Genomic DNA, 44195 nt, shown 5'->3' with positions numbered 1-44195 from the left:
CTCCCGGCGTCGAAGCGCTTCGACGCCATCATCGTCGACGAGGCCCAGGACTTCGCCGATCACTGGTGGAGTCCGCTGATGAAGTCCCTCAAGGACGAGGAGACGGGCGGCGTCTACGTCTACAGCGACGAGAACCAGCGCATCTTCCCCCGCTACGGTCAACCGCCCGTCCCGCTGGTGCCTCTCGTGCTGGACCACAATCTGCGCAACACGCGACAGATCGCCCGGGCCTTCGGCCCGCTGACGCCGATGCGGATGACGCTCAAGGGGGGCGAGGGCCCGGAGGTCGTCATCGTCCCGTGCTCCAGCGACGTCGCCATCGACGTGGCGGACGACGAGGTGGAGTCACTGCTCGACGAGAGCTGGCGGCCTGAGCACATCGCCCTGCTGACGATGGGTTCCCGCCACCGCGTCCAGACGGAGCGTCAGGAGGCCGACGGGCAGGTCGGCTACTGGCGGTCGTTCTGGGAGGACGACGACGTCTTCTATGGACACGTGCTCGGCTGCAAGGGCCTGGAGCGCAAGGCGGTCGTCCTCTGCGTCAACACGGACAACACCGAGCGCGGCCGGGAGAAGCTCTATGTGGGGATGTCCCGCGCCACGGACCGCCTCATCATCGTCGGGGACCCCGAGGTCATCCGCTCCATGGGCGGCGACGCGGTCGCCAAGCAGCTCGGCCTCTGACACGAGGACGCCCGCCACGCCCTGTCTGGCGGCTCACACCGCGTCGCACCCCTGACGTGGCGGCGAGAGGATGGAAGTGGCCGGGCAGGTCGATCCGGCCGGCCGATCCGGCATCGGCCATGCGAACGACTCGAGTGGGGTGCTGCACATGAACGAGAACGCCACGACCGACACCAGCGAGACCAGCGACACCAGCGACACCAGCGACACCAGCGAGACCAGCGACACCGCCAAGGACCTCCCCGCCTCGACCGGCGAGCCGGCAGCCCGTCCGACGCACGGCATCGTCGTGGGCTACGACGCCTCTGCCGCCTCCGTGCTGGCGCTGGACTGGGCGGTCGAGACGGCCCGGGAGCGGGGCCGACCCCTGACCATCGTGCACGGCATGAGCACGGCCGGCACCGGTTTCCCGGCCATGGACCTGGCGCAGGCCCAGCCGATCTTCGAGCAGACGGCCCGCGAGATCCTGGCCGAGGGAGCACAGCGGGCGGCGAAGTCCCTCGAGGTGAGCCAGATCGAGACCCAGTACTGGCTCGGGAGTCCGGCAGGCCAGATCATCGAGGCGTCGCGCGACGCAGAGCTGGTCGTCGTCGGCAGCCGGGGCCGTGGCCGGATCCTCGGCGGGCTGCTCGGGTCGACTTCGTACGCCGTTGCGGCCCACGCCCACTGCCCGGTCGTCGTGGTGCGCAGCGGGGTCGGGGAGGACGTCGAGGACCTGCCCAGACCCAGTCGCCCGGGCGCGGATCACCCGGTCGTCGTGGGCAGTGATGGCTCGCCCGCTTCCGAGCGTGCCGTGGACGCGGCGGCCGACGTCGCCGAGCAGAGCGCCGCCCGGTTGCGCATCGTCCACGTCGCGCAGCCGGTCATCCCCAGCACGTGGACCGTCATCGAGGCGGGCGCCGGCGGCGCGGGCCTGGAGGACCCCGAGGTCATCCTCGGCTGGGCGCGGGAGAGCGTCGAGCAGGAGGGAGGGCGGGTGCGGACCGCGCACCCGTCGCTTGATGTCACGACCGAGGCCCTGTGGGGCGACCCGGGGTCCCTGCTGGCCCAGCTCGGGGCCGATGCCGGGCTCATCGTCGTCGGATCCCGCGGCCGGGGCGGCTTCACCGGGATGCTCCTGGGCTCCGTGAGCCACCGAGTCATCCACGACGCCAGCTGTCCCGTGATGGTGGTCCGCTGATCCGAGTTGCGCTGATCCGAGTCGGGCGGATCCGGGCGCCTCATGGCGCCTCAGGGCGGGAGGAGCGCAGGGAGACGGGCGGCGCGGCCGGGCCCAGCGGCATACGGGCCCGGCCGTGCCGGCGTCGTCTCGGCTCAGCCGGCGAACGAGCTGGTGAGCCGGGCGAGCGCCTCGTCCCAGCGTGCCTTGTCGCCCGGACCGTCCTCGGCGATGCCCCGCCCCTCGTGGAAGATGTCGAGCCGCGTGCCGTCACCCTCGCGCCGTAGCTGGAGGTCGACGATGCTCAGGGGTCCGTCCTCGTTGGGATGCCAGGAGACGCGGATCTGTTCCAGAGGGTGGTAGCTGCGCAGCACGCCACAGGGTCCTTCCGCGCTGTGCCAGGGCTCGCCCTTCGTCGCCAGGCGGGCGCCGCTGCCGAGCAGCTCTTCGGTGCCCTGGGGGCTGATCAGGTGCTCCCACACGCGTTCGATCGGGGCCGCCACGGTGGCGCTGGCGTGCACGCCAGCCGGCGACCCCTCGAGTTCTGCGTCCTCGGGGATCAACTGCGTCTCACTGGTCATGGGTACCTCCGGTCCGCGGCGGGTCCGGCCCCGGATGGGCTGGACCCACCACTCACAGTCGACCAAGGATCCGGGCCGAGGACAAGAGGCAGTTTGAGTGACGTATGCCGCTGGGCTCGCTCACGCTCGCCCGGCCGCCGGGTGCCGGGCTCAGCCCTGGTAGCCGGCGCGGCGCAGGGCGTCCGCCATGGCGCTGTCCCGCGGCTGCTCGGTCCGCGCTCCCCGACCCGCCTGAGTCGGGGTGGCGCCGCGTCCGCGCTGCTGCCCACCTCCGCCGCGCTTGCCTCGGTCGCCCCCCGCGTCGGTGCGGCGCCCGCCGGTGCGGCCGCCGGGCGTCACCTCGTCGTCGAGGCGCAGCGTGAGGGAGATCCGCTTGCGGGGGAGGTCCACGTCGAGCACCTTGCACCGGACGACGTCTCCCGGCTTGACGACCTCACGAGGGTCGGACACGAAGCGGTCGGACAGGGCGGATACGTGCGCCAGCCCGTCCTGGTGGACGCCGATGTCGATGAACGCGCCGAAGGCCGCCACATTGGTGACCACCCCCTCGAGAGTCATGCCCGGACGAAGGTCCTTCAGCTCCTCGACGCCCTCCTTGAAGGTCGCGGTCCGGAACGCGGGTCGCGGGTCCCGGCCGGGCTTGTCGAGCTCGGCAAGGATGTCGGTGACGGTCGGCAGCCCGAACCGCTCGTCCACGAAGGCGCTGGGCCGAAGCCGCTGGAGCACAGCGGAGTTGCCGATGAGCTGACGGAGCTCGAACCCGGTCTCGGTGGAGATCCTCCGGACCACGGGGTAGGCCTCCGGGTGGACCGCGGACGAGTCGAGCGGGTCGTCGCCCCCCTGGATCCGGAGGAAGCCGGCAGCCTGCTCGAAGGCCTTCGCACCGAGGCGGGGGACGTCCTTGAGCGCGGACCTCGTCCGGAACGGGCCGTTGGAGTCACGGTGCGCCACGATGCTCTCGGCGAGGCCGGCCGTGATGCCGGAGACGCGGCGCAGGAGCGGAGCGGAGGCCGTGTTGACGTCGACGCCCACGGCGTTGACGCAGTCCTCGACCACGGCGTCGAGGGACCGGGATAGGGACGTCTGCGACAGGTCGTGCTGGTACTGCCCGACTCCGATCGACTTCGGCTCGATCTTGACCAGCTCGGCGAGCGGGTCCTGGAGGCGGCGGGCGATGGACACGGCCCCGCGCAGGGAGACGTCGAGGCCGGGGAGCTCCTCGGAGGCGTAGGCGGAGGCCGAGTAGACCGAGGCGCCGGCCTCGGACACGACCGCGGTGGTGACCTTGAGCTCCGGGTGGCGCTTGACGAGGTCGTGGGCCAGTCGGTCGGTCTCGCGGGAGGCCGTGCCGTTGCCGATCGCGATGAGCTCGACCCGGTGCTCGGCGCACAGCCGGGCGAGAGTCGCGATCGAGCGCTCCCACTGGTTCTGCGGCACGTGGGGGTAGATGACATCGGTGGCCACGACCTTGCCGGTCGCGTCGACGACGGCCACCTTGACGCCGGTCCGGAAGCCCGGGTCGAGCCCCATCGTGGCCCGACTCCCGGCCGGGGCCGCGAGGAGCAGGTCCCGCAGGTTCGCGGCGAAGACGCGGACGGCCTCCTCCTCGGCCGCCTTGCGCAGCCGCATCCGCAGGTCGATCCCGAGGTGGACGAGCAGCTTGGTGCGCCACGCCCAGCGCACGGTGTCGGCGAGCCAGGCGTCGGCGGGGCGACCCCGGTCGGTGATCCCGAAGCGCGCCGCGATGGCCCGCTCGTAGTCGGTGGGTCCGGTCGCCGGCTCGTCGGACGGCGGGACGGGGTCGACGGTGAGGGTCAGGACCTCCTCCTTCTCGCCGCGAAGCATGGCGAGGATGCGGTGCGACGGCATCTTCGTGAAGGGCTCCGAGAAGTCGAAGTAGTCGGAGAACTTCGCCCCTTCCGTCTCCTTGCCCGCACGCACCTTGGCGCTGAGGTGTCCCCGGGACCACATGCGCTCGCGCAGGTCGCCGACGAGGTCCGGGTCCTCGGCAAGACGTTCCACGAGAATGGCGCGAGCCCCGTCGAGCGCGGCTGCTGCGTCGCTGACGCCCTTCGCCTCGTCGACGAACGCTGCTGCCGCGGCCTGCGGCGAGACGGTCGGGTCGGCGAGCAGGCCGTCGGCCAGTGGCTCGAGGCCGGCCTCCCTGGCGATCTGGGCCTTGGTGCGCCGCTTCGGCTTGTAGGGGAGGTAGATGTCCTCGAGCCGGGCCTTCGTCTCTGCCGCCAGCACCTGGGCACGCAGCTCGTCCGTGAGCTTGCCCTGCTCGTCGATCGAGGTCAGGACCGTCCGGCGGCGCTCCTCGAGCTCGCGCAGGTAGCCGAGCCGCTCCTCCAGGGTGCGCAGCTGCGCATCGTCCAGCCCGCCCGTCACCTCCTTGCGGTATCGCGCGACGAAGGGGACGGTCGCGCCGCCGTCGAGAAGGCCGACGGCTGCCTGCACCTGGCCGCCGCGGACGCCGAGCTCCTCCGCGATCCGCTGCTCGATCGACGGCCCTGCGACACCCTGTGACCCGTCCACACCCAGACCCACAACCACAACCACTCCTGTGCTCTCGTTCGCTCCACGCGCTCGAGCGCGTGGACCCCGCATTCTGCCGGTCGGCACCGACGGGCCGTCGCGGACCCTCCGGAAGTGAGCCGCCGGGGCGTGTCGGGGCGTCGCTGAGCAAATCTCCACCGGGCGTCCGAAGCCGGGGCTGAGCGGGTATGCCCCGGTGGGAACAGCCGCTCGGGGAGAAGGTCGATGGAAGTTCGCAGTGATGACGGTCGTGCGCTGGAGCGTGCGTGGTCGGTCTACGAGGCGTGGCTCTGCGAACGGGTCGGGTGCCTGCCGACGGGAGCCGTGCTCGCGATCGGGCTGGCTCGGCCGGTGCCCGATGATGCGCTGGTCCCGTCCGTCGACGTCTACGTCGAGGACGACGGTTCCCTGCTCGCCTCCGCGACGGGCAACAGCGTGCTGGGCGCCCGATACCGCATCCCGGACCGCGAGCAGGCTGCCATGGGCATCTCGTGGTCCGCGGCGGTCCGGGACCGTCGTGGCGTCGTCCTCTGGGAGCTGCGTCGCGGGCCGAGCGAGGTGCCGGACCTGGCGGTTCAGGTCCGGCGGGTGCTAGCTCGCGGCTATGGCGTGACGCACCCGGTCCTGCTCGCCACCCAGGTCGACGGTGTCGCGGCGGCCGCCCCGGACTGGAGGCTGGTCCACTGCGGTTCAGCCGTCCAGGAGGGCCTGTAGGGTCCGTCGCTCAGCCGCCGAGACATAGCCGGCGTAGTAGTCGTAGAGGCTCTGCGTGGAGGCGCGAGCGGCGGCCGGTCCGTCCCCGGCGCGGATGGCGTCGAGCACCTGCTCGTGGTGCTCGAGGGAGCGCCGCATCAGCGTCTTGCTGTTGCGGGCGTGGGCCAGCTTCCCGGCCACGAGCGAGAGCACGGTGTCGCGGACGACCGCGTTGCTCACCTGGATCATCGTGTTGCCGGAGGCCACGGCCACGGCTTCGTGGAAGGCGACGTCCGCCTCGCTGAAGGCCTCGAAGCCGAGGTCGACCGAGTCCCGCATGCGGTCGATCGCCGCCTCCATCCCGGCCAGCTCGGCGTCGGTGCGCAGGACGGCCGCGAGCCGGTTCGCCGTGGCATCGAGCATCATCCGCGACACGAGCAGCTGTGCCAACGTCAGCTCCTCCGTGCGGGCCAGGCGGTGGAGCTGCTTGCGCAGGCCGCCGCTCGTGAAGGGCAGGATCTCGGGGCCGTTGGGGTCGCCGGGACGGGAGCGGACGAGCCCGTTGCTCTCGAGGACGCGCAGCGCCTCGCGGACCGTGGCCCGGCTCGTCCCGAACTGCACGACCAGCTCCCGCTCGCTCGGCAGGCGCTGCCCGGGGACCAGCTCGCCACTGGCGATCGCGGTCTCCACCTGGTCGACGATGCGCTCGTAGAGGCGAACCGGCCGGACCGGCTCGAACGCCGGCTGCTGCTTCATGGCGTCGTCGGACCGGATCGACTCGGCGCCGGGATGGGCCACACGGGGGTGGCTTCCGGACCACGGTGCTCCTCGAACCAGTGCACGGCCCGCAGGACGCCGACGTCGTCGAACCGGCGCCCGGAGACCTGCAGCCCGATGGTGCGGCCGTCCGGGAGGAAGCCGCCGTTGACCGTCGCGGCCGGCTGGCCGGAGAGGTTGTAGGGCGCGGTGAAGCCGATGTGCGCCATACCGAGGTCGGAGTCTCCCCACGGCATCGGCCACTCGGCCGGGAAGGCCGCCATCGGGGCGACGGGGGACAGCACGAGGTCGAAGGCCTCGGTCGCCGCCGTCGTGACCTGCTGGATCCGCATCATGGCCGTGTAGTCGCGCATCACCTCGCGCGCGGGCACGGGCCTCGCAGCCTCGACCCAGCGGCGGATGAAGGGCAGGACCCGCTCCTGGGCGGCCTGGTCGAGGTCGTCGAAGTCGACGAGGGAGCGCACCCGCCAGAACTCGTCGAGGCGCCGGAGGAGCTCCTCGGTCAGGAACGGCGCCACCGGCTCGACCCGCGCGCCGGAGGCCGCGAACACCTCGGCAGCCGCCTCCACGGCCGCCCGGACGGCCCGGTCGACGGGCAGCCCGGCGCCGGCGTCGAGATGGAGGCCGACCCGAAGGCCCGCGACGGAGTACGAGCCGCCGACCGTGAGGTCGTCGAGGTCGAGGCGCTCCGGGGGCAGTGCGGTCCAGTCCCGGGGGTCCGGCCGGCTGATGACGCCGAGGAGCAGGGCGGCGTCGACGGCGGACCGGGTCATCGGACCGGCCGCCCGGCCGAGGTAGGGCGCGTCGAGCGGCACCCGGCCGGCGCTCGGCTTGAGCGTGGTGAGGCCGAGCCAGGTGCCGGGGAGCCGGATCGAGCCCCCGATGTCGGTGCCGACGTGGAGCGGACCGTAGCCCGCCGCCGCAGCAGCTCCCGCGCCGGAGCTCGACCCGCCCGTCGTGAGCTGCGGGTCCCACGGGCTGCGCGTGATGCCGTGGAGGCTGGAGACGCCCGACGAGAGCATCCCCCAGTCGGGCATGACGGTGGAGCCCAGGATAACGCCGCCGGCCTCCTCGATCCGCTCGACGACGGGTGAGCTGCGCTCTGGGACAACGGGGTTGACGCCCGAGTTGCCCGCCGGCATCGGCACGCCGGAGCGCGCGAGGTTCTCCTTGACGGTGACGGGGACGCCGTCGATGGGACCCAGCGGGGCACCCGCGCGCCAGCGAGCGGCACTGAGCTCAGCGGCATACAGCGCTCCCTCGATGTCGTGGCGCCAGAAGGCGTTGAGCACCGGCTCGCGCTCGGCGATGACATCGGCGACGTCGCGGACGACGTCGACGGGGGAGAGGGAGAGCGAGGCGTATGCCGCTGAGAGCGCTTGCGCTGTCAGGCTCGCCGGGCGCACGGTCGGTTGCTGCTCCATGCGTGGTCACCCGCCTCTCACGGCCGGGCCCGTGTCAACCCTTGACATCCGGCCCGTTGACGGAAACGGTAGCGGTCTACGCAGAAAAGTCCACTGGTCAGACCGGTGGCTGGAGGTTCACCGGGATGGAGCCACGATGAAGCCGAGCCGTATCGCCGCCGCGGGGAGCGTCCTGCTCCTTGCCCTCACCGCCGCCTGCTCCGCCGGATCGGGCACCTCCGACGGCACCTCGACCACCGGTGCCGGGGGGACCACGGACACGAAGCTGACCGTGGGCCTCGTCGCTGAGCCGGTCAGCCTCGATTTCACCACCAAGGACGGCGCGGCGATCCCGCAGGCGCTGCTCGACAACGTCTACGAGACCCTCGTCAAGGTCGACCAGTCCGGGGAGCTCCAGCCCGGGCTCGCGGCGGCGTGGCGGGTCTCCGACGACAAGAAGACCTACACCTTCGACCTCGTCCAGGGCGCGACGTTCACCAACGGCACACCGTTCACCGCCAAGGACGCCGCCTTCTCGATCAACCGCGTCAAGAGCGACTGGACCGTCTCGCTCAAGGCGGCGATGGACGTCGTCGCCGAGGCCAAGGCCCTGAGCGACACCCAGCTCGAGGTGACCCTGACCAAGCCGAGCAACAACTGGCTCTACAAGATGTCCACGCGCGTCGGGGCCATGATGACGGAGCAGGGCGTGGCGGGCCTCGCCGACAAGCCCGTCGGCACCGGTCCCTACGTCTTCTCACAGTGGCGCCGCGGCGACTCGATCTCCTTCACGGCGAACCCCGACTACTGGGGGGACAAGCCGTTCTTCCAGGACGTGACCCTCAAGTACTTCAAGGACCCGTCGGCGCTCAACAACGCCCTGCTCACCGGCACCATCGACGTCATCGGCACCGTCCAGGCGCCGGAGTCGCTGCAGCAGTTCGAGGGCAACGACAAGTACGCCATCACCGAGGGCACGACGAACGGTGAGGTGCTCCTGTCGTTCAACAACGGCAAGGCCCCGATGAACGACGTCAAGGTCCGCCAGGCCGTCCGGCACGCCATCGACCACCAGGCGCTGCTCGACACGTGCTGGGCCGGCCGCGGGACCCTCATCGGCAGCATGGTGCCGCCGACCGACCCGTGGTACGAGGACCTCACCGGCCTCTACCCGTACGACCTCGAGAAGGCCAAGGCACTCGTTCAGGAGACCGGGGTCGGGTCCACGGCTCTGCGGTTGCGGCTGCCGTCCCTGCCCTACGCCACCTCCTGCGGGCAGGTCGTCAAGAGCCAGCTCGAGCAGGCCGGCTTCACCGTCACCCTCGACCAGCTCGAGTTCCCGGCGGTCTGGCTGAGCACCGTCTTCACCGACGCGGACTACGACATGTCGATCGTCGCGCACGTCGAACCGCGCGACCTCGCAACGGTGTTCGGCAACCCGGAGTACTACACGCGCTACGACAGCAAGCAGCTCCAGGCCGACCTCGCCGCAGCCGACGCCGGGACTCCCGACGAGCAGGTGGACCTCATGAAGAAGGCCGCGCGGGAGCTGTCCCAGGACGCCGCCGGTGACTTCCTCTTCCTGCTGCCCAACCTCATGGTGGCCGAGAAGGGCATCACCGGGCTGCCGAAGAACGCCATCACCGAGTCGTTCCGGCTCTCCGACCTCAGCCGCGGCTGAGCAGGACGCTCGGACGGGACCATGCTGCTGCACCTCGTCCGCAGGACCGCGATCCTCGTCGCGAGCCTCGCGGTGAGCTCGGTCGTCGTCTTCGGCTTCATGGTGCTCCTGCCGGGTGACCCGGCTCGGGTCGCCTTGGGGGTCAACGCCTCCGAGGAGGCGGTGGGCCGGCTGCGCGCCGAGTTCGGGCTCGACCGGCCGCTCGTGGAGCAGTACGCCTCGTGGGTCTCCGGCCTGCTCCGCTTCGACCTCGGGCGCAGCTATGTCTCCCAGGTGGAGATCGCCCCCCAGATCCTGCACCGGCTGCAGGTGACGCTCTGGCTCGTCGTCTGCGCCATGCTCGTGGCCCTGGTCATCGCCGTGCCGATGGGGACGCTCATGGCGGTTCGTCACCGGCGACCGAGCGGGTTCCTCCTGTCAGCCCTGTCCCAGGTCGGCGTCGCGGTGCCCGCGTTCCTCGCCGGCATCCTGCTCATCACCGTCTTCGCGGTGCGGCTCGGCTGGCTGCCCGCCAACGGGTGGACCCCGCCCAACGAGGACCCGGCCCAGTTCCTGCGCCAGCTGGTCCTGCCCGTGCTCTCCCTCGGTCTGGTCCAAGGGGCCGTGCTGACGCGCTACGTGCGCAGCTCGGTGCTCGACGTGCAGCGGGAGGACTACATCCGGACGGCGCGGGCCAAGGGCCTGGGACCGTTCCGTGCGCTGTGGCGACACGGCTTCCGGAACGCGGCGGTCCCGGTCGTCACGGTGCTGGCGCTCCAGCTGTCCACTCTCCTGATCGGTGCCGTGGTCGTCGAACGGGTCTTCGTCATCCCGGGTCTCGGCAGCCTGCTCCTCGACCAGGTCTCCAACCGGGACCTCGTCTTCGTCCAGGACATCGTCATGCTCCTCGTCGTCGCCGTGCTGCTGGTGAACTTCCTCGTGGACGTGCTCTACGTCGTCATCGACCCGCGGCTCCGGGCGGGCCACTCATGAGTGCGCAGCCGGCCGGCCCGATCGACCCGACCAGAGTGGCCGGGCAGCCGCGGGTGCGACGTCGCCCCGGCCCCAGCCTCGTCGTCGGTGGGTCCATCGTCGCGGCGGTGGTCTTGATGGCTCTCCTGTCCTTCGTGTGGACACCACACGACCCGACCCTGGTCAACGCCGCGGCCCGCCTGCGCGACGTCGGCGACCCCGAGCACTGGCTCGGCACCGACAAGTTCGGCCGCGACGTGCTGAGCCAGGTCCTCGTCGGGGCGCGCACGACGCTCTTCGTCGGGGTCGTCGCCGTCGGCGTCGCAGGCCTGCTCGGCGTGCCGCTCGGGGTGGTGGCCGCCATGGCGCCGCGGTGGGTCGGTGAGACGCTCATGCGGGCGATGGACCTTCTTCTCGCCTTCCCGGCCCTGCTGCTCGCGATCATGTTCAGCGCCGTCTACGGCGGCAGCACCCTCGTCGCGATGATCGCCATCGGGATCGCCACGGTGCCCAGCTTCGCCCGGATCGTGCGCAGCGGCGCCCTCCAGGTCCTCAGCACGGAGTACGTCCTCGCGGCGCGGGCCGCGGGGCGACGTTCCTGGGGGATCGGCCTGCGCCACGTGCTGCCCAACGTCAGCAGCCTCGTCATCGTCCAGGCATCGGTCGCGTTCGCCATTGCCGTCCTCGCCGAGGCGGCCCTCTCCTTCCTCGGCTACGGCACGCCGCCCCCGACGCCGAGCTGGGGCCGGATGCTCCAGGAGAGCCAGGAGCTGCTCTTCTCCGCGCCCCGGCTCGCCTTCGTGCCGGGTCTGGCCATCGCCGTGGCCGTCCTGGGCTTCAACCTGCTCGGTGACGGGCTGCGCGACCGCTACGACCCACGACTCGAGGACCGCCGATGACCACCGCCGCAGCGGTCGCGCCGTCTCCGGTCCTCGAGGTCCGGGGGCTCTCGGTGAGCATCGGACGGCACGACCTGCTCCACGACCTGACCTTCACCGTGGGGCGCGGCGAGCGGGTGGGGCTCATCGGGGAGTCCGGCTCGGGCAAGTCGCTGACGAGCCTGGCCGTGCTCGGTCTGTTGCCCGAGGGGGCCCGGGCGACGGGCTCCGTGCGACTGGCCGGGGTGACGCACGACGTCGTCGGAGCGAGCGAGCGCGCCATGGCGTCGGTGCGCGGCAACGACGTGTCCATGGTCTTCCAGGAGCCGATGACGGCTCTCAACCCGACGATGCGTGTCGGGGCGCAGGTCGCCGAGACGATCCTGGTCCACGCCGGGCGCGGCAAGCGCCCCGGTGCCGACCGGGCTGCCGTGCGGCAGCGGGTCGTCGCCCTGCTCGACCAGGTGGGCCTGCCCGCACCCGCCGAGCTCGCCCGCGCCTACCCGCACCAGCTGTCGGGCGGGCAGCGCCAGCGCGTCGTCGTGGCCATAGCGCTCGCCAACGACCCGGAGCTGCTCGTCTGTGACGAGCCGACGACGGCCCTCGACGTGACCGTGCAGGCGAAGGTCCTCGACCTGATCGTCCGCGGCGTCGAGGCGCGCCGGTCCGCGATGCTCTTCATCACCCATGACCTGCCCGTCGTCGCCACGGTGTGCGAGCGGGTCCTGGTCATGTATGGCGGACGGATCGTCGAAGCCGGTCCGGTGGCAGAGGTCTTCACGCGACCGCGACACCGCTACACCGAGGGTCTGCTCGGGGCCTCGGACCTCGAGGGGGCCCGGCCGGGCAAACCGTTGACGACGATTCCCGGCACCGTGCCCCCGGCGGGCGCCTTCCCGGAGGGGTGCGTCTTCCGGACGCGCTGCAGGCACGCCACCGCCGAGTGCGCCGCGCCGCCGCCCTGGAGCAGCGCCGACCCGGGGCACGGCCACGCCTGCGTCCACCCCGCCGGAGGAGAGCGATGAGCGCGTCGATCGTCGTGCAGGACGTCGTCCGCCACTACCGGCGTCCGCGGGCTTCCCTGCTGCGCCCGAGTCCTCCTGTCGAGGCGGTCAAGGGGGTCAGCTTCGAGGTCGCCCGTGGGGAGCGCTTCGGGCTGGTGGGGGAGTCCGGGTCGGGCAAGTCGACGCTGCTGCGGCTCATCGGGGCTCTGGACCGGCCCACGAGCGGGCAGATCTTCGTCGAGGGGATGGACATCACCGGCCGTCGCGAGCGGGATCTGGGGTTCGTCCGCTCGCAGCTCCAGGTCGTCTTCCAGGACCCGATGGGCTCGCTCGACCCGCGCATGCGCGTCCGCGACATCATCGCGGAGCCGCTCGTGGCGCAGGCCGGCGAGGGCTCGACCCGTGACGCGCGTGAGGCTCGGGTCCTCGAGCTCCTCGAGGCGGTCGGGCTGCCCCGCGAGGCAGCCGACCGGTTCCCGCACCAGTTCTCCGGTGGTCAGCGCCAGCGGATCTCGATCGCGCGCGCCCTCGCGCCGCGGCCGACGATCCTGCTCGCCGACGAGCCGGTGAGCGCGCTCGACGTGTCGGTGCGAGCCCAGGTCCTCAACCTCATCACCGAGTTCGTCGAGGAGCTCGGCCTCACGCTGCTCTTCGTCTCGCACGACCTGTCCGTGGTCCGCCACACCTGCGACCGCGTCGCCGTCATGCGTGCCGGTGAGGTCGTCGAGCTCGGTCCCACGGCGCAGGTCTACGACGACCCGCAGCACCCCTACACCCAGCAGCTGCTGCGCGCGGCGCCGAGCATGCGTCGGGCCCTGCGCGGCGGCGGCACGGCAGAGCTCGTCGGAGGTGGCTCATGACCGCACTGCACACCCCTGCTCACCCACCCGGACTGCCCGTCGGGGAGGAGTGGGTGGCGGTCACGGCGACGGCGCCGGTGCGCTTCCCGTTCTCCGGGGAGCTCGTCGCCGAGGCGCCGGTCGGCTCCAGCGAGCTCGCGAGCCAAGCCATCTCGTATGCCGCCGGGCTCCGTGAGCGCGCCGCCTCCCTCCCGTCCCACATCCGTCGGAGAGCGCTTGCCGAGACGGCCCGCGCGGTGGGGGAGCAGCGGGAGGAGTTCGAGCAGCTCCTCGTGCTCGAGACCGGCAAGCCCCTGGTCGACTGCAGGGTCGAGGTCGACCGCACCCTGCTCACCCTGACGACGGCGGCTGAGGAGGTCGCTCGCCTGCACGGCGAGACGGTGCCCCTCGACCTGCTGCCGAGCGGTGAGGGCCTGCTCGGCTTCTGGGTCCGCCGCCCGATCGGGGTCGTCGTGGGGATCGCCGGCTACAACTACCCCCTGCTCCTTGCCTCCCACAAGCTCGCTCCCGCCCTGGCTGCCGGGTGCCCCGTGGTGATCAAGCCGGCTCCCCAGACGCCGCTCGCGACGCTGTGGCTCGTGCACCTCATCCGCGAGGCGCTCGCAGGTGCCGGTGCCCCTCGGTCCCTCGTGCAGCTCGTCACCGGCGGGGTCGACGTGGGAGCGGCGCTGACGACCGACCGCCGGGTCGGGGCGGTCTCCTTCACCGGGTCAGCGGCGGTCGGGCACCAGATCGCCCGGGACGCAGCGCCGACGAAGGTGCTGCTCGAGCTCGGCTCCAACTCCGCCCTCGTCGTCGCCGCGGACGCGGACGTCGAGGCCGCTGCCGCGGCGGTCGTGCGCGGTGGCTACTACGCCTCCGGTCAGGCGTGCATCTCGGTCCAACGCGTTGTCGTGGTCGAGAGCGCGCGCGAAGCCTTCCTCGCCGCCCTCGGACGCCACCTCGCCGACGTCGTCGTCGGCGACCCGCGCTCAGCGCAGACGCGGGTCTCGGCCCTCATCGACGACCGGTCCACCGAGCGGGTGCGGACCTGGGTCGAGGCCGCGGTCGCTGCCGGTGCCGCCGTGGTCCACGGCGGGGACCTGCGTGACGGTGTGATGCAGCCGACCGTGCTGCTCGACGTCCCGGACGGCCAGCTGGCGTGGGACGAGGAGGTCTTCGGACCGGTCGTCGCGGTTCGGTCCGTGGCCACGCTGGAGGAGGCGTTCGACGTCGTCAACCGGTCCCGCTACGGCCTGCACGCGAGCGTGTTCACCGCGTCTCTAGAGACCGCCTTCCGGGCGATCGAGCGGATCGAGGCCGGCGGCGTCGTCGTCAACGAGGTGCCGGGCTTCCGGTCCGATGTCATGCCCTATGGCGGCGTGAAGGACTCCGGCGTCGGCCGGGAGGGCCCACGCTTCGCCATCGAGGAGCTCACCGTGACGCGAATGGCGATCATCCGACCCACGACGGGGAGGCCCGCATGACACCCTCGACGCCCCCCGGGCTCGGCCCTCCTGCTCCCGTCGACTACAGGCGGCTCTTCCGGCTCGACGGGCGGCGCGCGGTCGTCGTCGGGGCGGGCAGCGGGATCGGCCGGGAGAGCGCGCTGGCGCTCGCAGCCCACGGAGCCGAGGTGGTCTGCGCCGATCGCGACCTGGCTGCGGCCGAGGCGACGACGCGCCTGGCCCCGGGGCTGACGTCGTACCGCCTCGACGTCCTCGACGCCGAGGCGATCCGGCTGGCTGCGGACGAGCTCGGTGACGTCGACGTCCTCGTGGACTCGGCGGCCACCAACGTCCGCAAGCGCCTGGCCGACTACTCGGACGACGAGTTCGACCGGGTGGTCGACCTCAACCTGCGGGCGGCCTTCCGTCTGGTCCGGGCGTTCGGGCCCGGGATGGCCCTGCGTGGCCGGGGCAGCATCATCGCCTTCACCTCGATCAGGTCGGTGACCGTCGAGGAAGGGCAGGGGGTCTACGCCGCGACCAAGGCGGGACTCGTGCAGCTGCTGCGCGCCGCCGCAGCCGAGCTCGGACCCAGCGGGGTGCGCGTCAACGCCATCGCACCCGGCGTCGTCGAGACACCCCTGACCGCCCCGATCCGCGCCGTCCCGGAGTGGGCGGCGGCCTATGCGACCAAGAGCGCCCTCGGTCGGTGGTCGCGGCCAGACGAGCTCGCGGGGGCGGTCGTCTACCTCGCGTCCGACGCCTCGTCCTTCGTCACCGGCACGCAGCTCTTCGTCGACGGCGGCTGGACCGCGGTCGACGGCCGCTACACCCCGCCCACCTGACCAACCCCGGTCCATGACTCGAGTGGCCCCGGTATGCACAGGCTCAGGACCCGCGGGGTGTGGACTACGGGGTGTGGACGGCGGAGCCACTCGAGTGGGGGAATGCGGGTCAGCCGGGGTGGACCGCAGGGACCTGCTCGCCGGCGATCCACACCCCGGCCAGATCCGATGGGGTTGCGAGGGCGATGGTCCGGGCCAGGGCATCCTCCGGCGACGACGCGTGACGCAGCCCCACGGCCAACGGCTCTCCGGGGCGGGGTCGGACCCAGATCGCGTCGAACTGCTTGCCGACGCTGAGGTCGCCCACCTCCTCCCCGAGGCCGAGCGCCAGGGCGCCGGACCGGGTGGCGAGGTGCAACAGGTCGGCAGCCGCCAACGGGAGGCCCCCGGAGCCGAGCGACCGCTGGGTCAGGTAGGCGTGCAGGCCCTCCTTGAGGATGAAGAAGCCGGTGCCGGCGCCGACGTCCGAGCCGAGCGCGACCCGGACTCCCTGCTCGACGTGACGCGCCAGGGGAAAGAGGCCGCTGCCCAGGGCGGCGTTGCTCGATGGGCAGTGCGCCACCGACGCGCCGCGGGCAGCCAGGAGCGCGAGCTCCGGCGCCGTGGCATGGACGTTGTGAGCGAGCACGGTGCGTGGGCCGACGAGGCCGTGGCGGTCGTAGGTCGCGACGTAGTGCTCGGCTCCTCGGAAGAGCTCGGCGACCGCGGCCACCTCGCTGACGTTCTCGTTGACGTGTGAGGTGAAGAGCGCGCCGTCGACGTCCTTGAGCACCGAGGCGCAGGCGTCGAGCATCGCCACGCTCGCGGAGTAGGAGAAGCGCGGCGTCACCGCGAAGCGGGTCCGACCGTGCAGGTGCCACCGGCTCGCGAGGGCCATGGACTCGTCGTAGAACCGGTCCGGCGTGGTGAGCAGCGGTTTGGGCAGGCCACGGTCGCTCGCGACGAGGCCGGCCGTGACGCGCAGTCCCGCCGTGGCGGCCGCCTCGAACAAGACGTCCATCGCTGGAGCGAAGTGCGAACCGAAGACGAGAGCCGTCGTCGTCCCTGCGGACGTCAGGCCGTGGACGAACTCCGCGGCCACCCCTCGGGCGTACGTGACGGACTGGAGGCGCGCCTCCTCCGGCAGGGCGCGCTCCTCCAGCCACTGGAGCAGGGGCAGGCCCAGGCCGCCGATGATCCGGACCTGGGGGTAGTGGACGTGCGTGTCGACGAGACCGGGGAGGATGAGCCCGTCGGTGAGGTCCACCACGTCGTGGCGCTCAGCGGACCCCGCTGCTGCCATGACGTCCGCGAAGGCCCCGCGTGCCGTCACTCGGCCCCCCTCGACGAGCAGGGCGGCGTCGGGATCGGCGCGCAGACGCACCGCCCCGACCCGCTCGTCGCCGGGTGTGTCGAGCACGGTCCCCCGGAAGATCGTCACCGTGACTCCCTCGCCGTTCCCGCCGCGTCGTGGCGCTGCCCGGTCAGCGCCTGCTGCTCGAACGACCTGACGAGCGCTGCCGCCACGCCGATGGCGACGGTCGACGGGTCCTTGCCGCGCAGCTCCGCTGTGCCGATGGGCGAGACGATCCGCGCGATGGCGTCGGGGGAGTGGCCCTCGGCCGCGAGCACGGCCTGGAACCGGCGCCACTTCGACGCCGAGCCGATGAGCCCGACGGTCCCCAGGTGGTCGCACCGGAGAGCGGCGTCGCAGAGCGCCGCATCCTCCGCGTGGTCGTGGGTCATGATGAGCACGTGGGTGCTCGCAGGCACCTCGCCGAGGACGAGCTCAGGGACGGGCGCGGCGTGGACGTGCACCCGGGCCACCGCGTCGTCGAGCGGTCGGAGTCGCTCGGGTGCGAGCAGGTCCGTGCGCGAGTCGACGAGGTGCAGCTCGAGGTCGCGACGAGCAAGGATCCGCGCCAGCTCCATGCCCACGTTGCCGAGTCCGAAGATCGCCACGGAGGGCACGACAGGAAGCGGCTCGAGCAGGACCGTGACCTCACCGCCGCAGCACTGACGCCCGTGCTCACTGGGAGCCTTGTCGCTCAACGTGAGGGTGAAGGTTTCGGGTGAACGGCGACCGTCCGCGATGAGGCGCCTCGCCCGCTCCACCGCCGTTGCCTCCAGGTTGCCGCCGCCGATGGTGTCCCACACGGCGTCGGCGGTCACGACCATCTTGGCCCCGGCCTCGCGCGGCGCATGACCGCGCACCCCGGCCAAAGTGACGAGCACTCCCGGCTGGCGGGCCGCGCGGAGGTGCTCGACCGCCCGGAGCCAGTTCATGTCTGCACCTGCCATGGCGGTGCCGAAACAGGTTCAACGTCCCCGGCAGCCGGTGAGCCATCGCGGGGAGCCGGCCCAGCGGCATACGGCACGGGGGTCGCGGGGACGGCGGACCTGGCGAGCTCGATGGCCCAGTAGACCGCCTCGGGCGTCGCCGGCGAGGCCAGGTCGATGCTCACACCCGGCGGGCCGAACGCCGCGGCGGCCTGTCGCAGCGCCTCGCGGACCGAGAAGGCCAGCATCAGTGGCGGCTCGCCGACTGCCTTCGAGCCGTAGACCGCTCCGTCCTCGTGGGCGTCCGGGAGCAGCGTGACGTTGAAGACCTCCGGCATCTCGGAGAGGGAGGGCAGCTTGTACGTGCTCGCCGCCTGGGTCGTGACCCGTCCCCGGTCCGGGCCGTCACCCTCGTCCCACCGCAGGTCCTCGAGGGTCAGCCACCCGGCGCCCTGGACGAAGGCACCCTCGATCTGGCCCACGTCGACGACCGGGCTCAGGCTGTCGCCGACGTCGTGGACGATGTCGACCCGGCGGGTCCGGTAGGCACCGGTGAAGCCGTCGACCTCGACCTCCGCTGCGGCCACGCCGTAGGCGAAGTACTTGAAGGGGTGACCGTGCATGGTCGCGGCGTCCCAGCCCAGGCCCTCCGTGCGGTAGAAGCCTGCCGCCCAGAGCTGAACCCGGGCGAGGTAGGCCTTGGCGACGAGATCCTCCCAAGCGAGTCCCGCCCCGTCGTCGACCGCGTCAAGGCGGGCGCGGATCTGCTCGCAGGCGTCCTTGACTGCGCCGCCATTGAGGTCGGCGCCGGAGCTGGCCGCGGTGGCCGAGGTGTTGGGGACCTTGTCCGTGCGGGTCGGCGCGAGGCGCACCCGGTGGAGCGGGACCCCGAGTGCCGTCGCCGCCACCTGGATCATCTTCGTGTGCAGCCCCTGCCCCATCTCGGTGCCGCCGTGGTTGATGAGGACCGAGCCGTCCTTGTAGACGTGGACGAGGGCGCCGGCCTGGTTGAGCGGGGTGAAGTTGAAGGAGATGCCGAACTTGACCGGTGTGACCGCCAGCGCCCGTTTCGCCGTCGCGTGGGACGCGTTGAAGGTCGCGATCTCCGCGCGTCGGGTGTCGAGCTCGGCGCTCTCTGCGATCGTGTCCCAAGCGCGGACGAGACGGTCCGGGTGGCGGACCTCCTGGCCGTACGGCGTCGTCTGACCTGCGGTGTAGAAGTTGCGGCGGCGCAGCTCGTGGGGCTCGAGGCCGAGCTGTGGCGCGCAGCGGCCGATGATGTCCTCGATGACGAGCATGCCCTGAGGGCCGCCGAACCCACGGAAGGCCGTCTGGGACGTCTTGTGGGTCAGCGCGATCCGCCCGCGCACGCTCACGTTGGGGATGAAGTAGGCGTTGTCGACGTGGCAGAGGGCGCGGACGAGGACGGGCTCCGACAGGTCCAGGCTCCACCCGCCGTCCGACGTCAGCGTGGCCTCCAGGGCCGTGAAGTGGCCTTCAGCGTCGAAACCGACGCGCCAGGCGGCGTGGAAACCGTGGCGCTTGCCGGTCATCGTGACGTCCTGTGCCCGGGTCAGCCGGACCCGCACTGGCCGCCCCGTCAGCGTCGCGCCCAGGGCCGCGACCGCGGCAAAGCCATGGGGCTGCATCTCCTTGCCCCCGAAGCCGCCGCCCATCCGCAGGCACTGCACCGTGACGGCGTGGTCCGGAACGCCGAGGACGTGCGCCACGATGCCCTGCGTCTCGCTCGGGTGCTGCGTGCTGGACTGGACGAACACCTGCCCCGACTCGTCGACGACGGCGAGGGAGGCGTGGGTCTCGAGGTAGAAGTGCTCCTGCCCCGCGAACTCGGTCTCGCCGGTGAACACCTGCGCGGCATCGTGGAGCGCCGTCTCGACATCGCCGCGCTGCACGTGGCGGTCGGCGCCCTGGAACGATCCGGCGGCCATCGCCTCGCGCACCGTGATGACCGACGGAAGCGGGTCGTAGTCCACCCCGCTTGCGGCGATCGCCTCGGCACCCCGTCGGGCGGCCTCGAGAGTCTCACCCAGCACCCAGCACACCGCTTGGCCGTGGTGCATCACCTCAGCGGGGAAGAGCGGCTGGTCCCCGAGGACACCGGAGTCGTTGAGGCCGGGCACGTCCGCTGCCGTCAGGATGCGGACGACGCCGGGCACGTGGAGAGCGGGGGTCGGGTCGAGACGGCTGATGCGAGCGTGGGCGTGGGGTGCCTGCACCGGGTGCGCGTGGAGGACGTCGCGGAAGCGGCCCACCAGGTCGTCGGTGTAGAGGGCGGCACCCGTCACGTGCAGCGCCGCTGACTCGTGGGGGACCGTGAGCCCGACGGCGGCGTCGTCGGGGCGTTGCGACAGCGCGCTCATGGCGACATCTCCACGGTTGGTCGCTGACGGTCAGTGGGATGGTCGGCATGAAGGCGCAGGAGCGACGTGCCCAACATCGCGGTCCGGTATGCCGCGGTGGCCCGGTGGTCGTCCAGCGGGCTCCCTTCGCCGCGCAGGACCGCGGCCGCAGCCTCCACCGTGTCCCGGTCCCACGGGCGGCCTTCGAGCGCAGCCTCCGTCGCGAGGGCACGGACCGGGGTGGGAGCCACCCCGCCGAGCCCGATCCGCGCCCTGGTCACCATCCCGTCCGACAGCGTGATCGCCGTGGCGATCGCGACGCTCGAGATGTCGTCGAAGCGGCGCTTGGTGATCTTGTGGAAGCCCGCCACGCCGGCGAGGGGCAAGGGGATCAGAACGGAGCGGATGAGCTCGCCTGCTCGCAGGACGGACTCCCGGTAGCCCGTGAAGAACTCGGCCAGCGGGACCACGCGCTCACCGTGCAGCGAGGCGAGGACGATCGTGGCGTCCAGGGCGAGGAGGACCGGTGCGGCATCGCCGATGGGAGAGGCGGTCGCCAGGTTGCCGCCCAGGGTCGCGCTGTTGCGGATCAGGCGTGATGCGAACTGGGGCATGAGCTGCGCGAGCAGCGGCACGCGGTCGCCCAGAGCCCCCTCGATCTCGGAGAGCGTGAGACCCGCACCCACCTTGACGGTGTCGACACCGACGTCAAGAGTCCGTAGCTCGGGGACGGCGTCGATGCCGATGAGGACCTCGCGCCGTGCACCACGCAGGTTCACCTCGACGCCCCAGTCGGTCCCGCCGGCCACCACCATCGCGCCCGGCTTCGCAGCGAGCAGCTCCAACGCCTCCACGAGCACGGCGGCCCGGTGGTAGGTGCCGCCCGGGCCGTCGACCCGCTGGCTCGAGCGCCTCGGGGCAGGCCGCTGGCACCGTCCGGCGAGGACGTCGTCCGCGCCTGGGCTTCCGAGGGCGAGCGCCGCATCCCGGATGGGCCGGTAGCCCGTGCAGCGGCACAGATTGCCCGAGAGTGCCTCGAGGTCGAAACCGTCCGAGCCGGGGCGGTAGTACTCCGCGGCCATGCTGCAGACGAAGCCGGGAGTGCAGTACCCGCACTGCGAGCCGCCTCCGAGGGCGAGCTCGCGCTGGACCGGATGGAGGGCGTCCGGCGAGCCGAGGCCCTCGCAGGTCACGACCTCCTGCCCCACGAGTGACGCGGCTGGCACGAGGCAGGCGTTGACGGCCGTCCACTGCGAGGGCGGGGGAGCCGTGCGATCGGCGCGCGTCTGGTCTGCCGGCCGGCCATCGACCCCATCCAGGACAGGTCTGACGACGAGGATGGCGCAGGCACCGCACTCGCCCTCGGCGCAGCCCTCCTTCGCTGCGGTCAGTCCCTGGGCTCGCAACCAGTCCAGGGCGGAGGTCTGGGGGCCCACTCCGCGGAGCGACACCGCCGCACCGTTCACGGTGGCCGCTGGAGAGCGCGCGGCGGCGTGGGTCGTCGCGCCGGGCGATCCGGCCTCGTCCACTGCTGCCATCCGCACCCCTCCCACCGTCGCGAGCGCGCCGCACCCGGGCCGACACGACATCGTCGACCAACGTGCATGGTTGGCGTCGCTCCGAACCGTTGGTTATCCATGCAGAACACCGGCTCGGGGATACCTTCGATCGTACGTCGCCCCGGTGCGCGCGAGCACGGGATTTCCGGTCGCGAAGCGTCGCGCAGAGGCCGCTGGCCGCGCCTCCTGACGGGGCCTGTGGACAACTCGCACGCGGTGCCGGGCGGACTGGCCATGCTGCCGGACATGACGACGTGGAACCGGAGGGACGACCCGAGCGAGCACCCGACCGACTCATCCGAGCCACCGCGCGCACGGCGCCAGCCCTTCGAGAGCCTGCCGGACGACTGGGCCCGTCGGCCGATGACCGACCCTGACCTGTTCGAAGGGGTCGTCGACCTCGCCGTCTTCGAGACCTTCCGCGCCCTCGGCGGCCTCGCGTTGCTGCTCTGCCAAGGCGACGGTCGGCTCATGCAGCCACTCACCCTCGAGCGGATCAACGCCGCGTCGCCCCCTGACGTCGCGGAGGCTCACCTGTCGGAGGCGCTCGCCGACCTGCACCGTGACGGCGTGCGTGCCCTCGTCATCGTCATCGCGCGCGCCGGCACGGCAACCGCGACCGACCACGACCTCGCCCTGCGGCAGGCCTTCGCGCGAGCCTGCGACGCGACGGGGATGGCGCTGCTCGGCGTGGCGCTCGCGGTGCCGGGCGAGGTCTCGGCGCTGCCGACGCCGTCCGGGTCGGAGGCCGCCTGAGGCGCCCAGCCGCGCGACCGGGTACGGTCGGGTCCCGACGTGCCCCAGAGCTCCGAGGAGGACCGATGACGCAGCCCGCCCACGTCGACGGCCCCGTCGGCGGACGTGCGGACCGCGCCGGGCCGGTGACCCGAGAGGTCACGGAGATGGGCTGGGCCTGGTGGCTGGGGCTGGGACTCCTGCCCTTGCTGCTGGGCGTGCTGGGGCGGTCGGCCTCGGGCGGTTTCCCCAGTGTCTTCCTCTGGGCCCTGGCCTCCTTCGTGGCCGGCTCACTGGCCGCCTTCGGAGTCGCCGCTCGGTTCGGCGGCCGGGAGGCGGTCCGTCGAGCGGTCGTCGACCGGTCACCGCGGGGTGATGTCCGGTGAAGGCGATCCTGCTCATCGTCGCCGCAGCCGGGGGGTTCGCGACGACCTGGCTGACGTCGCTGCGCGTGGTCCGCCCTCAGCGCGGGGCCGCCGACACGGAGGGGCAGCGGGCGTTCCCGGAGCCATCCGAGGCCGAATGGGACGTCGCCGTGCCCACCGCTCCCGCGCCCGACGTGGACCCGCCCGAGACCCAGCCGGAAGGGGACCCCGCTGATCATGCAGAGCCAGCCCAGCGGCATACTCGATGAATTGTCCCGAGGGCCGCAGCGGTGCGTCCTCACCGGTCCTGCGCGGGGGCAAAACGGGACGTTCCTTCGTTTCCACCATGCAGGACCGGCAGGTAACCTAGCCCGCGATCCTGCACGTACCTCCACGTCTGCAGCAGTAAGAACGCCCCGCCCCCGGGGGCGTACGAGGGAGCACCATGACACGTACTGACAGCGTCGACGTCAAGCGTTGGCGCGCGAAGTACACGCTCATCGAGCGAGCAGCCGAGGCCGACCAGGACGCCAAGGCACTGTTCGCGGAGATGGACGCGGAGCGCACGGCGCGCAACGGCGAGCTGCGAGAGATTCTCGCGGACCTCGTCGCCTCAGGCGACCTCATGGCCTTCAAGGAGTCCCTCGGCCACTGGGCCCGCAAGGACGGCCCGTACGTCGGTTTCGGCCCCGTCGGTGGCCCGTGGGTCGCCGCGTTGGTGCGGCGCAGCGAGGACGAGCGCGCCGAGGTCGTGGAGCTGCTGACCGGCGCCCTGCAGACTCCCGCCTCACCCTCGGACGCGGCGGACAAGCTCCACGCCGTCGATGCCTTCCTGGCTCGTTCCGGCTCACGCGGGCAGCGCAGCCCCAGCCCCGCCCACACCGCCTACGTCCTGTCCCTCTTCTGGTCGACCGACGACGGCGGCGAGTGGCCGGTCATGTGGGAGAACGCGCCGCACATGCTCCAGCGGCTCGGCTGGCTCGAGCGCGGCCTCTCCCACGCGGAGCGGTACGTCGCCTTCGCGGCGCTCTGCTCCGCCCTCCGGCCCGACGACCCGCGCTACGCCTCCCGCATCCTCTGGTGGTTCAAGGAGACGCAGGCCTTCGTCGGGGTCGCCCCGAAGGTCATCGACGTCTGCGTCGAGGCTGCCGAGCTCGCGGCCGAGTACCGCCCGACGACCGGCTACGCCAACGACAAGCACCAGGAGCGCGCCGCCGACCTCGCCCGGCAGCTGCGTGGCGAGGCCGATCACATCTCCGACAGCCTCATCGAGCGGCTCTCGGCGGAGACCGGGCTCTACCTCGAGGCCCCGACGCTCGCGCTGCAGCAGCACGCTGTTGACGACTCGCCCTACCGTGCCGACCTCTACGCCTCGTGGATCCTCGTCGGGGGCGCCGGCGCACCCGGCTTCCGGCTCTGGGTGACGCCAGCGGGGGTCGCCTTCGGCCTGCACGGCGGCTGGGAGGGTGAGAGCGACGACCAGCACCGCGAGGTCGGTGCGCTCCTCCAGGGCCACCTGCCCCGCGGCGTCACCTTCCTCCGGGTCCACGACGACGGCAGGCCCGCCGCCGAGGGCCTGATCGAGCCCGTCGGCCGCGACTACCCCGGTGGTGAGACCTTCGTCGGCAAGTGGTGGAAGGACGACACGGCCCTCGGCCGGGCCGACTTCGCCGACGACATCGCCACCACGGCGCGCGCCCTGACGCCGCTGCTCCGCTTCATCTCGTCGAGCCAGCGCGGCGGCCCCGAGGACCCGAGCCTCGAGCTGACCAGCATGGCCGACCTCGAGTCCGAGGTCGAGATCTTCAAGGCGGAGCGGCCCTATCCCAACGAGCGCGACGCCTGGCACCAGGAGCAACGGCGCGTCTTCTCCGCCGCCCTGTCCAAGGAAGGCCTCGAGACCTTCGACCTGCCGACCTTCAAGCGCGTCGTCTCCACCCGCGGCTACGGCGACATCGGCGCGCAGTCGGTCCTGATCAGCTCGATCAACGCGCTCGACGCCGCCGGGATCGACGAGCTGCGCCTGATGGTCCGCGAGCTGCTCTGGGGGGAGGGCCGCGACGAGGAGCGGATCAACTCCGTGCTCGGCACCGACGACCTGCCGGTTCAGGGCTTCAGCGAGAGCGTCATCATGAAGCTCTTCGCGATCGCCCACCCCGAGCACTGGCTGCCCCTCTTCACCCTGGCGGGCGAGTCGGGCAAGATCGCGATGCTCGCCCGGCTCGGCGGGCCCGCCCGCTGGACCGAGGGCAAGTCCCGCGGCCGGATGCACGTCGAGACCAACGCGCTGCTGCGCCAGGTCCTCGACCCGCTCCTGCCCGACGACCCGTGGGGTCAGGCCCAGCTGGCCTACTGGCTCATGCGCCGGTCCGACAAGGCACTCATGCCGGACCATGACGCCCTCGGCGAGGCAGCCAAGGAGCTGCTCATCGGTGAGGAGTTCCTCCGCGAGATCCGTTCGCTGCTCGAGGAGAAGAAGCAGGTCATCTTCTACGGCCCTCCCGGCACCGGCAAGACCTACCTCGCCCAGCGGTTCGCCCAGGCGCTGCAGCCGGACCCGGCCAAGCGGGACATCGTCCAGTTCCACCCCAGCAGCTCCTACGAGGACTTCTTCGAAGGGTTCCGGCCCCAGATCGACCACCAGGGGCAGATGGTCTACGAGCTGCGCAAGGGCCCGCTGGCGCTGCTGGCGGAGGCCGCCGAGGCGGACCCCCTGACCCCCCACATCATGATCATCGACGAGATCAACCGGGCGAACCTGCCCCGGGTCTTCGGGGAGCTGCTCTTCCTGCTCGAGTACCGGTCGCACTCGGTCAAGACCTCCTACCGCCCCGACGAGGGGTTCGAGCTGCCGCCCAACCTCTACTTCATCGGCACCATGAACACCGCCGACCGCTCGATCGCCCTCGTCGACGCCGCGCTGCGGCGGCGGTTCGACTTCGTGCCGTTCATGCCGCACGACGGACCCATGGAGGGCCTGCTGCGCCGTTGGCTCGAGGTCCATGACGGCCCGGTCTGGGTGGCCGACCTCGTCGACCGGGTCAACGAGGACCTGCGCCGGGCCCTGCGGGGACCCCACCTGCAGATCGGCCACTCCTACTTCATGCGGCCGGGCCTCGACGGCGACGAGTCGACCCTGCGCCGGATCTGGGACTACAACGTCTATCCCTTCATCGAGGACCAGCTCTACGGCCGCGAGCACGAGCTGGCCCAGTTCCGGTGGGAGAACGTCCGGGCCCGCTACGGCCAGTTCGACCTCGCGATCCCGTCCGGCCCGCAGCGGCCGCCAACGTCGTGACCATCGAGCTCCCTCCCATCGCGGAGCACGGTCGGTCCGGACCTGTCCGGCTCGACCGGGAGACCCGCGCCGCCCTCGTGGCGGCGGCGGGGGAGCGGCTCGTCATCCACGCCACCGCCGACCCCGACGTGGTGACGATCGGCGCGACGAGCTGGGTGGGCGCGCTGGCCGTGCCCGGACTGGTCGTGCGCGTCATGCCGCGCGTCTCGGTCGCCAACTTCTTCGCGATGCTCAGCGCGGGCGTCTCCCCAGAGCAGTTCGAGCACGAGCAGGTCACCTGGTCCGACACCGACGAACTCGTCGACGGCGTCGCCTACTTCGCGATCCGGCTCATCGACGCGGCCACGATGCGCGGGCTGGTCCACGGCTATGTCGGTCGCGAGGAGAATCTGCGCACGATCCGCGGGCGCCTGCTCGTCGAGGAGTTCGCGCGGCGTCCCTGGTCGGCCGCCGAGCCGCAGTGCCGCTACGACGACTTCACCTCGGACATCGCCGAGAACCAGCTCTTCCGCTGCACGCTGATGGCGATGCTGTCGTGGCCGCAGCTCGCGCCGGAGGTTCGTCGTGAGGCGCTGCGGGTGCTGGGCCGGTTCGACGGGGTGGCCGACACGCCGGCGACCAAGCACGCCGTGCCGGTGCCGATCACCCGGCTCAACGAGCACTACGCGGACGCCATGCGCCTGTCGCGCCTCGTGCTGCAGGCGATGTCACTCAGCCACGAGGCGGGGGACCAGCTCGCGCACAGCCTCATGGTCGACATGGACGACCTGTTCCGCCGCTGGATCGTGCAGGAGCTCGACCACCGGCTCGCGCCGGAGCTGCGCATCGACGCGGACGAGGACGTCTGGCTCGACGAGGGCCGGGCCCTCACCATGGCCCCGGACCTCATCGTGCGGCGGGGCAGCGACGTCGTCATCGTCGGCGATGCGTCCTACTCGATGGGCGCGGACGGCTACCTCGCCTCGCGCGACTACCTCAACCTCGTGGCCTACACATCGGCGATGGGCCTGCCGACTGGCCTTCTCGTGCACTGCAACACCGACCGGGCGCCGGAGAACGAGATCGTCATCCGCAACGCCGGCACCCGCATCCTGTGCCGGCCGATCCGGCTCGACGGCTCCTACAGCGCCGTGTCCCGGTCGATCGACGCGCTGGCCGACCTGGTGCGCGAGCTGGCCGAGTACCCCGGCGAGTTCGAGGTGCCCCGGATGATCCGGGCCGGGGTCCGCTGACTCTCGCCCGCCCGAGTGCCTGAGGGTCGACGTCCTGCTCTCTCGGCCGTTCGCCCTCCTGTCGACCGCCTCTGGCGGTTCTGGTCTTGGCCGGTTCCGGTCTTGGCCGGTTCCGGTCCTGGCAGATGAGTGACTCGCAGATCACACTGCCCGTTGTTGGGGCGCCTGCGCGACTGACTACTACACTCTGTAGTACCGACAGCAAAGGCCCTGCCGGATCACCTACTCAAGCTGGAGATGAGATCCATGGCCACCATCCACCACAACGAAGTCAGTCGGGTCCACGACATCGACACGCGGCACCCAGCAGACGGAATCGTCACCTACCAGGAGGAGATCGTCCGCTCGGTCTGGGCGCGTCGGGCCCTCGCCGTCCTCAGGTTCGTCATGGGCTGGACCTTCATCTGGGCGTTCGTCGACAAGCTGTTCGGCCTCGGCTTCGCCACGGCCTCCGAGAAGGCCTGGATCAACGGCGGCACGCCGGCTCAAGGCTTCATGAAGGGCGGCGCGGAGGGCGACAACCCGTTCGGTCAGTTCTTCGCCAACATCGCCGGCACGTGGTCCGACTGGCTGTTCATGTTCGGCCTGCTCGGCATCGGCGTCGCGCTCCTCGCGGGCGCGGGCCTCAAGATCGCCGCCTGGACCGGCTCACTCCTCCTCTTCTTCATGTACCTCGCGCAGTTCCCGCTCTACGCGGAGCGCGCCACCAACCCGATCACCGACTCCCACTGGGTCGAGGCCGTTGCCCTGATCGTCGTCGCAGCCACCTACGCGGGCGACACCTGGGGCGTCGGCAAGTGGTGGGGCCGCAAGGTCGGCAACGGCATCCTGCGGTAACCGACAGGATCCGGCCCGACGGGGCCGGCGCACAGCGACCGCCCTTCTCCCTGGGGGCGGTCGCTGATGTATGTGCCGGCCGGCCGCGTCGAGCGCTCTCGCCGCGGGCCCGCGGGCTGGTGGACAGGTCCCGTGGTGGACAGGTCCCGTGGGCTGTCAGGTCCCGTGGGCTGTCAGGCCCCGTGGGCCGCGACGTCCCAGAGCCGACCCGAGGCCCGGATCCCCGGCATCGCCTGCCGGATCGACCGCTCGGCCAGCTCCGGGGCGACCCCGAGGTCCACGGCGTACCGAAGGGCGACGGCCGGGGTGCGTCGCGTTGCGTCACGGCAGTGCACCAGGACGCGCTTGCCCTCGGCGCGGAACTGGCGCAGGGCCGACGACACGTCGTCGAGCACGAAGTCGAGGTGCGGGTTGGACTCATCGGAGTCGTCCTCGTCGAGCCAGGCCTCGAGATGGTCGCGAGGGGGCACTCCCTCCGCGGGGATGTCCTCCAGGCCCAGGGGGCAGAGGGACACGACCGCCTGGACCCCGAGCTGCTTCGTCTGCGACAGGTCGCTGATGGTGCCCAGGACGATGTCCGGGTCGATGGGGTGGGGCAGGGCCAGGGGCGCGATCGTGGGGTCTGCCATCGTCGCGACGGAGGGCCACGTGCCGGCCCTCCGCCCGCCGGACCACGTCGAGACGGCGATCTCGACGAGGTCATGCGCCCGGTAGCCGGGCCAGCCGTGGACCATGCGGCGCCACTGGGTCGGCACCGCCGAGGCGCCATAGCGGGCGCCGAGCAGCGAACCGGCAATGGCAGCCACGGTGTCGGTGTCGTGACCGGCGCGTACCGCGGCCTGGAGGCCACGCTGGAGGTGCATCGGGGACCGGTCGCCCCGGTCCGTCGTCGTGATGGCCGCCCAGGCCGCCTGGAGCGCCGTGACGGTGTAGCCGTTGTTGACGAAGCGCGCCGGCTCCTCGCCGGTCGCCTCCTCGATCCAGCCGGACCAGTGGGACCGGTGTGCCTGGCTGACGAGGTCGAGCCCGGACGTCAGGTCGAGCCGTCCTTCGTTGACTGCGACTCGGATGGCCTCGGACCAGAGGATCGACGAGTCCGCCGCGAGGGGGTCGGCGTGGGTGAGCTCGGCGACGGCGCGTGCGGCACGAGCGGTCGCCTCGCGGTCGGTGACCTTCCAGATGCCGACGACGGAGGTCCGCATCAGGGCGCCGTTTCCCGCAGTCAGGCCGGTCCGCTCATGCAGGGCCCGGCTCGCGGCGGTGAGGCGCTCGTGCGGACGGCCCTCGAGCTGGTCCGCGTCGACGAGCACCGTTCGGGTCTGGGCCCCGACGTCGGTTGCCCCGCCGACGAGCCATCCGGCGAAAGCCTCGGCGACGGCGTCCAGACCGTCGGCCGCCGTGAGATCGAGTCCGCGAGCCGCTGCCCCTGCGACGCACAACGTCATCTGCGTGTCGTCGCTCCACTCGCCCGGGTCGTAGGGGCCGAGTCCACCGCCTTTCATGACGGCCTCGCCGACGGGGGGTGCCGCCATCTCGTAGGGGACTCCGAGCGCGTCCCCGCAGGCCCCACCGAGCAGCACGCCAGCGGCACGGTCGAGGGCGATCGGGCGGTTCACGACCACGGGACGGCCTTTCGTCGATGGACCGGACAGGCAAAAATCTACGGCCCGGGGCGCGGGTTCGTGCTGCTGGGGCCCAGACCGTAGGATTCCCGCGTGCTCGCCCCCCTGACCGTGTCGCTCCTCGTTGCCTCCGGGGTGCTCGGCCTCGTGGCCGCCCACCACCTCGTCCGCCGGCGGCTCGTGGACGACCCGCTGATCCTCATCGGCGCGGGGATCGAGCTGGGCCTGCTCGTGCAGCTGGTCTACGGCATCTCGCAGTCCGGAGCCATCGTCGACGGTTCGGAGCGGGCCACGTTCGTGGCCTACCTCTTCACGGTGCTCGTCATCCTTCCCGCCGCGATCTTCATCGCCATCAAGGAGAAGACGCAGTGGGCGATGGCCGTGGTGCTCGGAGGAGCGGTCGTCGTGGCCGTGCTCCTGGCGCGCATCCAGCAGATCTGGGCCCTCAATGCCTGAAGCCGTCCCCGTGGACCCCCACACGGGTCACCAGAGTGACCACCACACCCACACCGGGCGCGGTCCCGGGCGCCTCGTGGTGGCGCTCTACGGGCTGCTCGCCCTGGCTGCCACCGGGCGCAGCGTCCTGCAGATCGTCGAGTACTTCGACCGGGCCCCGGTCTCCTACCTCCTCTCCGCCCTCGCAGCCCTGATCTACGTGGTCGCCACCGTCGGCCTCGCCCGCGGTGACCGGCTCTGGGTGCGCGTCGCGTCGGTGGCCATCGTCATCGAGCTCGTGGGCGTCCTGCTCGTCGGCGCGCTGTCGTATGCCGCACCGGACTGGTTCCCCGACAAGACCGTGTGGTCGCACTTCGGGCAGGGCTACGGCTACGTGCCCCTCGTGCTGCCCGTGCTCGGGCTCCTCTGGATCCGGCGCAGCCGGCGGCTTCGCTCCGCGCCGATAGGGTGACCGGCATGGACGAGGCCCCCATCGCACCGACCACCCCGAGCAGCCAGGCGACACCCTCCGGCCGCGGCGGCGACACACCGGCGACCGTGCCGGTCGGCCCGTTCACGGTCCGGCCCGTCACGGCAGACGAGGCGCGCGCCACCGTGCTGGAGCTGCACGGCAGCTTCCTGCAGACCCCGGAGTGGGCCCGCACCAAGCCGGACTGGACGGCGGTGCACCTCGGCTGGTTCGACGCCTCGGGGGCGCGCGTCGGCGCCGGTCTCGTGCTCTCGCGGGCGCTCCCGCGCGTGCGACGCTCCTTCGCGTACCTTCCGGAGGGCCCGGCCCTGCCGTGGGCCGCTGTAGCCGGGGACCCGGCCGCGTGGCTGGAGCCCCTCGTGGCCTGGGCCCGGTCCTCGGGTGCCTTCGCGCTGCGGCTCGGTTTCCCGGTCGTGTCGCGGTCCTGGGAGCCGGACATCGTCAAGAAGCAGATCAGCGAGGGCGGTCTCATGTCCTTCACCGCCCTGCCCCCGACGGTGGACAACCCGGTCGCGCGCCGGCTGGAGGCGTGGCTCGACCGCGGCGACTGGCGACCGATCGGGTGGGGGAACACCGCCGCCGTGGGTCAGCCGCGCTATCTCTGTGTCATCGACCTCGAGGGTCGCGACAGCGCGGCTGCGCTCAAGGCGATGAACCAGCAGTGGCGGCGCAACATCAAGAAGGCCGACAAGGCGGGTGTCGAGGTCCGGTCCGTCGGTCTCGAGGGTGTGGACCGCTTCCACGAGCTCTACGTCGAGACCGGCGAGCGCGACCACTTCGTGCCCCGGGCGAAGTCCTACTTCGAGCAGATGGTGCGGTCGTTCTCCGATGCTGGCGAGGGGGTCACCGGATGCATCTACGAGGCGCACATCGACGGCGACGTCCTGGCCTCGGCCTTGATGGTGCGCGTCGGCGACACCTTCTCCTATCTGTACGGCGGGTCGACCGGTCGCAACCGTGAGGCCCGGGCGAGCAACGCCCTGCAGTGGCAGGCGATCCAGGACGCGATCGAGGCGGGTTGCTCCGCCTACGACCTGCGCGGTTTCAACACGTCGCTGGGCGCCACGTCGCCGCTGATCGGTCTGCTGCTCTTCAAGCTCGGCGCCGGAGCCGACGTGGTCGAGATGGTCGGCGAGCGAGAGCTGGTGCTGAGCCGGTTCTGGCACACCGCCTTCGAGAAGGCCATGGCGTTGCGCGTCGCGATCAACAACCGTCGAGCGGGCGCAGAGGCCACGTCGGACGCCGACGTCTAGGTGCGTGCTCAGCGCGGCAGCAGGCACTCGGCCGAGCCCGTGCCGGAGCGCACCGCGACGAGCACTCCGTCGGCGTAGACCCGGCACTGGAGCTCGGCCGCGCCTGACGCTCCGCGGGCGACCACGGACAGGAGCGCACCGGGCTCCTCCATGAGCACGTCGACCGCGAACGGTAGCGGTGTCCCGGGGACGAGGCTGTCGTCGGCCTTCGCCAGGACGACCATCGTCGCGTAGTCGTCGTCCCCGGCCACCTCGACGCGGAACGACGTGGCTCCCGGGGGGACGGCCTGTGCCTCGAGACCTGGCTGGATGCCGGCGACCATGCCGTCCTCCACGTAGGTCACGTCCTTGATCTGGGTCGTGTCGTCCTCGCCCCAGTCGGGAGGGGGAGCGTGCCACTCGACCGATCCGGCGTTCGTCATGCTGTCGGGGCCGTCGCTGAAGGCGACGTTACCCATGACGGGCAGGGCGAAGAAGGCGGCCAGGACCAACCAGGCTGCTCGGCCCCGCGGCCGGTGCCGGGGAGGCGTCGGCGTCGTGGGTGGCGGCAGAGGGGGCAGGTGGGGTGCCGGCGCCCACGCCGTGGGCGGCAGCGACGACGCAACCGGGGTCTCCTCGGGGAACGCGACGTGTCGATCGTGGTGCGGGTCCGGTGCCGCCGGCCTCGGGTCCATCGTCGCCCCTTCCGCGAGGTGTCCCACCGGGTCAGACCCTACGTGTCGCCGGGTGGTTCCACCGGAAACGAGTTCGGACCGGCCCCGCCCGGCGCTTATCCTGTCGCCCATGCCCGATGACCATCCTGCCGCCCCCGCGGACCGCCGCACCGGGCCGGTCCGGGCAGGTCGTCGGGGCGGCGGCGGGCGTCGACGCGCGCCGGGCGCCGGGGCATCGCTGCGTTCAGGGGGCCGTATGCCGCTGAGCCCGGACGCGCTCGCTGCCCGCCGGGCCGCTCGGGCGGGGTTGGTCCCGCCCATCACGTATCCGGAGCAGCTGCCCGTCGTCGACCGGAGGGACGACATCGCGGCGGCGATCCGGGACCACCAGGTCGTCGTCATCGCCGGCGAGACGGGGTCCGGCAAGACGACGCAGCTGCCGAAGATCTGCCTCGAGCTGGGGCGCGGGCTCGATGGCGTCATCGGCCACACCCAGCCCCGGCGCATCGCGGCGCGCGCGGTCGCCGAGCGGCTCTCCGAGGAACTGCGCGTCGAGCTGGGCACCACGGTGGGCTATCAGGTCCGCTTCACTGACCAGTCGAGCCGGGACACCCTCGTCAAGGTGATGACCGACGGCATCCTGCTCGCCGAGCTGCAGCGTGACCGCGAGCTGCGGCGCTACGACACGATCATCATCGATGAGGCGCACGAGCGCAGCCTCAACATCGACTTCATCCTCGGCTACCTCAAGCAGCTGCTCCCGCGTCGGCCGGACCTCAAGGTGATCATCACCTCGGCGACGATCGACCCGGAGCGGTTCGCCCGGCACTTTGCGGCTGCCGACGGGACTCCGGCACCGATCATCGAGGTCTCCGGCCGTACGTATCCGGTGGAGATCCGCTACCGCCCCCTCGTCGACCCCGACCGGCCCGACGACGACGAGCGCGACATGATCACCGGCATCTGCGAGGCGGTCGAGGAGCTCTGGACCGAGCGCCATTCCGGCAGCAGCTCCGACATCCTCGTCTTCCTCTCGGGGGAGCGCGAGATCCGCGACGCCGCCGATGCGCTCAACGGGATGAGGCTCCCGGTCACCGAGGTCGTCCCGCTCTACGCACGGCTGTCCGCTGCCGAGCAGCACCGGGTCTTCCAGCCACACACGGGGCGTCGGATCATCCTGGCCACCAACGTCGCCGAGACCTCGCTCACCGTGCCCGGCATCCGCTACGTCATCGACACGGGCACGGCCCGCATCTCTCGCTACAGCCAGCGGACGAAGGTCCAACGGCTCCCGATCGAGGCGATCTCCCAGGCGTCGGCCAACCAACGGTCCGGCCGCTGCGGACGCGTGTCCGAGGGCATCGCCATCCGGCTCTACTCCGAGGACGACTACCTCTCCCGCCCGGAGTTCACCGACCCCGAGATCCTGCGGACCAACCTGGCGTCCGTCATCCTCCAGATGACCTCGCTGGGCCTGGGGGACATCGCGCGCTTCCCGTTCGTCGACGCCCCGGACAGCCGACAGATCGCTGACGGCGTCCGGCTCCTCGAGGAGCTGCAGGCCTTCGCACCCGGGGACGAGACCCCGCCGACCCCGCAACGCCGGCGACGTCCGGGACGCCGCCTCACGGCATACGGCCGGACGATCGCGACGCTCCCGATCGATCCGCGCCATGCCCGCATGGTGATCGAGGGGGACCGCCGGGGCGTCCTGCGTGAGGTGCTCGTCATCGTCGCGGCCCTGTCGATCCAGGACCCGCGCGAGCGGCCCCAGGACAAGCAGGAGCTGGCCAACGCGTCGCACAAGCGCTTCGCCGACGAGACGAGTGACTTCCTCTCCTGGCTGCGGCTCTGGGCCTACCTCAAGGAGCAGCAGCGCGATCTCAGCTCGAGCGCCTTCCGCCGGATGTGCAAGGCAGAGTTCCTCCACTACCTGCGGGTGCGTGAGTGGCAGGACCTGCACGCCCAGCTGAAGCAGGCGGCCAAGCAGGCGGGGCTCGACGTGTCGCGGGGCACCGTGCGCACCGGTGAGGGGGAGGTGGACGCCGATGCGATCCACCAGTCCCTGCTGGCCGGTCTCCTCTCCCACGTCGGAGTTCGCGATGAGCAGCGCCGGGAGTACCTCGGCGCCAGAGGGGCCCGCTTCGGGATCAGCCCGGGCTCCGCGTTGTTTCGCAAGCAGCCGCAGTTCGTCATGGCCGAGGAGCTCGTCGAGACGACCCGACTCTGGGCCCGGATCAACGCGCGGATCGACCCCGTGTGGGCGGAGGAGCTCGGCGCGCACCTGGTCAAGCGGCAGTACTCCGAGCCGAGGTGGTCGGGGCGCCGAGGCTCGGCTGTCGCCACGGAACGGGTGACGCTCTATGGCGTCCCGCTCGTCGTCGGCCGGACCATCGGCCTGGCCAAGGTCGATCCCGAGCTGGCCCGCGACCTCTTCATCCGGCACGCGCTGATCGAGGGTGACTGGCCCACCGAGCACCGCTTCCTGCGTGACAACGCCGAGCTGCTCGAGCGCATCGGACAGCTGGAGGCGCGGACCCGACGCCGCGACATCTCCGTTGACGACAGCGTCCTGATCGCCTTCTACGACAAGCGGATTCCGGCCGAGGTGGTCTCCGGTCGCCACTTCGACACCTGGTGGAAGAAGGCCCGCCGCCAGACGCCGGACCTGCTCACCTTCACCGAGGACCTCCTGCTGCGGGACGGCTCGGCTCCGCTGGAGGTGGAGGACTACCCGACGACCTGGCGCCAGGGTGATCTGGCCCTCGACGTCACCTACCGCTTCGAACCCGGGTCCGATCTCGACGGGGCCACCGTGCACGTGCCGGTCGACCGGCTCAACCGGGTGACTGCCGACGGCTTCGACTGGCAGGTCCGCGGTTTCCGGGAGGAGCTGGTGACGGCACTGATCCGCTCGCTGCCCAAGGCGACGCGGCGCCATCTCGTGCCGGCACCGGATCACGCCAAGGCCGTGCTCGGCGAGCTCGACCCGGCGCACGGTCGACTCGTCGACGCGCTCGCGACCGCGCTGCGTCGGCGGGCGGGCGTTGCGGTCAGCCCGGACGACTTCGACTGGGAGCGCGTTCCGCCCCACCTGAAGGTCACCTTCAGCGTGGACGCGCCGAACGGTGAGCCGGTCGCCACGGGCAAGGACCTCGAGCTGGTGCGCGAGGCGGCGACGCCCCAGCTGCGCCGCCGGGTCCGGGCCGCGAGCACGAGCGTGGAGCGCACGGGCCTGACGACGTGGGACCTCGACCGGGTGCCGGACACGTTCGAGAGCGGGGCCGGGGTGCAGGGCTACCCGGCGCTCGTGGACACCGGAGCCGCCGTCGATCTCAGGGTCCTGCCGACTCAGGCGGAGGCCGAGGCAGAGCATCGGCTGGGGGTGCGCCGACTCCTGCTGCTCGGCATCTCACCGCCGTGGAAACAGATTCTCGCCCGGCTCACGAACACCCAGAAGCTCGCCCTCGGACACAACCCGCACGGCAGCGTCCCGGCCCTGCTCGACGACTGCCTCGCCGCCGCCGTCGACGCGATCAGCGCGGAGGTGGTCCCCGCTGCGAGCGGCGCAGCTGGCAGCGGCATCCGCACCCGCGAGGACTTCGAGTGGGCCCTGTCCGCCGTCCGCACGCACACGACGGCGCGGGTGGTGCAGGTGGTCGGGCTCGTGGAGCCGATCCTGGCTCGCCACCTGACCATCACCAACCGCCTGGCCGAGCTCGACCGGTCGTCGAGCCCGGCGATCCGCCCGATGCTGGCCGACGTGCGCGCGCAGGTGAAGGAGCTGATCCGGCCCGGTTTCGTCGCCGACACGGGCATCGCCCGGCTCCGCGACCTCGACCGCTACCTGCGCGCCGTGGAGCACCGCCTGGACAAGGGGCGCGCCAACCCGGCGCGCGACGCACAGGCCCTCGACCAGGTGGATCTGGTGGAGGCCCGCTACGCCGACCTCCTCCAGGCGCTGCGCCCGAGCCAGCGCGAGGCAGCCGAGGTCCTCGAGATCGGCTGGATGATCGAGGAGCTGCGGGTATCGCTCTTCGCCCAGTCGCTCGGCACGGCCTACACCGTCTCGCCGCAGCGTGTCCTCAAGGCGATCGCCAGGCTCGTCCCCTGAGGGGGGCCGGCCGTGTGCCGGGAGCGGCCGGGAATCATGGTGCCGACGGCCACGTTTGACTCTCTGTACCGTCGTGATGAAAGGGCGTTCCGTGCAAGACCCCACCGAGCTCTTCCAGTTCGAGACCGATACGTCGCTGTCGCCGGACGACACGCACGCCTCCGTCCTCGTCCTGGCCCTTGGCGGTTTCGTGGACGCCGGGCACACACAGCGGGTGCTCACGGAGCACCTGCTGGAGCAGCACGAGTCCCGCGTGATCGCGTCGTTCGACGTGGACCAGCTGCTCGACTACCGCGGGCGCCGGCCGACCATGGTCTTCGATCGTGACCACTGGGAGAGCTACGCCGACCCCAGCCTGCTGCTGCACCGGGTCGTCGACCGGGAGGGGGTCCCCTTCCTCCTCCTCGCCGGGCCGGAGCCCGACTACCAGTGGGCCCGGATGGCCGAGGCCGTCATGGTGCTCATCCGTGCCCTGGACGTCGACCTGACGATCAACGTCCACGGCATCCCCATGGCCGTGCCGCACACCCGCCCCCTCGGCTTCACGTCGCACGGCACCAACCCGAGCCTCCTCTCGGGCAACGAGACGCCGTTCGGCACGGTCCAGGTCCCCGGCAGCTTCGCCTCCCTGCTCGAGCTGCGCCTTGGCGAGGCGGGGCGCGACGCGCTCGGGTTCGCCGTGCACGTGCCGCACTACCTCGGCCAGAGCGAGTTCGCCGACGCCGCGCTCCTTGGGCTGCAGCGGCTCATCGCCGTGACGGGGCTCGACCTCGACACCACGTCGCTGGCTGCGGCGGCGGGACGCGACCGGGCCGAGATCGCCCGCCAGATGGAGCAGTCGGACGAGATCTCCGCCGTCGTGCGGGCGCTGGAGCAGCAGTACGACACCTTCCTGGAGGGGCGGCAGCGCCGCAGCCTCCTCGCGACCGACCTGTCCGACCTGCCGACGGCCGACGAGATCGGCGCGGAGTTCGAGGCGTTCCTCAAGGACGTCGCCGACGAGGCTGGGGACGAGCCGACCGCCTGAGCCGCACGCGGTCAGCCCTTCGCCTCGCTCCAGCGGGTGATGACGGCCGTGTCGGCGACGAAGCGCACCCGGTCGGTGCCGGCCCACGTTCGCGCCGCGAGGGTGAGCGCGTCCTCGACCGCCTGTCGCGCGTCCGGCGCGGCCGGCCGCGGCACGTGGACGAGGAGCTCGTCGTGGAGGCACAGGACGATCTGCCCGCCCAGGGGGCGCACGGCGTGGCGGACCGTGGCGGCCCAGGCCTTGAAGAGCTCTGCCGCTGAGCCCTGGATCACGGCGTTGCGGGCGAAGCGTCCGCGCGCGGCATCAGCGGCCGCCACGTCACCATCGGGCCGTATGCCGCTGGGCTCGCTCCCCGGGACCTCCTGACCCCCGGTCCGGGCGGGGTCGCCGACCCCGGCTGAGTCGGTGCCGAAACGGATCAGTCGCCCGCCGTGGGTGCGGAGCGGACGCCGTGCGACACCGTCGGCGTAGGCCCGGTCGAGCAGGGCCATCGCGACTGGGTAGGCCCGTTCGAGGTCCTTCAGCGCCTCGCCGGCTGCGCCGGACCGCTGGCCGTACATGGCGGCGAGCACGGCGATCTTGGCCACGGGGCGCTCGACCCGGAGCTTCTCGGCGACGGGCGCGTAGAGGTCGTCGCTGCGGGTGGCTGCTGCGAAGGCCTCGTCCCCGCTGACGACGGCCAGGACCCGGGGCTCCACCTGTCCGAGGTCGGCCCGGACGAAGACGTGGCCGGGCTGGGCGCGGACCGCCGGCCGGAGCGGGGCGGGCAGGTTGTGCAGGCCGTTCTGGGCGGTCATGCGGCCGGCCGCCCCGTCGCACGCCGTCCAGCCGCCGCGGAGGCGGTCGTCGTCTCCGACGTGCTCGTCGAGCCACCGGTAGCCGTAGGTCGTCGCGATGCGTTCGTCCTTGCGCCACGCGAGGAGCGCGTCGACGAGCGGATGTGTGTGCCGGTAGGGCTCGAGGACCCAGGCCCGGGTGTTGGGCACGTCCACCCCGACGGACTGGAGCAGGGAACGGACCTGAGCCGGGTTGCGCAGGTCGGCCCGCTCGCCGCCGCGGGCGTGACGCAGGACGACCCGGTCCCGGTCGGCGCGGATCCGGGCTGCTTCCGCGTCGGTGTCCGGGCGCGGGCCCGCCGCCGCCGAGATGAGGTCCTCGGCGGCCAGACGGTCGACCGGCAACCCGTCGCGCTCGAGCTCAAGGCAGAGCACCGCGGCCGCCGACTCCGACCACACGGTCCGGACCAGGCGGTCTGCACTGGCCGCGCCACGCCGGCGGATGGCCTCCTCCTGGTCCTGCTGGCACCGCAGCGCCAGGTCGGCGAGCCGCGCGAGACGCTCGGGTGTGGTGGCCCACCCGGTCAGCGCGTCGGCGCGCAGGTGGCCCGAGTCGGTCAGCAGGTCCTCCACGGCCTGGTCAGCCACGTCGAACAGGTCGCCGTCGAAGGCCGCGTGGCGGCCACGACGGGGGAGCGGAACGTCGGCAGGCGGGAGGCCGCGGCAGCCGGCCCACACGTGGCCCGGGGTCGCCCACCACCCGCCGTGCAGGAGCCGGTGCGCCTCCGCGAGGTCCCAGGTCCGCGGCAGGTCCACGCCGGCTGCCACGACGTCCCCAAGCGCGTCCGCAGCCGACCACACGACCCAGCGGGGGTCGCGGGTCGCGACCAGCTCGGCGACCCGAGCGGCCACCACGGCGCGAGGCCAGGGCTCCGCGAGACCTGGCCCAGCGGCATACGCCCCCTGTGGACCCACGACGAGCGCGACGAGCTCTTGGCCCCTGGTCGGCTCACCCAAGGGAGCGCGCCATCCGGTCGACCGCCTCACGCAGAATCTCAGGGGAGGTCGCGAAGTTGAGCCGGGCGAAGCCGCGGCCCCCGGCGCCGAAGGCGGGACCCGCGGTCAGGGCCACCCGACCGCGGTCCCGGAAGTGCACTGCCGGGTCGTCGCCCAGGCCGAGGTCACGACAGTCCAGCCACCCGAGGTACGTCGCCTCGGGGACTCGGAACCGGACGGAGGGCAGGCGGTCGCGGATGAGCTCGTCCAGCACGCGACGGTTGGCGTCGAGCTCCCCGACGAGCCGATCCACCCAGGCGCCCCCCTCGGACCACGCGGCCGCCTGCGCGATCACCCCGAGGTGGCTCGCGCCGTAGGTGACGAAGGGGTGCAGGCTCGCCACGGCGGCCCTGGCCTCCGCACCCGGCAGGAGGAGCCCGGCCTTGAGGCCGGCGAGGTTCCAGGCCTTCGACGCGGACGTCGCGGTGATGCCCCGCTGGCCGCCCTCCACGGCGAGATACGGCGTGAAGGAGGCCGGTGCATAGACGAGGGCGGCATGGATCTCGTCGGCGATGACCGTGACGTCGTGATCGGCGGCGAGCCGAGCCAGCATCTCGAGCTCGGCCCTCGTGTGGACGGTGCCCGTGGGGTTGTGGGGGTTGGACAGCAGATAGGCGGCCCGGCGCCCTCCGGAGCTCGCCTGCTCGAAAGCCGCTGCCAGGGAACCGGGGTCGAGGCGGCCCTCCGGCGTGAGCGGTGCGTCGAGAGGAGCCCGGCCGACGGCGTCGATGACCGTGAAGAACGCGTTGTAGACGGGAGAGCTGACGACGACGGGCGCGTCCTGGTCCGTCACCACCTCGAGGACCCGGGCGATACCGGTGAGCACGTCGGCGACCACGCGCGCGCTGCCCCCGTCGACCTGCCAGCCCCAGCGCTCCGCAGCGAAACCGGTGAAGGCATCGACGTAGTCGTGGGTCCAGGCGTATCCCGTGTCGCCGCGTCGCATCGCGTCCGAGACCGCCGCCACGACGGCCGGGCACGGCTCGGCGTCCATCTCGGCCACCCACAGCGGCAGCACGTCCGACGGATGGAGACGCCACTTGAGGCTCGTCCGGGAGTGCCGCAGGTCCTGGGCGGAGGCGGACAGGATGCGCTCGCTCATGACCTGAGCCTAGGAGAGGACACCGACGGGACGGGTAAGGGATGGGCGGCGGGCCACTGGCCCCCCGGGGACCGGCATCGCGTAACGTCAGCGACGTCCGGCCACCAGGGGGTCGCACCCGGTTCGCCGTCGATCGACGAGACGCTTCAGTCTCAGAGGAGAGGAGCCACGTGGGCATCTTCGGATGGGGTAAGGACGAGACGCAGGAGGCATCCGACCGCGCTGCCGGTCAGGTCCAGGAGGCCGCCCGGAGCGGCAACGCGGGCAGTGCGCTGGAGCGGGCCAGACAGGCCGACGAGGGCGGTCTGAGCGGTGCGGCCTCCCGCTTCCTGGAGCGACTGCTCGATGTCGGGATCGACGGCCGAGGGCCGTTCGAGTCGGCGCGGACCGTCGCGGACAAGGCGCTCGCCAAGGCCGGCGGAGACCCCGAGGAGGCGATCCGGATCATCCAACGCGACCATCGCCGGCTCGGCGCGGCCGGTGGCTTCGTCACCGGTCTCGGCGGATTCTTCACCATGCCGGTCGCGCTGCCCGCCAACGTGCTCGAGTTCTACCTGCTCGCGACCAGGATGACGGCGGCGACCGCCCGGATCCGGGGCTACGACATCGACCAGCCGCAGATCCGCTCGGCCGTGCTGCTGACCCTGGTCGGCGCGGACAGCGACGACCTGCTCAAGAAGGCCGGCGTGTTCGCGGCCGGCGGCAAGCTCACGTCCGTCGCACTCGAGCGCCTGCCGGCGCCGGCGCTCATGGTCCTCAACAAGGCGATCGCCTTCCGCCTCCTCGGCCGTCTCGGCTCCGGCGTCATCGCCAAGCTGGGTCGGGCGGTGCCCGTGGTCGGAGGGGTCATCGGCGGCGGTGTCGACGTCTACATGCTGAGTCGGATCGCGAACCAGGCCGAGACCGAGTTCCCCCGCGGGGGCGCCGCTGAGGTCCCCCAGGTGGGCGGGGGAGCAGCCGGTGGCCGGTAAGGCCGCGCGGGCTGCGTCCCACCTCAAGGTCCTGGCCACGACGGCGTCCGTGCTGCGCGCCGCGACCCGGCCCGGCGCGCCGAGCCTGACGATGCGGCTCCAGGCCGTCCCGCGGCTGGTCCGGGCCACGCTGGCCGGCCAGTACGCCGGGACGACGCGAGGGCGGCTCGGGATGCTCGCTGCGGCGGCCGCCTACATCGTGTCGCCCGTCGACCTCGTGCCGGAGGCGATCCTGCCGATCGTCGGTGCAGCCGACGATGCGGTGGTCATCTCCTGGGCGGTCAAGACGCTGCTCGAGGAGACCGATCGGTTCCTCGCGTGGGAAGCGGGACAGGGTGTGCGCCACTCGACGCGCTCCGAGCGGCGCGACGTCATGGGACGGTCACTCGCTGGACCGGGTCGAGGGACCGCTGTGCCGGCGCAGCACGCGAGCGGCGTCGGACCTCGCATCACGGGGCAGGCTCGCGACGCCGCGACTGCTTACGTGCTCGAGACGGTGCGCCGGCGCCTGGAACGGTGACCGTCGTCCACATCCCCCGAGGCCGTGCCTCGGTCGTCCACAGGTCAGTCGGAGCCCCTCGCACGGCGGCCGTCCGGCGACCAGTCTCGGGGGATGCAGAAGATCTCCGTCTCCGGGCCCGCCGAGCTGGCCACCATCGTTCCCTACCACCTCGGGTTCCAGCCTGAGCGCAGCGTCGTCGTCATCTGCCTGCGCGACAAGGCCGTCGGCCTCGTCGCCCGCGTCGACGTCGTCGGCTGGTCCGACGCCGCCCAGGCCGCTGCCCAGCTGTGCGAGCCGATCGTCCGCGACGGTGCGACGGCCGTGGTCCTCGTGTCCTACGAGGACGTGGCGGGCGAGGCCCGCCCTCTGGCCGAAGCGCTCGGGGCGGCTCTGGGCCTCACCGGGATCACCGTCCTGGAGGACGTCGTGGTGCGCGGCGGACGCTGGCATGTCGTCGGGGCCGACCGCTCGGAGAGTGACGGCGCACCACTGCCCGCTGTCGCCGACGTGCCGGCGATTGCCGGTTACGTCGCTCAGGGTCGATCCGTCCTCGGCGACCGGCGTGCCGTCGAGGCGCTCGTCCAGCCCGAGCGGGCGGCTCATGACGAGGAGGCTGCTGCCGCCGTCGCGCAGTGGCGTCAGCGTTACTGGGACGCTCGGGCAGCCGAGCGGGTGGCGCTCACCGACGAGTGCCTCGCGGCCTGGGGCACCGTGTTACGCGGCGAGGCGTCGCCGTCCACCGTGCTCCGCCTCGTCCCGGCGCTCGTCGGACCCCTCGACGACCGGGACCTCCGCGACGCCCTGATCGCCTGGCTCTGCCCCGGCTGGCTGCCCCTCGAGGCGATGGACGGCCGGCTCCTGACGCAGCTGGGCGTGCTCGTCGGTGATGTGGAGCCGGGCCCGGCCCGAGGCGACGACGCAGGGGTCGTCTGCCAGGGGTCCGACGTCGAGGACGTCCTCTTGGCGCTGTGCCGGGTCACGCCGGTGCGCTTCGCCGCGGCCGTCCTGGCGATAGCGGCCGCCTACGCCTGGTTCCGTGGCGATGGCACGCGCGCCGGCCTCTGCGTCGACCGGGCGCTGGACATCGAGCCGGAGCACCGCCTTGCCGGCTTGATCCGGCTCGGCCTCGACCATGGGGTGCGCATGCCAGCTGCCTGAGCACTCGAGGCGCCAGGCGGGTGACTGGAGGCCGTCCGTGCCGCCGCGTTCGGGTCCACACCGTGGACGATGGGGAGGCCTCGCGAGACCACGTGACGTAGAGTGGGGGCAGGTCATGAGTGCCAGCGCGAAGCCCCGGCTCGCTGGTCGGCAACCCTCCGTCGCGGTGGGGTGCCCCGGGTGAGGACCAGGCCACGCCACAACCGGCGTCGGCAAGCGCGAGCACCGGGAGTCGATCTTGACGATGACAGAGAGCCATCACACCTCGACGCACGCGATCCGTGCCCAAGCCCGACACAACGGGTTCCACGTGCCTGCGAGCCGGCCGCGTGTCGACGGCGCCTGGCGGCCCGGTGACCCGGTCGGAGCGCGACGCTTCGCGCAGATCGGCGACGTCCGGCTCGAGCGAGGCGACTCCCTCCCCGATGTCACGGTCGCCTATGAGACGTGGGGCACGCTCAACACCGCCGGCGACAACGTCGTGCTCATCGAGCACGCCCTCACCGGCGACAGCCACGTCGACGGTGACGCCGGCAACGGCCACGCCTCCCCGGGCTGGTGGCCGGGACTCGTGGGCCCGGGACGCCCCATCGACACCGGGTCCTGGTTCGTCGTCGCTGCCAACGTCCTCGGTGGCTGCCAGGGCACGACGGGACCATCGAGCCTCGCCCCGGACGGGCATGAGTGGGGCAGCAGGTTTCCCTACGTCACGATCCGGGACCAGGTGGAGGTGGAGGCGCGCCTGCTGGAGCACCTCGGGGTGAGCCGCCTGGCGGCGGTGGTCGGGGGGTCGATGGGCGGCATGCGGGCCATCGAGTGGGCGGCGACCCGGCCGGAGCTGGTCGACCGCTCCATCGTGCTCGCGAGCACGGCCTACGCGACCGCGGACCAGATCGCCTGGTGCCAGCCA

The 44195-nt window shown here is 72.1% G+C and carries 37 protein-coding genes and 1 riboswitch; of the genes, 25 read left to right on the top strand and 12 right to left on the bottom strand.

Going from position 1 to position 44195, the window contains the following annotated elements:
* Positions 1–684, top strand: a 684-nt coding sequence (locus OO014_RS09835; RefSeq protein WP_272462131.1) for an ATP-binding domain-containing protein, incomplete at its 5' end; no start/stop codon positions are given.
* Positions 685–832: 148 nt separating this feature from the next.
* Positions 833–1864, top strand: a complete 1032-nt coding sequence (locus tag OO014_RS09830; protein ID WP_272462130.1) for a universal stress protein — start codon at positions 833–835, stop codon at positions 1862–1864.
* A gap of 134 nt (positions 1865–1998) precedes the next feature.
* On the opposite strand, the gene OO014_RS09825 is transcribed toward OO014_RS09830, so the two are convergent.
* Both OO014_RS09825 and OO014_RS09820 read right to left on the bottom strand, forming a co-directional pair.
* The gene (locus OO014_RS09825; protein ID WP_272462129.1) at positions 1999–2424 is read right to left on the bottom strand and encodes an SRPBCC family protein; all 426 of its coding nucleotides are present in this window, start codon (positions 2422–2424) and stop codon (positions 1999–2001) included.
* 150 nt (positions 2425–2574) lie between these two features.
* Positions 2575–4962, bottom strand: a complete 2388-nt coding sequence (locus OO014_RS09820) for a Tex family protein (protein ID WP_272462128.1) — start codon at positions 4960–4962, stop codon at positions 2575–2577.
* Between the two features lie 225 nt (positions 4963–5187).
* Between OO014_RS09820 and OO014_RS09815 the strand changes: the two genes are divergently transcribed.
* Positions 5188–5676, top strand: a complete 489-nt coding sequence (locus OO014_RS09815) for a TY-Chap domain-containing protein (RefSeq protein WP_272462127.1) — start codon at positions 5188–5190, stop codon at positions 5674–5676.
* Here the strand turns inward: OO014_RS09815 and OO014_RS09810 are convergent.
* On the bottom strand, positions 5653–6411 hold the full coding sequence (locus OO014_RS09810) for a FadR/GntR family transcriptional regulator (RefSeq protein WP_272462126.1): 759 nt from the start codon (positions 6409–6411) through the stop codon (positions 5653–5655). The two genes, OO014_RS09815 and OO014_RS09810, sit on opposite strands and share 24 nt — an antisense overlap.
* Positions 6408–7856 carry an amidase gene (locus OO014_RS09805; protein WP_272462125.1) on the bottom strand — a complete coding sequence of 483 codons (1449 nt, stop codon included), beginning with the start codon at positions 7854–7856 and terminating at the stop codon, positions 6408–6410. The genes OO014_RS09810 and OO014_RS09805 overlap by 4 nt, the downstream gene beginning before the upstream one ends.
* Before the next feature lie 136 nt (positions 7857–7992).
* Here OO014_RS09805 and OO014_RS09800 point away from each other — a divergent pair, with 136 nt between their 5' ends.
* Genes OO014_RS09800 through OO014_RS09775 form a run of 7 tightly spaced genes read left to right on the top strand, consistent with a single transcriptional unit; the run spans position 7993 to position 15481 of the window.
* Complete coding sequence (locus tag OO014_RS09800; protein ID WP_272462124.1) at positions 7993–9516, top strand: ABC transporter substrate-binding protein; 1524 nt, start codon at positions 7993–7995, stop codon at positions 9514–9516.
* A 21-nt stretch (positions 9517–9537) separates the two neighbouring features.
* On the top strand, positions 9538–10488 hold the full coding sequence (locus OO014_RS09795) for an ABC transporter permease (RefSeq protein ID WP_272462123.1): 951 nt from the start codon (positions 9538–9540) through the stop codon (positions 10486–10488).
* Positions 10485–11366, top strand: a complete 882-nt coding sequence (locus tag OO014_RS09790; protein WP_272462122.1) for an ABC transporter permease — start codon at positions 10485–10487, stop codon at positions 11364–11366. Before OO014_RS09795 ends, OO014_RS09790 begins: the two co-directional genes overlap by 4 nt.
* Entirely contained in the window at positions 11363–12370 is a 1008-nt protein-coding gene (locus OO014_RS19310) for an ABC transporter ATP-binding protein (protein ID WP_334685040.1), read from the top strand. The genes OO014_RS09790 and OO014_RS19310 overlap by 4 nt, the downstream gene beginning before the upstream one ends.
* Positions 12367–13209, top strand: coding sequence for an ATP-binding cassette domain-containing protein (locus tag OO014_RS19305; RefSeq protein ID WP_334685039.1), 843 nt, complete (start codon positions 12367–12369; stop codon positions 13207–13209). The genes OO014_RS19310 and OO014_RS19305 overlap by 4 nt, the downstream gene beginning before the upstream one ends.
* Complete coding sequence (locus OO014_RS09780; RefSeq protein WP_272462121.1) at positions 13206–14675, top strand: aldehyde dehydrogenase family protein; 1470 nt, start codon at positions 13206–13208, stop codon at positions 14673–14675. The genes OO014_RS19305 and OO014_RS09780 overlap by 4 nt, the downstream gene beginning before the upstream one ends.
* On the top strand, positions 14672–15481 hold the full coding sequence (locus tag OO014_RS09775; protein WP_272462120.1) for an SDR family NAD(P)-dependent oxidoreductase: 810 nt from the start codon (positions 14672–14674) through the stop codon (positions 15479–15481). Before OO014_RS09780 ends, OO014_RS09775 begins: the two co-directional genes overlap by 4 nt.
* 109 nt (positions 15482–15590) lie before the next feature.
* Here OO014_RS09775 and OO014_RS09770 read toward each other — a convergent pair whose 3' ends face one another.
* The 4 genes from OO014_RS09770 to OO014_RS09755 are packed head-to-tail and all read right to left on the bottom strand — an operon-like array spanning position 15591 to position 21638.
* A complete protein-coding gene (locus OO014_RS09770) occupies positions 15591–16901 on the bottom strand; it encodes a guanine deaminase (RefSeq protein ID WP_272462119.1) in 1311 nt (436 codons plus the stop codon).
* On the bottom strand, positions 16898–17746 hold the full coding sequence (gene xdhC, locus OO014_RS09765) for a xanthine dehydrogenase accessory protein XdhC (protein WP_272462118.1): 849 nt from the start codon (positions 17744–17746) through the stop codon (positions 16898–16900). The genes OO014_RS09770 and xdhC overlap by 4 nt, the downstream gene beginning before the upstream one ends.
* Positions 17743–20121 (bottom strand): xanthine dehydrogenase molybdopterin binding subunit, encoded by a 2379-nt coding sequence (gene xdhB / locus OO014_RS09760; protein WP_272462117.1) that lies wholly within the window; start codon positions 20119–20121, stop codon positions 17743–17745. The genes xdhC and xdhB overlap by 4 nt, the downstream gene beginning before the upstream one ends.
* A complete protein-coding gene (locus OO014_RS09755) occupies positions 20118–21638 on the bottom strand; it encodes a xanthine dehydrogenase small subunit (protein WP_272462116.1) in 1521 nt (506 codons plus the stop codon). Before OO014_RS09755 ends, xdhB begins: the two co-directional genes overlap by 4 nt.
* Before the next feature lie 267 nt (positions 21639–21905).
* Between OO014_RS09755 and OO014_RS09750 the strand changes: the two genes are divergently transcribed.
* The 6 genes from OO014_RS09750 (at position 21906) to OO014_RS09725 (ending at position 28126) form a co-directional block, all read left to right on the top strand.
* On the top strand, positions 21906–22415 hold the full coding sequence (locus OO014_RS09750) for a hypothetical protein (RefSeq protein ID WP_272462115.1): 510 nt from the start codon (positions 21906–21908) through the stop codon (positions 22413–22415).
* 65 nt (positions 22416–22480) lie between these two features.
* The gene (locus OO014_RS09745; protein WP_272462114.1) at positions 22481–22780 is read left to right on the top strand and encodes a hypothetical protein; all 300 of its coding nucleotides are present in this window, start codon (positions 22481–22483) and stop codon (positions 22778–22780) included.
* Complete coding sequence (locus OO014_RS09740; protein WP_272462113.1) at positions 22777–23028, top strand: hypothetical protein; 252 nt, start codon at positions 22777–22779, stop codon at positions 23026–23028. Before OO014_RS09745 ends, OO014_RS09740 begins: the two co-directional genes overlap by 4 nt.
* A 176-nt stretch (positions 23029–23204) precedes the next feature.
* The gene (locus tag OO014_RS09735) at positions 23205–26057 is read left to right on the top strand and encodes an McrB family protein (RefSeq protein ID WP_272462112.1); all 2853 of its coding nucleotides are present in this window, start codon (positions 23205–23207) and stop codon (positions 26055–26057) included.
* On the top strand, positions 26054–27289 hold the full coding sequence (locus tag OO014_RS09730; RefSeq protein ID WP_272462111.1) for an McrC family protein: 1236 nt from the start codon (positions 26054–26056) through the stop codon (positions 27287–27289). Before OO014_RS09735 ends, OO014_RS09730 begins: the two co-directional genes overlap by 4 nt.
* A 246-nt stretch (positions 27290–27535) precedes the next feature.
* Positions 27536–28126: a DoxX family protein gene (locus OO014_RS09725; protein WP_272462110.1), complete on the top strand. Its 591-nt coding sequence runs from the start codon at positions 27536–27538 to the stop codon at positions 28124–28126.
* 173 nt (positions 28127–28299) lie between these two features.
* Here the strand turns inward: OO014_RS09725 and OO014_RS09720 are convergent, their stop codons facing one another.
* Complete coding sequence (locus OO014_RS09720; RefSeq protein WP_272462109.1) at positions 28300–29748, bottom strand: ADP-ribosylglycohydrolase family protein; 1449 nt, start codon at positions 29746–29748, stop codon at positions 28300–28302.
* 93 nt (positions 29749–29841) lie between these two features.
* Between OO014_RS09720 and OO014_RS09715 the strand changes: the two genes are divergently transcribed.
* The 3 genes from OO014_RS09715 to OO014_RS09705 are packed head-to-tail and all read left to right on the top strand — an operon-like array spanning position 29842 to position 31926.
* Entirely contained in the window at positions 29842–30204 is a 363-nt protein-coding gene (locus OO014_RS09715; protein ID WP_272462108.1) for a hypothetical protein, read from the top strand.
* On the top strand, positions 30197–30655 hold the full coding sequence (locus OO014_RS09710; protein WP_420485496.1) for a hypothetical protein: 459 nt from the start codon (positions 30197–30199) through the stop codon (positions 30653–30655). Before OO014_RS09715 ends, OO014_RS09710 begins: the two co-directional genes overlap by 8 nt.
* Positions 30656–30660: 5 nt before the next feature.
* On the top strand, positions 30661–31926 hold the full coding sequence (locus tag OO014_RS09705) for a lipid II:glycine glycyltransferase FemX (RefSeq protein WP_272462106.1): 1266 nt from the start codon (positions 30661–30663) through the stop codon (positions 31924–31926).
* Positions 31927–31934: 8 nt separating this feature from the next.
* Here OO014_RS09705 and OO014_RS09700 read toward each other — a convergent pair whose 3' ends face one another.
* Positions 31935–32600, bottom strand: a complete 666-nt coding sequence (locus OO014_RS09700) for a hypothetical protein (protein ID WP_272462105.1) — start codon at positions 32598–32600, stop codon at positions 31935–31937.
* Positions 32601–32709: 109 nt separating this feature from the next.
* Here OO014_RS09700 and hrpA point away from each other — a divergent pair, with 109 nt between their 5' ends.
* Positions 32710–36693, top strand: a complete 3984-nt coding sequence (gene hrpA, locus OO014_RS09695) for an ATP-dependent RNA helicase HrpA (RefSeq protein WP_272462104.1) — start codon at positions 32710–32712, stop codon at positions 36691–36693.
* Positions 36694–36784: 91 nt separating this feature from the next.
* Entirely contained in the window at positions 36785–37720 is a 936-nt protein-coding gene (locus OO014_RS09690) for a PAC2 family protein (protein ID WP_272462103.1), read from the top strand.
* Positions 37721–37731: 11 nt separating this feature from the next.
* Here OO014_RS09690 and OO014_RS09685 read toward each other — a convergent pair whose 3' ends face one another.
* Both OO014_RS09685 and OO014_RS09680 read right to left on the bottom strand, forming a co-directional pair.
* Positions 37732–39513 (bottom strand): DNA polymerase, encoded by a 1782-nt coding sequence (locus OO014_RS09685; protein ID WP_420485495.1) that lies wholly within the window; start codon positions 39511–39513, stop codon positions 37732–37734.
* Complete coding sequence (locus tag OO014_RS09680) at positions 39506–40654, bottom strand: MalY/PatB family protein (protein ID WP_272462102.1); 1149 nt, start codon at positions 40652–40654, stop codon at positions 39506–39508. The genes OO014_RS09685 and OO014_RS09680 overlap by 8 nt, the downstream gene beginning before the upstream one ends.
* A 170-nt stretch (positions 40655–40824) precedes the next feature.
* Between OO014_RS09680 and OO014_RS09675 the strand changes: the two genes are divergently transcribed.
* From OO014_RS09675 to OO014_RS09660, 4 genes are all read left to right on the top strand, one after another.
* A complete protein-coding gene (locus OO014_RS09675) occupies positions 40825–41625 on the top strand; it encodes an EcsC family protein (RefSeq protein ID WP_272462101.1) in 801 nt (266 codons plus the stop codon).
* Positions 41615–42145: a YkvA family protein gene (locus OO014_RS09670; RefSeq protein WP_272462100.1), complete on the top strand. Its 531-nt coding sequence runs from the start codon at positions 41615–41617 to the stop codon at positions 42143–42145. Before OO014_RS09675 ends, OO014_RS09670 begins: the two co-directional genes overlap by 11 nt.
* A 93-nt stretch (positions 42146–42238) precedes the next feature.
* On the top strand, positions 42239–43285 hold the full coding sequence (locus OO014_RS09665) for a DUF4192 domain-containing protein (protein WP_272462099.1): 1047 nt from the start codon (positions 42239–42241) through the stop codon (positions 43283–43285).
* 111 nt (positions 43286–43396) lie between these two features.
* Positions 43397–43510, top strand: a riboswitch (SAM riboswitch).
* A gap of 19 nt (positions 43511–43529) precedes the next feature.
* Positions 43530–44195, top strand: a 666-nt coding sequence (locus OO014_RS09660) for an alpha/beta fold hydrolase (protein WP_272462098.1), incomplete at its 3' end; no start/stop codon positions are given.

This window comes from Intrasporangium calvum (assembly GCF_028446585.1).
Classification (GTDB): Bacteria; Actinomycetota; Actinomycetes; order Actinomycetales; family Dermatophilaceae; genus Intrasporangium; species Intrasporangium calvum_A.
The sequence above is the reverse complement of the archived record's forward strand: the minus strand, read 5'-3'. Positions and strand labels throughout refer to the sequence as shown.

What these genes read in the sequence shown, in the direction of transcription:
- OO014_RS09700 (WP_272462105.1), bottom strand. Translation starts at nt 32,600, where the DNA reads ATGGACCCGAGGCCGGCGGCACCGGACCCGCACCACGATCGACACGTC.
- OO014_RS09750 (WP_272462115.1), top strand. Translation starts at nt 21,906, where the DNA reads ATGACGACGTGGAACCGGAGGGACGACCCGAGCGAGCACCCGACCGAC.
- OO014_RS09725 (WP_272462110.1), top strand. Translation starts at nt 27,536, where the DNA reads ATGGCCACCATCCACCACAACGAAGTCAGTCGGGTCCACGACATCGAC.
- OO014_RS09705 (WP_272462106.1), top strand. Translation starts at nt 30,661, where the DNA reads ATGGACGAGGCCCCCATCGCACCGACCACCCCGAGCAGCCAGGCGACA.
- OO014_RS09810 (WP_272462126.1), bottom strand. Translation starts at nt 6,411, where the DNA reads ATGAAGCAGCAGCCGGCGTTCGAGCCGGTCCGGCCGGTTCGCCTCTAC.
- OO014_RS09775 (WP_272462120.1), top strand. Translation starts at nt 14,672, where the DNA reads ATGACACCCTCGACGCCCCCCGGGCTCGGCCCTCCTGCTCCCGTCGAC.
- OO014_RS09800 (WP_272462124.1), top strand. Translation starts at nt 7,993, where the DNA reads ATGAAGCCGAGCCGTATCGCCGCCGCGGGGAGCGTCCTGCTCCTTGCC.
- OO014_RS09825 (WP_272462129.1), bottom strand. Translation starts at nt 2,424, where the DNA reads ATGACCAGTGAGACGCAGTTGATCCCCGAGGACGCAGAACTCGAGGGG.
- hrpA (WP_272462104.1), top strand. Translation starts at nt 32,710, where the DNA reads ATGCCCGATGACCATCCTGCCGCCCCCGCGGACCGCCGCACCGGGCCG.
- xdhC (WP_272462118.1), bottom strand. Translation starts at nt 17,746, where the DNA reads ATGAACTGGCTCCGGGCGGTCGAGCACCTCCGCGCGGCCCGCCAGCCG.
- OO014_RS19305 (WP_334685039.1), top strand. Translation starts at nt 12,367, where the DNA reads ATGAGCGCGTCGATCGTCGTGCAGGACGTCGTCCGCCACTACCGGCGT.
- OO014_RS09680 (WP_272462102.1), bottom strand. Translation starts at nt 40,654, where the DNA reads ATGAGCGAGCGCATCCTGTCCGCCTCCGCCCAGGACCTGCGGCACTCC.
- OO014_RS09805 (WP_272462125.1), bottom strand. Translation starts at nt 7,856, where the DNA reads ATGGAGCAGCAACCGACCGTGCGCCCGGCGAGCCTGACAGCGCAAGCG.
- OO014_RS09710 (WP_420485496.1), top strand. Translation starts at nt 30,197, where the DNA reads ATGCCTGAAGCCGTCCCCGTGGACCCCCACACGGGTCACCAGAGTGAC.
- OO014_RS19310 (WP_334685040.1), top strand. Translation starts at nt 11,363, where the DNA reads ATGACCACCGCCGCAGCGGTCGCGCCGTCTCCGGTCCTCGAGGTCCGG.
- OO014_RS09735 (WP_272462112.1), top strand. Translation starts at nt 23,205, where the DNA reads ATGACACGTACTGACAGCGTCGACGTCAAGCGTTGGCGCGCGAAGTAC.
- OO014_RS09790 (WP_272462122.1), top strand. Translation starts at nt 10,485, where the DNA reads ATGAGTGCGCAGCCGGCCGGCCCGATCGACCCGACCAGAGTGGCCGGG.
- OO014_RS09795 (WP_272462123.1), top strand. Translation starts at nt 9,538, where the DNA reads ATGCTGCTGCACCTCGTCCGCAGGACCGCGATCCTCGTCGCGAGCCTC.
- OO014_RS09830 (WP_272462130.1), top strand. Translation starts at nt 833, where the DNA reads ATGAACGAGAACGCCACGACCGACACCAGCGAGACCAGCGACACCAGC.
- xdhB (WP_272462117.1), bottom strand. Translation starts at nt 20,121, where the DNA reads ATGAGCGCGCTGTCGCAACGCCCCGACGACGCCGCCGTCGGGCTCACG.
- OO014_RS09665 (WP_272462099.1), top strand. Translation starts at nt 42,239, where the DNA reads ATGCAGAAGATCTCCGTCTCCGGGCCCGCCGAGCTGGCCACCATCGTT.
- OO014_RS09745 (WP_272462114.1), top strand. Translation starts at nt 22,481, where the DNA reads ATGACGCAGCCCGCCCACGTCGACGGCCCCGTCGGCGGACGTGCGGAC.
- OO014_RS09815 (WP_272462127.1), top strand. Translation starts at nt 5,188, where the DNA reads ATGGAAGTTCGCAGTGATGACGGTCGTGCGCTGGAGCGTGCGTGGTCG.
- OO014_RS09755 (WP_272462116.1), bottom strand. Translation starts at nt 21,638, where the DNA reads ATGGCAGCAGTGGACGAGGCCGGATCGCCCGGCGCGACGACCCACGCC.
- OO014_RS09780 (WP_272462121.1), top strand. Translation starts at nt 13,206, where the DNA reads ATGACCGCACTGCACACCCCTGCTCACCCACCCGGACTGCCCGTCGGG.